This window comes from Bacillus sp. RCC_6_1 (assembly GCF_041360755.1).
Taxonomy (GTDB): Bacteria; Bacillota; Bacilli; order Bacillales; family Bacillaceae_G; genus Bacillus_A; species Bacillus_A cereus.
The window spans coordinates 330049-387719 of the sequence record NZ_JBFUPV010000001.1 but is presented as its reverse complement, the minus strand read 5'-3'; the positions used below and the strand labels follow the sequence as shown (position 1 = coordinate 387719).

Below are 57671 nucleotides of genomic sequence, written 5' to 3'. Positions count from 1 at the left end.
GCAAGTTTCATAGCAACTGATTATGACAAAGTCATTACGCAATTGAATGAAGAGGAGTTTGAATCATTACCGATTGCATCTAAATATGAGTTAGCATTTGCATACATTACAGCTGAAAAACTAGGTGAAGCTCAAAAGAAATCGATTATGAAAAACATTAGTTTGAAAAGTGATGAAAAGTATTTGCTGTATTGGATGTATAACGGAAAAGGTAATTTTGATAAATCATTAGATTTAGCTAAGACACTTGATGATCCTCAGCTTATTATGTACGGCCTTGTTAAACAAATTGAATCACTGAAAAATAATCCGGATTTATCAGGGGAAGAACGTGATCAAAAGTTAAAAACATATGAGCAACAATTAGATGAATATAAAAAGAAATATGGCAATTCATCAAACGATAAAAATTTGTCGGACACAGAGAAAAAAGAGTAAGCACTTGATGAGACAGTTGAAAAGGAGCAGTGAACACGGATGGAGCAACTATTAGTATTGACTTATGGAGACAAAATATATAAGTGCACATTACATCCAAATGAGCAATCAATAGTGTCGATTGGAAAAGAGTGGACAAATGATATTACGAATCCAAGTTTAGAACAAGAAGTAGAGTTAAAGTGGAATAATGAAGTAAATGCTTGGATGGTACAGGATCAATTAATAGAATTCAATAAGGAAATTGAGATTGGGAAAACAAGAGATGTGAGCTTGAAAATCTTTATATCTATTGTTGGCACAACTAAAGTGTTTGATATTGGAACGAAACATTCTCTTACAGTGAGTCAAAACGATTACGATGATATTTCTATTACCGGGACTAGTGTAGATTTAATGCTATCTCGCGAAACGTTGTACGATTCTTTTAAAGTGAACGTGTATGGCGGGGATGTATTTCATAATTATACGAAGTTAAAAGATAGCGTTATGTTGGAATCAGGAGACGTATTATATTTTGATGGTATTTTATTGGAGATTGGTAGTGAAGACATTCAAGTACTTTCTTCAGAAGATAAAGTGAAATCTGCGTTACCTATTTTAGTAGAATCAGAAACGAATTATCAAAGTGGTTATCCAGACTATCATCGTTCACCACGTATTATTTACCGTGAACCAGAAGAGAAAATGACAATTGCAAAGCCTTCAAGTATGCCATCAAAACCAACGGAGCATTTAGCAAGAATCATTGCACCTTCACTTGTCATGATTGTCGTAACTGTATTACTTGCTATTTTCATGAAATATGGAATGTTTATTATCGCATCGATTGCGATGACATTAGTAACAATCATTGTTTCTGTCACATCGTATATTAAAAATTTGAAGCAATATAAAGTCGACATTGTTGAACGAGATAAAAGCTATAGAGAGTATATAAAACAAAAAACGAAAGATTTACATGCAGAAAGTGAAAAACAGCGTCACGCATTACATTATCACAATCCAAATGTAGAAGTAATACGTAATATGGCAGTTCAAGTAAATCCTAGAATTTATGAAAAAACAATGTTACATCATGATTTCTTAACATTTAGCGTTGGAACAGGACAAGCTAATACGAGTTTTGAAATTCAATTTAATGAAGAAGAATTTAGTCAAACGAAAGATGAATTAATCGATATAGCACGTGAACTAAGACAGCGTTATCTATCATTGGAAGATGTACCAGTTGTAACAGATTTAATGAATGGACCAGTCGGTTATATTGGCCAACGCTCTTTAGTGTTAGAGCAATTACAATTATTAGTTGCACAAACGGCTTTATTCCATAGTTATTATGACTTGCAGTTTATTACTATTTTTCCGGAAGAAGAAAAAGAAAAATGGGATTGGATGCGCTGGTTACCTCATGGAAGTGTTCGCGATATAAATGTACGTGGATTTGTATACCATGATCGTAGCCGTGATCAAGTGTTAAATAGTTTGTATCAAATATTGAAAGAACGAAAATTAAAACTAGATGAAAAAAGTTCTACTAATGAAAAAATGTACTTTGCACCGCACTATGTCGTTCTCATTACAGATGAAAAACTAATATTAGACCATGTTGTTATGGAATTCTTTAATGATGATCCGAGTCAATTAGGTGTATCACTTGTATTTGTACAAGATGTTATGCAAAGTTTACCGGAGCATGTGAAAACGGTAATAGATATAAGAGATGCAAAACAAGGGAACATCATCTTAGAGCAAGGAGAGCTTGTTAACCGTCAATTTAAACTAAATCACGTACCGAAAGGGTTCAATTTAGAAGATATTTCACGGGCATTAGCACCATTAAATCATTTGCAAAACTTAAAAAATAGTATTCCAGAAAGCGTAACATTTTTAGAAATGTACGGCGTTGAAAAAGTAAAAGAACTGAATATCACAAGTCGTTGGGAGAAAAATGCAGCGCATAAATCTTTAGCTGTACCACTTGGATTACGTGGTAAAGAAGATATCGTAAACTTAAACTTACACGAAAAAGCACACGGACCACACGGATTAATAGCAGGTACAACAGGTTCAGGTAAATCGGAAATTATACAATCGTATATTTTATCTCTAGCAGTCAATTTCCACCCGTACGAAGTAGCCTTTCTACTCATTGACTATAAAGGCGGCGGTATGGCGAATTTATTCAAAAACTTACCGCATTTATTAGGAACAATTACGAACTTAGATGGAGCACAAAGTATGAGAGCGCTCGCATCAATTAAAGCTGAATTGCAAAAAAGACAACGCTTATTTGGAGAAAATGATGTAAACCATATTAATCAGTATCAAAAATTGTATAAAGAAGGCTTAGTAAGTGAGCCGATGCCACATCTATTTTTAATTAGTGATGAATTCGCGGAACTGAAGTCAGAACAACCAGAATTTATGAAAGAGTTAGTTTCAACAGCGCGTATCGGTCGTTCACTCGGAATCCATTTAATATTAGCTACGCAAAAACCGAGTGGTGTTGTAGATGATCAAATTTGGAGTAACTCGAAATTCAAACTAGCATTAAAAGTGCAAAATACATCAGATAGTAATGAAATTTTAAAAACACCAGATGCTGCTGAAATTACATTACCAGGACGTGCTTATTTACAAGTTGGGAATAATGAAATTTATGAACTATTCCAATCAGCTTGGAGCGGAGCAGACTATGTAGAAAACAAAGAGGATAAAGAACATTTAGACGCAACAATCTATGCAATAAATGATCTAGGACAATATGAAATATTAAGTGAAGACTTAAGTGGACTTGGTAGCAGTAAAGAAGTAATAAGCGTACCATCTGAACTGGATGCTGTTATTGACTACATTCACGATTACGCAGAAATAAATGAAATTGAAGCGTTAGCTAGACCGTGGTTACCACCACTTCCAGAAAGCGTATATTTACAAGACTTACACGCTATTCAGTTCAAAGAAGCATGGACGAAAGAAAAGAAACCATTACAAGCAACAATTGGTCTACTAGATCAGCCTGAATTACAATCACAAACACCATTAACACTAGATATTAGTAAAGACGGACACGTAGCGGTCTTCTCAAGTCCAGGCTACGGAAAATCAACATTCTTACAATCAGTCATTATGGATGTAGCTCGTCAGCATAGTCCGGAGCATTTGCATGTGTATTTATTAGACTTCGGAACAAATGGCTTAATGCCATTAAAATCTTTACCGCATGTGGCAGACATCATTACATTAGACCAAGTTGAAAAATGCGAGAAATTTCTTCGTCGCATAGAAGACCTATTAAAAGATAGAAAGCAATTGCTAAGTAAATATGGTGTTGCGAGTCTTGAAATGTATGAGAGAGCTAGTAAAGAAGTATTACCAACAATATTAATTACGTTAGATAACTATGATGCTGTTAGAGAAGCTGGATTTGTCGAAGACTTTGAACGCATTATTGCACAAATTGTACGTGAAGGGGCAGCAGTAGGAATTCATTTAATGCTTACGGCTACACGTCAAAATGCATTGAGAGTACAAGTAAATACAAATATTAAACTACAAATTGCTCTATATATGATAGATGAGGCAGAATCTAGAGCTATTGTAGGAAGAACAGACTTAAAAATTGAAGAATTAGCAGGCCGTGGTTTAGTTAAAATTGACGAACCAACAATCTTCCAAACAGCTTTACCGACAAATGGAGAAGATGTCCTTACTCGAATTGAAAATATACAAGCTGAAGGAAAAGAGATGGATTCCTTCTGGGATGGAGAAAGACCGAAAGCAATTCCTATGGTACCTGAAGTTCTGGAATACAAGGAATTCATTGCATGGCCAGAAACAAGAAAAATTATTGAAGCAGGCAAACTAACATTTGGTGTAGAGACAGAAAACGTTACGCCTCTCGAATTAGATTTAACGGAAGCGTCTAATATTGTTGTAGGGGGAATTAAGAAAGATGAAGTTGAAAATGTAGTTCATCAATTCCTTCAACAGTTAGCAGACAGTGGACACTTTGACCTAGGTTTAATTGATACAAGAACACGAAATTTCTCAAACTATAGAGAGAGCGCTGCTTTATATGTAGCTGAAAAAACAGGAATTGAGAAAACGATTAAACAAGTTACAAACGCTTATAAATCGAGAGAAGCGGCGTTTAAAGAGGAGCAGGAAGCATCAAGTGAAACAGTGAATCCGGCAGAATTTATTAAGAAATTTAAGCCGATTGTAATCGTAATTGCAGATGTAAATGATATTTTAAGTAATTTAGAAGATAGCGATATATATAGTTTAGCGGAATTAATAACAAATGGTGCATTTATGGGCATCCACTTCGTAATTGGCTGTGATGTTGATTCAATTGACAGTCGATACGACTTAGTTTCAAAAACAATAAAAACGCAATCTCATGTTATTTTACTTAGAAAATCATCAGGCCAAATGGTCTTCGATGTATCTAATAAAGATTTAAGTAGTACAAAATTAAATCCATTTGAAGGGTATTTTGTTGAAAATCGTTTTGCTACTAGAATTAAAGTGCCAACTATTTAAGGGGGGATTTGCATGGGGATAGAGGAATTAAATAGTCAAAAATCTGGTTTATTAAGTAGTATAAGTCATCAACAAGGGCAATTGGCTGAACTACAAATGAAACTAAGAAGGCTAATAACTGCTAAAGGGAAATTTGTAAATAATCTTGAAGCAATTAAACAAAATCAAGAGCAGTTTAAGTCCTTAGAAATAAACGAAAGTAGTTGGAAAGGGCAAAGAGCAACTACTTTTAAAGAAACATATGAACAACAAGTCATTTCGAATTTAGGGAAGTTTATCGGAGAACTAGGGAGAGTGCAAGAAGACATCGATCAAGCTATACGGCGGCTTGAAAGAGAAATCGCTACATGTGAGTCTAGTATTCTTTCTCTAAGTAGAAGTGTTTCAATGGTTGACGCTAGTATTCAAGTAGAAGTACAGAAGGCGGGGAAATGATAAATGGGGGAAATTAAATTAAATAAAGGGGTATTTGATGCGAAAGTAAGTGATTTGAAAAGTGGTGCTAGTGATTTAGGTAAGACTAAATTTAATGGTATGCAGTTGAGTCGTACGAATTTGACTAGGCTGATTCAATATTGTGAAGCAATTGAAAAGTTATCTCAAAAGGTGCAGCGATATGAACAGATATTAGAAAATGACTTAAATAAAATACAACAAACTGGGGAGAAAATAGTTGAAAAAGACGAACAACTTGAGAAGCAATTAAGAATGATAGATTCAAATTATCATGCAAAATAAGGAGGGAGAAACGTGGATAAAAATATAGAGTTACAAGAAGTAAAAGAACTTCAAAATAGATTTCAAGCAAGTGCCACTGAGTTGAATCAACAGTTTGAATCATTATTAGGAAAGATAGCGGATTTTAGTGAGATTAATTCATTTCAAGGTGCTGCTGCTGATGGAATTAAAGGCCATTTATCTAGAGTTCATGGAAGTGTTATTTCAGGTTGTATGGTCGCAGCAGAAAGCTTAAGCATGCAATTTGAAAAAGCAATAGAAGATTTTAATAGTTCTGTTGATAGTGATGCAGATACGAAAATTTATGGGAGTTATTTAGATAATGTAAAGCAAAAAATTAATGGGTATAGTAACAGTTTTAATCAATCAAATGAATTAGCACAACAGACTATCAGTTCAATTAATGATATTGTTCCGATCCATTATCCCCCATCATCAGGAATTTCTGAAGGGGTTGAAAAAAGTCAAAAAGAAATCAGTGATACGTTAGAAAAACTAGAGGCTTACAATAGTCAACAAAATGATCTTCAAAATTTTGATGACATGTTACGCGGATTAGATGGTGCTATGAGACAAATACAAGAGACTGAAGGGAACTTTTCTAGTGATACAACCGAAAAACTTCTGTCTGAAGGAACCTTCGCATCTATAGTTGGAGTAGCTAAAATGATTGCGGGATATACGGGTAAAGCGAAAAAAGGAGTAGTCGGATTATTTTCTGGTTATTTACGCCTTGTTTACATGAAAAAAAATTTGGGATTTGGTGTTGATTTTGATGTTAATGCTCGAAAAGGAAAAGGGGCATATGTATTTAAAACTTTAAACGATGCCGATATTGTAGCGGCTTCCAAACTTTTAGCTACAGATGCAAATGAAGATGCTATTTTTAAATTTATTTTTAAAGATAAATTTAAAGTCAAGTACAACAACGAAACAAGAAATGTAATAAAACAAGCAAAAAAAGATATTTATAAATTGCCTGAATTTAAAGCGGGTGAAGATTTTATGATGACTCGGAAGGAAGAAGGTTTTTTAAAAGCATTTAAAAATAAATGGACAGATTCATTTGGGACCGAATTTCAAAAGAGCATTGACGAATTCAATTTTAAGAAATGGCCAGAGACATTTAAAAAACTCAAAGGTACTGGGACGCTCTTCAAAAGTGTGGCAATTATGGGAACGGGGTTGACAGTTGTAGATAATATTATACAGTCACAAGATGATGGATTTCAGCTACAGGATGTAAGAGATGTTGCATTAGATACAGGTGTGGACTTAGCATATGCAGCGGGAGCAGCAGCAACTGGAGCAGCGATTGGGACTGCGTTAGGACCACTTGGTACCTTGGCAGGAGGAGCGGTAGGCGCAGTGGCTGGTGTTCTAATCTCAGTAGGCTTAAACACAAAATCTGATAGATTGGGAGGCGAAAGTGTAGTTAGCGGAACAAAGAAATTAGTAAAATGGGCGGTAAATATGAACGATAATTTAAAGTCTGGAAATTATAAAGAATTTACGAAAGAGAATGTAACAGTTATAAAAAAATTGAAGTCAATATTTTGGTGATGAATATAAAATTTGAAAGTAGGATAAGTGAATGTGGAACATAAAAGAAGAAGATTTAGACTTTTTCAAAGTTACAAATAAAAACCGATTAAGTCCTGATGGTGTAATGGCATTTTTAGTTGGAGTCTTTGTATATGCTTCATTACCGATGTTTTTTATTATTTTGGGTTTTTTACAACTTGGTTGGGAGGCTTATCCAAAATCTTTTGAACGAATAATTGTTTCTGTAGAGTTAGCATTATATATTCTGCAAATCCTTTTTTTGATAATCTATTCATTTCCGAAATTAAGATTTAAATTACAAAAGTTACAAGCCATTGTAATTGTGTTTAACTCGTTTCAAGTTGCAACGGTAGGGTATGCGTATGTATTAATTGAAGCAATATTTGGATATTCTTGTGAAAATCTAACAGTATTTTATGTAGGTCTATTATTATTAGGAGCGATAATTACTCATATTGTAATAACAATCCATACTTTTAAAAAAGCAAAATATGGAGGCTATAAGTTAAAAGGGGAGTCAGCCTCATTTTTTACTAATACAAAACTTTGGATGTTAATTGGAATGTTTATTTATATAGTTGTCCTTTTGATATTAATCTTTGCAAGTATTCATTTTGCGCTAAAGCCAATGGTGTTCTATTTTTTACAAACAATAATATTATATGTATTTGCCGTTGCATCAGCAGAATTCGTCCTATTGGTGTATTGTCGCTTCAAATTCCCATCTTTTAATATTACGTGGGAACAACATGAAAAGGAACGCCAAGAATTTATAGCAAATAGAAAAAGAATCAGAGAAAAAGAACAAAAGAAAAATAAAAATTGAAATGAGATTTGTAAATGATAGTCATAAACTGTTTTTTTTATGTGCGTGGAAGAATCTATTTGTGAAGAAATAAATAAATCACTGTATAAGGGGTAGAGATTATGAAAGTTCAGTATAAAGCATTATCGCTTTTAAATTTAATAAGCATCACTCAAATAGTAAAAAAAGATGATTGGTTGTTACCAGCTATCGCACTTAGAAATCAAGTAGTTCATAACGATATATACCCAATAGGACCTGTTCTTTTTACGTATTCACCATTAGAGAATGAACCGGAATATGGTGAATATATGTATTGTGTCCCAGTGAATGGAAGGGTAAATATGGAAGAGGATTCACCTTATGAGTATATTGATGCAATTCTTATTGAAGAAGCACTTTGTGTTAGATTCTCAGATGAAGATGGTGATATTGAAGACGCTTATCGTGTTTTAAATGAATTTGCTGAACAGAATCATATGAAATTAGATAGTAGCTTTTATCACGTATGTTTAGATGTATATGGTGATATGTGGTTGGATATTTATGCTCCTATTATTGAAGTAGGTGAATTAGTGCGATGATAGTTGAGGAACAAAGCATTGCTTATACAAATGTTGTATCGAGAGAATATTTTTTTCACTATACTGATATGGAAAAAATAATAGAAGATTTATTGACAGAAATTGCGCAAGCGAATTTAACGGTCAAAGGTCCAATGTTTTATGCGCTGAAAAATGTACCATCAGATGGAGATATGTTTATTGAATTATTTATGCCAGTATATGAGAGTAGTATTCCTAAATCAGAAACAATGAAGTTTCGAAGTTATTACTATGTTGATAACATGCTAATGAAAAGATATGCAGGAGATTTTGAAACATTAACAGAGTATGCATATGCTGAGATTCTTCAGTATATGGAAGATAATGAACTTGATATGATCTCACCTATTTACCATATTTTTAGTGGTGATGAAGAGTTACAGTATGTTGAAATAAAAATTGCAGTAGATACACAATAATAATTTAGTACACTTTTAGTAATAAAGATATGAAAAGTAAAACCCTAATTTTAGTTTTGTTTTATAGAAGTATATAAAGGTATTCTTGAATTAAGAGTTCTAATTGTTGTTTTTAGTAGTAAGGGGCCTACATATGTGGTTATTTTCAAAAGAAAAACCTTTGTACTTTCAGTAAGAGTGTGGGGATAAAACTGGGGGATTAATTGAACAGAAAATATTGGATAAAGTATCGGTGGATGATTGCATAATAGCTGTTGAAATGCTTGATATATTGTTTATATACCTAAATTTGCAGAAGAACTTGCAATGATTTTATATATTAGTAATAAAGAATTATCCCGAACGGTTGCTATGTTTGTTGGTACATTTGAAATTTTTGTACAAGTTTCAAACACAACAAAAGTTATTATCCAATGTATTCCGGTAGATGAGGAAATGGAAGAATAAGTATTTTCGGATATGAAAGTGATTGGTTTTAAATATAAGAAAAAATCCACTGACGAAGAGAAAGAAGAAATAGCAGAGTGGATGCTGGAATATAAAAAGATGTGTAAAAAAATAGCAGAGCACTATGAAATAGCTTAAAAAGAATCATTATTATAATGTAACAATATCTGAGATTAATAGAACCTTCTCTTTTCATCAAAATGAGAAGGTTTTTATTTTTAATCTACATGATTTAAGGGAATGTAGTTAAGGGTGGGACAATTGGATGTGGAACATAAAAGAAGAAGATTTAGATGAATTTAAAATAACATGTAGACATCGTTTAAGCCCTGAAGGAGCTATGTTGTTTATGTTTGGTGGAATGCTTTATAGTTCGTTATTGATGCTTTTTATTTTTGTAGCATTAATTAGATTTGGCTGGGATTACTATCCGACTCTTTTTGACACAGTAATAGTTAGAATGGAATTGTTGTTATATAGCCTACAAGTAATCTTTTTTATTATATATCTGATCCCTAAGGTACGTTTTAAATTTCAAAAGCTCCAGACATTGGTGATATTATTATATGCGTTTCAGTTAGGTACTATAGGTCTTACGGCATTTGTTCTTCCAGGGATGAGTAATTATTCTATTAATTTTATTACGCTTATTTATGTAGGTTTACTAGTATTAGGAGCAATACTTGTTCATGGTGTAACAACATTTGATACTTTTAAACAAGCAAGTAAAGGTGCGTTTAATATGGGAGAAAGATCTACTTCATTTTTTAATAAGGCAAAGAAAAATGTAATGTTTGGTGTGGTAATTTATGTACTAATTCTTCTCGTTTTAATTTATATACAAAATAATTACTCATTGAGCATAATGTTTGGTTACTTTATATTTACGTTCATCATGTACGCGATAGCCATAGGCGCAGCTGAGTTCCAATTATTAGCCTATTGTAGATTTAAATTTCCATCATTTTATATTTCGTGGGAGGAATACGAAAGGGAGCGCCAGGAATTCTTAAAGCGCTATAAAGAGAGAGAAGAAAAGAAAGAAAAAGAAATAAAATAAGTTTTGCATCGAAATGAGGAAAGGTGAATCCTTGAAATACAAGAAGAAGATTTAGGCTTTTTTCAAATTACAAATAAAAACCGATTAAGTCCTGATGGTGTAATGGCCTTTTTAGTTGGAGTCTTTGTATACGCTTCATTACCGATGTTTTTTATTGTTTTTGGGTTTTTACAACTTGGTTGGGAGGCTTATCCAAAATCTTTTGAACGAATATTTGTTTGTGTAGAGTTAGTATTATATATTCTGCAAACCCTTTTTTTGATTATCTATTCATTTCCGAAATTAAGATTTAAATTACAAAAGTTACAAGCCATTGTAATTGTGTTTAACTCGTTTCAAGTTGCAACGGTAGGGTATGCGTATGTATTAATTGAAGCGATATTTGGATATACTTGTGAAAATTTAACCGTATGTTATATAGGTCTATTATTATTAAGAGCGATTACTACTCATATTGTAATTACAATCCATACTTTTAAAAAAGAAAAATATGGAGGCTATAAGAAGGTTTTTATTTTTAATCTATATGATTTAAGTAAAGGTAGTTAAAGGTGGGAAACTTGGATGTGGAATATAAAAGAAAAAGATTTAGATGAATTTAAAATAACATGTAGAAATCGTTTAAGTCCTGAGGCTACTGTAGGTTTTATGCTAGGTTCAATCATATACACCTCATTAATCATGTTAGGTGTAATTTATGGTTTGGTGAAATTTGGTTGGTCAGTATATCCTAGTTTACTAGAGGAAACAATTATTAAAATAGAGTTATGTTTGTATAGCTTACAAATCATTTTTCTTATTGTATATCTATTTCCCAAAGCCCGTTTTAAATTTCAAAAGTTACAAGCTATAGTTATATTGTTATATGCACTTCAACTTGCGACTATAGGATTTGTAACAGTAGTTGTTTCGAGTATTTTTGGTTATTCAAATGATCGTATTACATTGACTTATGTAGCCTTATTATTGTTAGGAGCTTTTATTATTCATATTTTTACAACGATTAATACCTTTAAGCAAGCTAGCGAAGGCGCATTTAGTAAGTGGGAAAATTCAGTTTCATTTTTTAGTAAGACAAAAGATTTTTTAATGATTGCCTCTATATTATGTGTATTAACTCTCTTAATCTTAATTTATATTAATAATGATTATACGATGGAGCAAATAGGTTGGTATGCCGTATTGACCCTTATACTATATTCGGTAGCCATAGGTGCAGCAGAGTTCCAATTATTAGCCTATTGTAGATTTAAATTTCCATCATTTTATATTTCGTGGGAGGAGCATGAAAGGGAACGTCAGAAAAGACTAAAGCTTTATGAAGAAAAGGAAAAAAAGCAAGCCAAAGAAATAAAATAAGTTTTGCGTCGAAATGAGGAAAGATGAATGCTTAAAATAAAGGAAGAAGATTTAGGTTTTTTCAAAATTGTAAATAAAAATCGATTAAGTCCGGATTATATAAGAATCTTTTATGGGGGAGTTTTTGTATATACTTCTATACCAATGTTCATCATGTTTTTAGGTGTTTTGCTGAACGGTGATAAGATTTCTTTAACACCATTTGAAACATTTTTGGTACGATCTGAGGTAAAGTTATACATTTTGGAGTTGATTTTTTTAATAATTTTCATGTCTTCAAAGGTTGCTTTTAAATTACAGAAACTCCAAGCCATCGTGACTTTATTTTATTCTTTTCAATTAGCAACATTACCATTTATCGTTATGATGGTTGAAGGAATGTTTGATTTTCCAAGTAATAATAAAACGTTAGTTTATATTGGTTTAATAATGTTAGGGGCGCTTTGTACTCACATTGTAACTACAATTGATGTTTTTAAAAAGGCAAAACATGGAGGATATAAATCGGAAGGGCCAGCTGTCTCATTTTTTACTAACGCAAAATTATATTTATCGATTGGAATGACAATTGGTGTAATGGTTCTACTTATATTAATTTTTCTAAATCTTAATTATACATTTAGCCAAATAGCAATTTATGTTGTACAAACAATAATATTATATATATTCGCTGTAGTATCAGCAGAATTCGTCCTATTGGTGTATTGTCGCTTTAAATTTCCATCATTTAATATTACGTGGGAACAACATGAAAAGGAACGCCAAGAATTTATAGCAAATAGAAAAAGAATAAGAGAGAAAGAACAAAAGCGAAACAAAAACTGAAATGAAAGTTGTAAATGATACTCGTAAACTTATATTGAAGATAGAATGAATACATTATTCATAAATTAACTAGTAAAGGGAGGAATGTAAGATCTTGAATAAAGATTCTAAAGCCGTAAAAAAAGAAAAAGGTTTTTTTGAAGGTGTAATAGCACCTATTATTGTTGGGATTATGTTTATCTTTTTAATTCTATATAAAATAGCAGAGTTTCTGGGGAAGTGGCTCATTATTTTGTCAATACCGAGCTATATTGTTACTATGTTTATTTTTTTATACCAGAAAGAATATGGAGGTGTATTGGTTTGTGGAATAGGCTTAATACTAATGCTATCGCTGTATTTTGTGTTTGTTAAAAAAAGTAAAAAAGGCTAGTTTAATATGAAATACTAAAAACATTTATTTACTTTCAGTTTGTCTACAAAAATAGAGTTATTACATGATTTTAGAAAAGATGGTGTAATTATATGTGGAATATAAAAGAAGAAGATTTAAATGAATTTAAAAGTACTTGTAAGAACCGCTTAAGTCCCGACTGGGCTACAGGGTTTATGTTTGGAACGATGTTTTTTATTTCATTAATAATGTTTTTTCTTATTGTAGGGTTAATAAGGTTTGGTTGGAGTTATTACCCGACTCTCTTTGATAAAATAATTGTTAGCCTTGAGTTAGTGCTTTATAGTCTTCAAGTAATTTTTTTAATTATTTATCTGTTTCCTAAGATGCCATTTAAATTTCAGAAACTACAAACACTTGTGGTACTGTTATATGCGTTTCAGCTAGGTACTATTACATTTACAATGTTGATAATCCCGGGAATGTCAAATTATTCAATTGATCAAATTACATTAATGTATGTTGGGTTATTATTTTTAGGTGCAGTCATATTACATATTTTAGCGACTATTGATACTTTTAGACAGGCAAGTAAAGGGGCATTTAATACGGGAGAAGAATCCTCATCATTTTTTAGTAAAACAAAGAGGATTGCAATTAAGTGTGCTCTAATTTATGTGTTAACTCTTCTCATTTTAATTTATGTGTATAATGATTATACACTGAAGATTTTTGGATTGTATGCGGGAGGAACTTTAATAATGTACGCAGTAGCCATAGGTGCAGCAGAGTTCCAATTATTAGCCTATTGTAGATTTAAATTTCCATCATTTTATATTTCGTGGGAGGAGCACGAAAAGGAACGTCAGAAAAGACTAAAGCTTTATGAAGAGAAGGAAAAAAACAAGCCAAAGAAATAAAATAAATTTCGGGTTCTGAAAATTCAAATAGAATATATAAGCAATTAAGGGTTGGATATAAATCGATGCTATTAAAAATTAAAGTATCCTCAATATAATCTGTATGAGTAAATAAATACCAATAAGTACAGGTGAAGTGTATTACTTTCCAAAAGGGAACATAACGAACCTAAAAATCCCTAGAGTAACTAACGGGGTGTCAGTATGAAGTTAAAGATGAAAGCTAAGATGATGATAGTTCTGTCAGAAGTAGCAAGTTTATTAAGTGGGATATACCTAAAAGATTATCTGAATTTAGTTGTACAAAAATCTATGTACTTAAAAATATTAAGAATGGAATAGAATTTTAGTGGATGAAAATTATTTAAACTGTATAGAAGGTGAAATGTCAGGGTGTGGAAAATAAAAGAAGAAGATTTAGATAAATTTCGAATAACATGTCAAGGCCGTTTAAGTCCTGAAGGTGCTACGGGTTTTATGCTTGGAACAATATTTTATATTTCAATATTTATGTTTATTATTTTTGTAGGGGATTTGAATTACTACAACAATTTTTTTGATAGAACAATTGTTAAAACTGAAATTGTGTTATTTAGTATTCAAATTATATTTTTAATTATATATCTATTTCCGAAAGCATGTTTTAAATTTCAAAAGTTACAAACGCTAATCGTATTACTATATGCGTTTCAATTTGGAACGATATTATTTGTAGTTTCAATTGTTTCTGAAATGGCTGACAATTCAATTGGTAGGATGTATACCGGGCTACTAGTTGTAGGAGCAGTTATTATCCATATTGTAGCAACACTAGATACATTTAAACAAGCAAGTGAAGGTGCATTTAGTAGTGATGAAAGATCCACCTCGTTTTTTAGTAAGACAAAAGGAGCTATGATAAAGGGAGCTATAATATATATATTCATACTACTTATTTTGATGTATTTTCAAAATGATTATTCAATTGATTTTTTTGTTATGTATGGAGTAGGAACTGTATTAATGTATGCGGTTGCAATCGGAGCGGCAGAATTCCAACTATTGGCGTACTGTAGATTCAAATTTAAGTCATTTCATATGACGTGGGAAGAGAATGAGAGAATGCGTGGGAGAATTCGAAAGCGAAATAAGAAATTCAAAACGAAAAATAAAGTGAAACTTTAATCAGTGGGGGTTTTCTTCATCCCCCACTGATTATTAGTTGAACCAATCGGACTTTTATGGGCAGTTGATCCCCCACCTAACTTCTTTGCTTTCGCTGCATTTTGAGGTGGGGGTCTTACTGCCCATTAAAGCGGGATAAATAATATATTAATAGAATTTTAGTGCGCGAAAAATAATTGAAACGTATAGAAGGTGAAGGGCCAGGATGTGGAATATAAAAGAAGAAGATTTAGATAAGTTTAGGATGACATGTAATGATCGTTTAAGTCCTGAGGGTGCTACAGGATTTATGTTTGGAGGAATACTTTATAGTTCAATAGCTGTTTTTTTCTATTATTGTATCAGGTGATTGGGATTACTGTATGGTCCTCCTTAATATAGGAATTGTTAAGCTGGAAGTGTTGTTATATGCTCTGCAAGTAATTTTTTTCATTCTATATTTATTTCCAAAAGCTCAATTTAAATTTCAAAAGCTACAAACACTTGTTGTATTATTAAATGCATTTCAAATGGCAATAATCTTACTCGTAGTTTTGATTGGTACTAAAATGGCTAATAATTCAATTGATCAGATAACATTACTGTATGCAGGATTGTTATTTTTAGGAGCAGTTGTTGTTCATATTGTGACAACGCTTGATACGTTTAAACAAGCGAGTGAAGGTGCGTTTAGTATGGATGAAAGGTATGCTTCTTTCTTTAGTAAAACAAAGGGAAAGATGATGAAGGGGCTACATTTTACGCAGCAACTAGTTTTATTTTGATATATTTTCATAACGATTATGGGTGGGATACTTTAGGTATGTAGTAGGGCCCCTTTTAACGTATTATCCGAAAGAAGTATCCTCCCAGAGGCGTGTGAAAGACGATAGTCTAGCGGTAGGTGGGGGATGAATGTCGGTTTGGCGTAGCCAAACATTTGAGTTTCCTATTTATTTCGCCCCTGATATAATCAGTCTTATAAGAGGTAAAGTTTGGTATAACAATGAAAGTAGATAATAATCTTGTAGTGTTCAGGTTGTGTGATCACCGTCATAGCTTATGGGAAATGAAGCGGAAAATGAGGTGAATGGATATGCCAAAGCAGAATAAGGCGTATAAATTTCGTCTGTATCCAACAGAAGAACAAGCACATCTCATATGTAAAACGTTCGGATGTGTACGCTTTGTGTATAATAAAATGCTGGCTGAACGGAAAGAAATATATGAAAAACACAAAGCGAACAAGGAAGAGCTGAAGAAACAAAAATTCCCTACTCCTGCGAAATATAAAGTGGAGTATGAATGGTTGAAAGAAATTGATTCATTGGCATTGGCCAACGCTCAATTAAACTTGCAAACTGCGTATAAGAATTTTTTTAGTGGTCAAAGTGAGTTTCCTACATTCAAAAATAAAAAGAGTAGAAAATCCTATACAACGAATCGAGTAAACGGAAATATTATGTTATTTCATGGTTATATCAAATTACCAAAATTGAAAATGGTGAAACTGAAGCAACATAGAGAGATCCCGCCAAATCATATCATCAAATCATGTACGATTTCGATGACACCAACTGGTAAGTATTACGTGTCTATTTTGACCGAATATGAAAAAGAAATCACTCCAAAAGAAGTAGAACGTGTAGTTGGATTAGACTTCGCAATGGCTGAATTGTACGTGAGTAGCGAAGATGAGAAAGCCAATTATCCTCGCTTTTATCATCAGATATTAGACAAATTAGCGAAGGCACAACGAGTATTAGCAAGGCGTGTGAAAGGTTCAGTGCGCTGGAATAAACAACGTATTCGTGTAGCGAAGTTGCATGAAAAGGTCGCCAATCAACGTAAAAATTTTCTTCATCACAAGTCTAAAGAATTAGCTACGAATTTTGACGTTGTAGCAATTGAAGACTTACATATGAAAGGAATGTCACGAGCACTTCGCTTTGGTAAAAGTGTAGCGGACAACGGTTGGAGGATGTTCACGACATTTTTAGAATATAAGCTGCAAGAACAAGGAAAACAGCTTGTAAAAATAGATAAATGGTTTCCTTCTACAAAGATGTGTAGTCGTTGTAGAAATAAAAAAGAAATGCCATTATGTGAACGCATGTATGCGTGTTCGTGTGGACTCACAATCGGCCGTGATTATAACGCAGCTATCAATATCAAAAAAGAAGCCATACGCTTACTAGCGTTGGCATAAATAGTAACAAAATAACCTTTGGAACAAGGGAGTTAGCTCGGCTGTCCTAGGACAAATTCGTTAGCTATCAAAAGTAGCGATGAACCGAGAAGCCCCCACTTAGGGGTATGCTCATAAGAGATACTAAGTGGGGGGGAGTTCACTGTATACGATAGCCATCGCAGCAGCAGGATTTCAGCTATTAGCATATTGCAAGTTTAAATTTCAGTCATTTAATAAAACGTGGGAGCAACATAAAAGAGAAACTCCAAGATATCAAAGGAAAAATAAAAAAGGTATATCGAAACGTAAGGCATAAAGAAAGTGCGTATTGTAAGTTTTGGTGGTAAAAAAGTAATAATTTATAGGAGAGTATTTTAACTTCTAAAATAAAATTTAATTATGTAAGGTGATTAAAGTGATTAGTAGGTCGACCTCTTTTTTATTTTTCTAAATATTACAACTTAAGTTTTTTGAAATCAATATTAAATTTTATGTTTAGTTCACAAACTTTCGGAAAAACTAGGAAAGATATGACAAAGGAGGTTATGAACGGTGGATCATCCAATTCAAGGGTTAATGAAAGCAGCAATGGAAAATTTAAAAGAAATGGTTGATGTAAATACGATTGTTGGAGAGCCTGTTCAAACGGCTGACGGTGGTGTGGTGTTAACGGTTTCTAAAGTAGCGTTCGGTTTTGGAGCAGGAGGTTCTGATTTCCAAACGAATGATGGACAAAGAGCGAACGGTAACGCTGCATTTGGTGGCGGTAGCGCGGGTGGTGTTTCTATTACACCAGTAGCATTTCTTGTGGTGAATAAAGATGGAGTAAATATTCTTCATCTACAAAATGCGACACATTTAGCAGAAAAAATGATTGAATTAGCTCCACAAACAATTGATAAAATTCAATCAATGTTCCAAAAAGAAGAAAAGAAAGAGGGAAATCATCATCCTCAAAACCCTGATGAAATCCTTTAAAAACGCCTGCTTATGAGCAGGCGTTTTTTCTTGTAATCACTATGTAATAAAACACATGAAATTGTAAATAGTTTTTGAAGTTTTTTCTATGTTTCTAAAATTTTTCATGTTAAAATATGCTATAGAATTGAAACATATAAAACGAAGGTGGCTAGGTGCTTTGTCTGGAGGATCTGACCAAGTAAAGAATATGATATATATTAATGGTAATCGTCGAGGTCATTGTTTTATTACATCAGGAATTACGTTTAAAGAGTTTGCGAGTAACATCCCTTCACCGCTTCATCAAGTGTTGCTTTTGAAGCACAACTTTGAATGGACGGATTTTCATTATCATACTTTATTTGAATATGTTGAGGAAGAAAATATACATAAGTTAATTCAAGCAGAGATTGATGAATTTGATGAATTTTGTTGGGTAGATTTTGATGATGCAAGCGATTTAGATGAATTAGAGCCGAAAGAAATTGCAGAATTATTATATTTGGCTCACAAAAAAGAACCACTTGCAAGAACATTCTTTCCGCTGTTGAAAAATCGATTTGTTTATTTTTCACATGATGACGGATGGTACAACAAAGTGTATTATCGTAGAATTGCTGATTTTGTAGGAATGTTAAGTAAAGTCATTCCGTATAAACTCGGTGCTTTCGGTAAGAAACGTTTTTCTTTCTTCCAAAAATCAAAAATTTTCCCAGCAATTTCAAAAGAATTGATCATGGGACTGATTCCACTAATGGAAGATGGTCTTTACATAGATCTAGCAGGGAAGATTGAGTCAAGAAGAGGTCTTGAAATTCCGGTATATGTAGTTGGTTCGTATGAAAGTACGGATGAGGTGTTAGATAATATCGATGAATTGAAAGAGGAAGCAACAGAAACAGGTTGGCTCATTTTTGATAAGAAAGAACAAGAGTGGCAATGGGTTGTTGACTAAGAAAACTTGGCGTATGAAGTCAAGTTTTCTTGTCATTTGAAAGGAGTACAAATGAAGAAATATTATACAATTGTGGGTATTATAAGTATTATTCTCGTGGCAATATTACTTATAACTTGTCCGAAAGAATCAGATTTTAAAGTGTATGTAGAGGATAAGTATGCGTTGAATTGTAATGAGAGTAGTTTTGAATGCACGCAAAATGTAGATGGTAAAAAAGAAAAACTACAATTTGAAAGTACAGATGCACGAAATGGTGTATTCTTTATGACTGTAAAGCAAACATTTAAAACAGAAGCTGGTGTTTCAAAAGAATATAGCGGAGTAGGAATGTTTGGTACATTTCTTTTTGTTTCAGAGAAGACTTTCTAGTAATAGAAGGTCTTTTTTTTATGCTTATGTTCATATAGATGAAGTAAGACAAGCATAGGAGGGATAGCGATGAAGAACACATGTATCGTTTGCGGTGGTGAGGAGTTTTTTTCCTCAACGTTATATGCACGTACGAAACAAGATTGGGCATATGCACCAAACATGTATCGATTTGAAAAAGTATTTATTGAGCATCGAGATGAAGAAAATTATCCAGTGTTTCAAGAAATTACAGCGAAACATTGTTGTGGATGCGGTCATATTATGTTGTATCATGAATGAACACACCAAGTATAACTTGGTGTGTTTTTTTAAAACGCTGACAAAGCAAGCGGATAAAGTAAAGTAAATAAAACAGAAAAACTACCAAAACCAATTGCTGTATATCCAAGTGTTCTTGCTCCGAAATTGACAGCTAATAGGCCAACTAAAATTGCTAGGGAGCCGAGCGTAACTGGATAAAAAGCAATGGAGAATAACGAAAGAAATAAAGCGACATAGCCTACCATTGTGCCGGTATTTGTACCTTCTATCTCATTTGCAATTTCTTTACGCTTATGTCTAATTGGAATGCCAGCTGGTGATATTTCAGCAGCATACTCTTCGTTTTTTTCACCACTTTTAAAATGATGATTTCTCTTTCTTCGCATGTACATCCCTCTCTTTCAATTGGGTGTATCTATAGTATCTTTCAAAATGAGAAGAGCATGAGTATGAGTTAAACCCAAGTAAAGAAAAAATTGGAGAATACGCATTCCATCGTTAACATATCCATCTCCTATTGAAGATAAAGTGTGGGATTTTTTCCACTAGGACTGATTATCAGCCAGCAACAATTGGATTTTTATGAGCAGTTCTCTCCCATTAACTGATCCGCATCCATTGAATTTTGAGGTAGGTGTCTTACTGCAAGCGGGATAAAACAGGAATTTTGGAAAATGATGTAGAATGAAATGAATGATAATACGTGAAGGTAGGGGAATGTATGACGAAATTTAATTGGCACGAGTCAGCGGAGAAGAAATGGGATAGTAGCGCAGAGTTTTGGAATCAAAATAGTCAAGAGATGTGGGACAGTGGTAGCAGAAGTACAATTATTCCGTTTTTTGAACAATACGTGAAGAAAGAAGCACAAGTGCTCGATGTTGGTTGTGGTGATGGCTACGGTACATATAAATTAAGTCGCGCAGGCTATAAAGCAGTGGGAGTAGATTTATCGGAAGTGATGATTCAAAAAGGTAAGGAACGCGGAGAAGGACCGAATTTATCTTTTATAAAAGGAGATCTTTCTGCATTACCATTTGAAAATGAGCAATTTGAATCAATTATGGCAATTAATTCTTTAGAATGGACGGAAGAGCCATTACGAGCGTTAAATGAAATAAAGCGTGTGTTAAAGAAAGATGGATATGCATGTATTGCAATTTTAGGACCGACAGCAAAGCCACGAGAGAACAGTTATCCTCGCTTGTACGGAAAAGACGTTGTTTGTAATACGATGATGCCTTGGGAATTTGAACAGTTAGCGAAAGAACAAGGTTTTAAAGTTGTAGATGGCATCGGCGTATATAAGCGCGGAGTAAATGAGAAGATGTTAGGTCAACTACCTACAGAGTTACAACAATCGTTAACATTCTTATGGGTATTTATGTTAAAAAACGTATAAAGAAATGAAAGAATTTTTAGGAGGTAAATAAGTGCAGAAAATACAAAAAACTGATACAATATCATCAGAACCAATTAAAGGGGGACTAGGGTATATGACAACTACTACAACAGTGAAATCCGATATTGAAATCGCACAAGAAGCGAGTATGAAGAAGATTCAAGAAATTGCAGCTGATTTAAATATTTTAGAAGATGAATTAGAGCCATACGGGCATTATAAAGGTAAGTTATCTCTTGATATTTTTAAGCGCTTACAAGATGAGAAAGACGGTAAAGTTGTTTTAGTAACAGCAATTAACCCAACTCCAGCTGGAGAAGGTAAATCAACAGTAACAGTTGGTTTAGGTCAAGCTTTTAACAAAATTGGTAAGAAAACAGTAATTGCACTTCGTGAACCATCTCTTGGACCGACGATGGGATTAAAAGGTGGAGCAGCGGGTGGCGGTTTTTCACAAGTCGTACCAATGGAAGACATTAACCTTCACTTTACTGGAGATATCCATGCGATCACAACTGCCAATAACGCATTAGCAGCGTTTATTGATAATCATATCCAACAAGGAAACACACTTGGAATTGATACGCGTAAAATCGTTTGGAAACGCTGCGTTGACTTAAATGATCGTGCCCTTCGTAACGTAGTAATTGGTCTTGGTGGACCTGTACAAGGTGTACCACGTGAAGACGGTTTTGACATTACAGTAGCATCTGAAATTATGGCCGTGTTCTGCCTTGCAACAGATATTCAAGACTTAAAAGCACGTTTATCTCGCATCGTAGTTGCCTATAACTTTGCAAATCAACCTGTAACGGTTAAAGATTTAGGTGTAGAAGGTGCGTTAACACTATTATTAAAAGACGCATTAAAGCCGAACTTAGTACAAACGTTAGAAAATACACCAGCTATCATTCATGGCGGACCATTTGCGAATATCGCTCACGGTTGTAACAGTGTTATCGCTACAACAATGGCAGCAAAATTAGGTGATTATGTTATTACAGAAGCTGGATTCGGTGCTGATTTAGGCGCTGAGAAGTTTTTAGATATTAAAGCTCGTGCAGCTGGCATTAAACCAGAAGCAGTTGTTATTGTTGCGACGATTCGTGCGCTTAAAATGCATGGTGGCGTTGCAAAAGATCAATTAAAAGAAGAAAATGTAGATGCATTAGCAAAAGGTATGGAAAACTTACAGAAGCATGTTGAAACAATTCAAAGCTTCGGTGTGCCTTTCGTAATTGCAATTAATAAATTCATTACAGATACAGATGCAGAAGTTACATACTTACAAGAGTGGTGTAATGAGCGTGGCTATGCAGTATCCTTAACAGAAGTTTGGGAGAAGGGTGGCCAAGGCGGAGTTGACCTTGCTGAAAAAGTACTAAAAGAAATCGAAAAAGGTGAAAACAACTACGCACCACTTTATGAATTAGAATTACCCTTAGAAGAAAAAATTCGTACAATTGCTCAAAAGGTATATGGCGCAAAAGATATTGAATTTGCTCCGAAAGCACGTAAGCAATTAGCTCAATATGAAGGAGAAGGTTGGAGTAACCTACCAGTTTGTATGGCGAAAACACAATACTCTCTTTCTGACGATGCAACAAAATTAGGTCGTCCATCTGACTTTATCGTTACAATTCGTGAGTTAAAACCATCTATCGGCGCAGGCTTTATCGTTGCGTTAACAGGTACAATGTTAACAATGCCAGGTCTTCCAAAACAACCAGCAGCACTTCAAATGGATGTAAATGAAGATGGAAAAGCAGTAGGTTTATTCTAAAAGGTTGTAATTCATCTCGTTTATCTGTAAACTATATATACATCAAGTGGCGCCTTTCCATCGAAAGGCGCCTGTTTTTTGGAGGAAATTATGTTTGATCCAACTGCTTTTGACAATTTAAAAGTAATCGTAGAAGGTGCTGTGTATGATTTTGATCTACATGGAGATATTCTTGTAACAGATCGAAAAGATATGATGGATCTTGCTTCATTAAGTCGTATATATCATATCTCATTTCAATTAACAGAACCGTTTGAACCATTAGTAGAAGCAACATTTTCATTATCTGTGGATGCAAAGAACTTGTCTGGTGAAATACTAGAAGTGCCTCAGTTTACACCAGGTTGTGAAATGAAGCTAGCATTTTCATTCCCGTTAGAACAACCAGAAGTAAAATGCGAAGAAATTGAAACATTAATGCGTTCTATATGGGGAAAAGAAAGAATGATTATGCAGAAAGTTTCATACGAATATAATAAGCAAGCGATTTCATATCATAATAAGGTAGAGGTTCTATTTCAAAAAGCGATTACAGAAGACCATGTTGATGATTTAATAGCTGTTATTTCACACATGATAGAAACGGTGCGAACAATACAGCATTTTCTTCAAAAATAGAGATAAAGGAGAAAAACAAATGATAAAAGATATGCAACCATTTTTACAACAAGCTTGGGAGAAGGCTGGTTTTAAAGAGTTAACTGAAATTCAAAAACAAGCGATTCCAACTATTTTAGAAGGACAAGACGTTATAGCTGAATCTCCAACTGGAACAGGAAAAACATTAGCGTACTTATTACCACTTTTACATAAAATTAATCCTGAAGTAAAACAGCCACAAGTTGTTGTTTTAGCGCCAACACGTGAACTTGTAATGCAAATTCATGAAGAGGTTCAAAAGTTTACAGCAGGAACTGAAATTTCAGGTGCATCTTTAATTGGTGGTGCAGATATTAAGCGCCAAGTTGAAAAATTAAAGAAACACCCAAGAGTAATTGTCGGTTCACCAGGCCGTATTTTAGAATTAATTCGTATGAAAAAGCTAAAAATGCATGAAGTAAAAACAATTGTATTTGATGAGTTTGATCAAATTGTAAAGCAAAAAATGATGGGCGCAGTGCAAGATGTAATTAAATCAACGATGCGCGATCGTCAATTAGTATTCTTCTCGGCGACAATGACAAAAGCGGCAGAAGATGCGGCACGTGATTTAGCAGTGGAACCACAATTAGTACGTGTAACACGTGCAGAATCAAAAAGCTTAGTTGAGCATACGTATATCATTTGTGAGCGACGCGAAAAAAATGATTACGTAAGAAGAATTATGCATATGGGCGATGTAAAAGCAGTTGCTTTCTTAAACGATCCATTCCGTTTAGATGAAATTACTGAGAAATTGAAATTCCGTAAAATGAAAGCGGCGGCTCTTCATGCAGAAGCAAGTAAACAAGAGCGTGAAGCGACAATGCGTGCTTTCCGCGGAGGGAAATTAGAAATTCTACTTGCTACTGATATTGCAGCGCGCGGTATCGACATTGACGATTTAACACATGTAATTCACTTAGAATTACCAGATACAGTAGACCAATACATTCACCGCTCAGGACGTACTGGACGTATGGGTAAAGAAGGAACTGTCGTATCTCTTGTAACTCCACAAGAAGAGCGCAAATTACTGCAATTTGCGAAAAAACTAGGCATCGTATTTACGAAGCAAGAAATGTTCAAAGGATCATTCGTAGAAACGAAACCGAAAGCACCAAAGAAAAAGAAACCAGCATTTACTGGGAAGAAAAAGCCTAGATAAATGATGGAGAAGGCGTAACTATTTGTAGTTACGTCTTTTTTGTTTGTAAACAAGTGATAATGGGAATTGTATTAGTGTTTTTAATGTGCCTATCATATATATGCTTCTACTGGGAGTATCGAAAAAAGGGTAGTTTATTTATTTGGTTTATACGAGGAAATAATATAAAAAAGTCGAATATTAAAATGATGCGAAATAATAAAAAGAAGGTACACATATGGATAGGAAATTAGGAATGTTTTTGAATACGAAATATATTGAAGTAAACGAAGGAATACAAAAAGCAAGGGAATGGGATTTAGAATATATTCAATTATATGCTATGAATCCGACTTTCAACTTAGTTAACACCTCAAAGATACAATGGAATACATTAAAAGAAAACTTATCTTTTAATGAGATTCAAGTCCCGTCATTAGCAATTAGCTTCGGAGAAAATGGAATAATAGGAACTGAAGCTGAATGTGTAATAGAGAGTTTTAAATATATTACTGATAAAGGGTTAAGGTTAGGAGCTAACATAGTAACAGCCCATATTGGGAAAATCCCTGATGATGAAAATAGTGAGTACTATGATAAAATGCTACGTGTTTGTAATGAAATAGGGGACTTAGCGTTCAGATTTGGAGGATTCTTCGCCATTGAGACGGGATCTGAAAAAGCAATAGTATTAAAACGATTTTTAGAAACTGCAAACTCGAAAGGACTAGCTGTTAACTTTGACCCAGCAAATTTAATAAGTGATGTAAATGAAAATCCAGGAGAAGGTTTATTACTATTAAAAGATTATATAGTACAAACTCATATTAAAGATTGTAAAGAAGTGAAAAGTGATCGTTCAACTAAGTATATAGAAGTCGCAGCAGGGAATGGTGAAGTAGATTTCGATATATTCTTCAAAGTATTAGATAAAATTGGATTCGACGGATATAACATGATTGAAAGAAATGATTATTTTGATGAACTGGATGGGATGAGTCAGTCGATAAATTTTGCAAAGAAGTACATACCAACTCAAAAGGAATAACGATAGTATTTGTAGAAAGCTACATAGAATATAAAAACCATTAGGGGGAAATGTAATGATCCATAAAGTAGGACAAATTATGTTATATGTAAATAATCAAGATGAGGCAGTAAATTTTTGGACGGAGAAGGTAGGGTTTCATGTAGTTGCAGAGGAAGATAATAAGCAAGGAATGAGATGGATTGAAATCGCTCCGAAAAGCGGTGCGGAAACGAGCATTATATTACATAATAAAGAAGTTATTTCGAAAATGAGCCCAGAATTGAATCTTGGTACACCGTCTTTAATGTTCTTCTCAGAAAATCTTGATCAACTATATACAGATTTAACAAATAAAAATGTTACTGTTGGAGAAATGGTAACTATGCCTTCTGGTAAAGTGTTTAACTTTGCTGATAGCGAAGGGAATTATTTTGCAGTTATGGAGAAGAACCAATAATAATATTGCTATGTGAAAATCCCCCTCAAATATATTTGAGGGGGATTAAATTTTTGAAGTGGATTTTTCATTAGAGAGTTGTTTAATAAAAAATACTCCTTTTTCAATAGCTGTCTCAATATAGCCAACGATTTGATCAAACGTAAATACTTGTAAGTCTTCATGCAAATGTTGCTTTGGATACAACATATCTTCAAAAAGATACTTTCGAAAAGCTAAAACGTTTTCTTTAGAAATCTCTTCAATATCCACAATGTGAGCCTCTTGATTGAGAAGAGAGAAAAGCTGTTGTTCTTGATCGTAATGATGAAGCAACTTTGCATTTAACAATTTAAAATCGTTATAGTACAGGGGTGCGATAGTTTCGTCATTCTCTATTCTATTTTTTAGCCAAGGTAGAAAAAATCCACTTAGCCAATTATCATCGGCAATGAGGTGGGTATAATAGCCTAAAATAAATGGGGAATCTATATGTGATTCATATTTATGAAAAAATGAATCATAATCTATTCTTCTCGTATAGTTCTTCGTTGTACCGGCATAAAAATGTGAGGTTCCTTTTTCTTTTTTTGAATGAACAGCATCAGGGGCTACAGCTCCAAGTAAGAAAGAAGTCTTATCGTGAATTGATAGTTTCTCAGCAATACCACTAGCGATAATAACATGCATAATTCGTGATCCCATGAATGCCACCTCTGTTTCCAGTATTCATTTCAGGAAGAGGACTAAACGGTTAGTATTACTTTCCCTGTACTTTTTCTACTTTCGACCCATTCATGTGCTTTCCCTGCATTTTGAAGTGGAAAAGATTTCGTAGCCTTAATTTGTAAACGTCCGTCACGCAAATAACGGAAAACTTCATTTGCAGTTTCTTGGAGCAGTTCAGGACGCTTTTTTCGTGTGTTTCCAAAGCTAAAACCGAGTATAGAGCGGCAACTTGCATGTAAATCTTTCGTTTGAAAGTTACCAATTTCACCGCTAGCATTACCGAAATGAACGAGGCGACCGTAATAAGCAAGGCAGTTTAAACTTCTTTCAGAAACCGTTCCAGAAATAGAGTCTAAAATTACATCAACCCCTTCACCATTTGTCAGTTCATTGACTTTCTCTACAAAATCTTCATCTTGATGACAAATAACATAATCAGCTCCAGCATCTAAAGCAATTTCTTTTTTTGCTTCACTTCCGACAGTGCCTATAACTGTTCCAGCCTCTAATAGTTTAGCAAGTTGAATAGCAGTAGTGCCAATTCCGCCAGCAGCCGCATGAATGAGTACAGATTCACCTTGTTGAAGCCTTGCAACATTTGCGAGTAAATTATAGCTTGTAAAAGATACGATTGGACAAGCGGCTGCAGTTTGAAAGTCAACTTCATGGGGTAATACGAAAGTAAGATTTTCATTTGCAACAACGTATTCTGCGTAAGATCCATTTTGAGGAAAAGCAATGACACGTTGTCCAGGGTGAATATTTTTCACATGAGAACCGACACGTTCTACAATACCAGTGGCATCTATACCTGGAATAAAAGGTAGTGCTTTATTTCCTTTTTTACCATAACGTAATTTAATATCAGCGAAATTTACACTAGTAGCAACAACGCGAATTAAAACTTGATCTTCTGAAATAGCCGGTATATCCAAATCTGTATATTTCATCACTTCAGGACCACCGAACGACGTTACAACGATAGCTTTCATCATATATCCTCCTAAATTTGACTATATAAATTATTTTAAATCTTTATCAGAAATTGGAAAATTATATAATAGTTATGTGTGGTTATAAGTGAAGCTTATGAACTCAATGAATCATAATATTAATTTATATAAAAAAACTTTAAAAAAATCGAACGAAATATGAATTACCTGCCAATATATAGTGTAAGACAAAGGAGGGCTGGAATATGAAGGGTGAAATAGATTACGCACATTTAATCCAATTAACTTTATCAGGAAATAAAGAAGCATATAGCAAGTTGTATGATAAAACGATTCAAGAAGTATATAAAACAGCACATTTTTTAATAGAGGATAAAACGGATGTAGATGATGTCGTTCAAGAAATATACATACAACTATATGAATCGCTTCGTAAGTATGATAGCGAGAAGCCATTTCGTCCTTGGCTAATTGGACTTGCGATTAAACAAATTCACTCTTATAGAAGAAAGAGGTGGATGCGACTACGAATTATAAAAAAAGCAGAAGAGCAAAGAAAGTCAGTGCAAATTGATTTTTCTAACGATGTTGTAAGTAAAATATCAAACCAAAAACTAATTGAACTCATTCATAAATTACCGTATAAATTGAAACAAGTTATTATCTTAAGATACTTACACGATTATTCACAAGAAGAAGTAGCACAAATATTACATATTCCAATTGGTACTGTGAAATCTAGAATTCACGCAGCATTAAAGAAACTACGTCAAAAAGAGCAAGTAGAAGAAATCTTTTTAGGAGAGGTAGGGAATGTGAAATGAGTTTAGATTGTAGAGTTAGAGAATCTATACAAGAAGAATCGAAGGGAATTGTTGCCCCGCCGGAGTTAAAAGAAAAAGTAATTGTTCAGATTAAAATGAATCGCGGAGGGAACAAAAGGAAGAAGCGTCTTATTGCAGGAGTGCTTGCGGCAGCATTTTTAATCCCGACGACTGGTTTTGCGTATCAATCTATTATGGCGGATGGTATATACGGATCTTTCGAGAATTTAAAAAAACATGCCGGAACGATGACATTAGAGGCGTATATGCGTTTTAGTGCAAAATTATCAGAGGCGAAAGATGAAATGGGTACGAAGGAATATGAAGAGTTTACAAAAGAACTAAAAAAATTAACAAATGCAAAACTTACGTACGGAGATTCGAACGGTAATATTGATTATGATCAATTATCACCAGCAAAAAGAGAAGAAATGAAAAAGGTAAGTATGGGTCTTCAGCCATACTTTGATAAATTAAATGGTCATAAGTCTAGTAAAGAAGTATTAACACAAAAAGAGTTTGACCGTTATGTGGAAGCTTTAATGACATATGAAATCGTACAAGTGAAGACAAAATCAACTGGTGGGATGAAAGTAGAAGAAGTACCTGAGGCGTACAAAGAAAGATTTATTCAAGCGGAGCAGTTTATGGAGTATGTAGATGAAAAGGTGAGATAAGTAAAAAGCTCAATGCTTTAGCTTTGAGCTTTTTTATTAAAACAAAAAAAGAGTGTTCAATTATATTTTTTCATATTTGCAGTATCTTTTTGTATAAAACAATCTAAAAGTGAATAACCAGCTATTAAACTAATTATCGTAACAAAAGTTGTATTTATTAGAATAATATTAACTAAATAAGGTAGGTATTCTGCAAGTGGTGAAAAGAGTAGTGCTGGGGAAAAGGAAATGAATAGTGTAGGCACTGTAATAGCAATAAATTTATCCGGTTGAAAGCTCCAGTTTTGTTTACTTGTTTCGCGATTAATAGATTGAAGGAATCGTAATAAAATGCCAACTATAAGAGGGAAGAGTGTAAAGTAGAATAATCTTGGATAAACGTTAAAGTTCACTTGCGTGTCTGTATCTAAATAAAATTGAATTTTTACTCCTACAAATAATAATAAGACGATAAATAATGTAAAGCAGAGGTATAGCATCACTTTTTGCATTATATTCCACCATCCTTTACTCAAAATATATTCAAAAAAAGAAGAGATATACAATAACTACTGTTGTATATCTCTTCTTTTACTGTTAGTTAATAGTGGAGTTTGCTTTTTCTTGCTTCGTGAAATAATCAATAATGCCCATTGCACTAATTTCTATATCTAGATGTAAAATATTATAAACGGAATGATCTGATGGAACGTTTAACTTTGTAAGATGAGAAGAGATTTTATCCATTAACAAAGTTTGTAAAGCTTTAGTCGCTTCATCGAAATCATTATACTTTTCAAAGACTTCCTTACCAGTCTGAACGAAAATAGGTAGCCAATGTTCCAGTTGATTGTATACTTCTGTAACATGAGAGGATGCGCCGTAATGACCGAAATAAATAGTATCTACATCCATACTTTGAATATGATTTTTAGAAGCAATCATCGCATCTGGTTGAAATTGTGAAGGGGACGTTGATGGTAGATACAGTTCTACACCAACGTTTGCGAGTTCTCTATAATAAATTCCAATTGTATCACCAGTGAAAATCCCGTTTGTTAATGAATCGTGAATGCTAATATGGTGCTTAGCATGCCCCGGTGTATCGTAAAATGTAAGGATACGTTCTTCGGCAATTTTTAACGTATCACCATGTTGTACAATACGAACACGTTCTTCTTCTATAGGAAGAATTGGATCAAAGAGTTTATCGAAATCTTCTTTGTAGACAGCTTTTGCACCTAAAATGAGTTTTGTTGGATCAATCATATGACGAGCACCACGAGAATGCACATATAACGTAGCATTTGGGCACTTCTCCATCATTAAACCAGCTGCGCCAGCGTGATCTAAATGCACATGTGTAACGATAATGTTTTTAACATCGTTTAAATCAATATGTAATTGTTGTAAGCCGTCTAAAATATACGGAAGAGAAGGGGCTGCACAAGTTTCAATTAAAGTAATATCGTCACCTAATAAAACGTACGTACCTGTTCGTTCATTATGCTGTAAATCGAAATCATCAATAAGATATAGGTGAGAAGATAATTGCTCTACTTTTTTCATATTTACCACTCCTTATATACTGCATGTTTCTATTATACGATAAAATAGAAAAAAGGCAGAAAACGAAGCTCGTCTTCTGCCTTTTTGTAATATTATTATTTCGTTTGTTGTTTATTAATAGACATAATGAACAGTCCAACAATCCCGCCTACTAATGGAAGCATAATTTCTCCTGCTAAATTAAAGTAGGAGCTTAAGAATAAACCATTTACATCGATTACCCAGCCAGTAACATACAATAACATCATATATAGTACGAAATAAAACTCGCGATTTGAAATCGTTTCATGTTGTGCAGTTTTCATAATGGACACCATCCTTTTCTTTTATAATGGAATATAAACTGTCACATTTTGTTCACATTTCAATTGTAAAACTTTCCATCATAAAAGTCTAGTAGTATGTGTCGAATTTTGAACGAAAATAAAGCGCTATCATTATATCTTATAAGTACGTAATAAGAGATGTATATTCACGAATGTAGTATAGTATAAACATAGAATGATAGTGAAGAGAGGGGCAAAGACAATGACAGTTTATGATTTTTCAGCTAAAACAATTACCGGTGAAGAAAAATCGTTAAAAGATTACGAAGGAAAAGCACTTCTTATTGTAAATGTAGCTAGTAAATGTGGTTTCACACCGCAATATAAAGGATTACAAGAGGTGTATGATAAATATAAAGACCAAGGACTTGAAATACTCGGATTCCCTTGTAACCAATTCGGAGGACAAGAACCAGGTACAGAAGCGGATATTACTAGTTTTTGTGAATTAAACTACGGTGTAAACTTCCCAATGTTTGCAAAGGTTGATGTGAAAGGTGATAAGGCTCATCCTTTATATACATACATGACAGAACAAGCACCAGGTTTACTCGGTATGAAAGCAGTGAAATGGAATTTTACGAAGTTTTTAATTGGAAAAGACGGGAAAGTAGTAGGGCGTTTTGCGCCGCAGACGAAGCCGGTAGATTTAGAGGTTGAGATTGAGAAGGTACTTGGAGAATAATTAGGAGTTTCACTTTATTAAAAAACGTCTCAAAGAACAATGTAGTTCTTTGAGACGTTTTCTTTAAACTCACATTTTCAAGATTAAATTACTGTATCAAAGCCATCTGATTTAGGTAGAGAAGCTGCTTTTTTCATAAGCACTTCCCATAAGTGTACGGATTTCTTCCATTCTGCTGCAGCCTGCCCCTGTTTATACATAGCATTCTCATAACTGGCAGTAAGTTGTTGCATATCGGCCGAGTTGTAAAGTGTATCGATATGGAGAGCGTATTCTCGGAATGTTTGACTTTCACCCCGTGGCATGCCAATTCTCGCAAATTGTTTTAAAAGTGCACCGTAAGCTTTTTGATAAACAGCATCATCTTTTCGGTATTTATAGAAATGAATAATAAGAAATGTCCTCCATATCATTCTAGTGGTGAAGAGAATGTATCCCATAATACTAATTAGTATCGTAGAGAGGAATACGTACCACAAAGACAAACTAGTTTTAGAATTTGTGACCTTTTTAGTAGAAGCTTCTTCTGTATTTTTTATTAAACTTTTAAGTTTTGCTTCATTATTTCGTTGTTGTATTTGCGTGTTATTAGAATTATTTGCTTCGCTATTTTGTGAAATAGGAGCAGGCGTATTATTTATAAAGTTATAGGGATTAGTAAATCCTTTTGTTGGTTCGAATGGAATCCATCCGTATCCTGGGAAATATACTTCGACCCAAGAGTGTGCGTTATCGTTCGTGATTGTATAAACATCCTCACCTTCTGGAGAGGCAAGTGTATTGTCAAGAGTTCCTTCTGTATAGCCTTTTACCCAGCGAGCAGGAATCCCGACAGAACGAAGTAGTACAATCATAGACGTCGAAAAATTATTACAGTAGCCGCTTTTTGTATCGAAAAGGAATTGATCTACATAATCTTGGCTTTTGGCAGGGAATAAGACATTCGTTGATTCGTATGTAAAAGAGTTGTCTGTGAAGTAATTTTCAATAGCTAATACTTTATCATATCGGTTGTCTTTATCATTTGTAAGATTGGCAGCCAAGTCTTTTACGCGCTGTGGTAATGACTCGGGAAGTTGTGTGTACTTTGTCATAAAATAAGGATTTGTTTCTTGACCTTCATTTGTTTTTACAGCTTTCAAGTTTTCTATGGAAAACTTAGGGATCTCATATGTTACTTTATACGAATGTAAAGTAGTAGAAGAGTCTCCATTCATTGTATAAATTTTTTCTGAAAACGGGTCAACACTGTATGATACATCAGAAGCAGCCTCAACTGATACTAATCCTGCTGGATAGGTAAGGTGAGGGTAACTTTTTTGCATGGTAATTGTTGCCTCAGTCGTTTCCGTTTTTGTATTTTGTTCGTACCAGCTTACGACGTCGTTTTTATTTTTAAAAGAAACCTTTTTCGGATTTTCAGAAATTCCCCAGCCTTTTCCTGTATAAAAATCTTTTGTTTCTACTCTCCAATATTGTTTGTTTTGCGTTCGTGCTGTGAAAACAATTGTAGGATCCGCCTTAAAAGGACCGCCTAATCGCGAGTCATCTAAACCATACCCAATTGTAGAAATTTTTTGTTCTTTACTTGCTTCAGATGTGTTGAATTTTAAAAAATCCATTGGGTTTGGCCATTGAGGGCCAAATTTTGGAGCAAAGTATGCAATGGTTGCTAATAATACGATAAATATTGTAAGTGGTCTAAGTAATTTTGAGATTTGTCTAGCATAATTTTGTAAGTGTTCACGTTCTTTTATTCGTTCTACTTGAAGAAGACTAAGCATAAAAAAGCCGATGACAACAGTACGAATAATAGCGTAGTTTGCATTGTATAAATGTAAGTTATGAAAAGTTGCGATATAAATAATAGTCAATACAAGGAATAGAAACCCACGTTTTTTATGAATAATCCAAAATGAAGTGAAAGAACTCAAAAACCAAAATGAGAGAAAAAATAAAACCGTCGGAAAAACTGGGGAAATATCTAGTAAATTCCCTTGGAAAAACAGGGAGGAATTTCGAAACATATCAGAAAAGAATGTTGTTAGCCAAGATGGATTTATAAAAGCATTTTTATAATATAGGGAATGAATGATAAATAAGACTGTGACAATTTTTATAGGAATCTGCCACCTCGTTTGAAAAAAAGAGAGAGCGAAGCAAATTCCTATAAATGTTACGAAAATATCTAATCTACCTACATTTGTAATACCTATAAGAGGTCTTAGCCATTCTAGTAAAAGAAGAAATACACATGCATGCATGAAGAATCTGTTCGTATCCCACTTGTATTTTGCTTGTAATATCATCATTTGCTCACCTCAAAAAACACGTTTGTATACCGGTTTTCATAAACCGTGTTTACAAATATTTGTCGTTTTTTTAGAGTTTCTAGTATACTGAGTTCTCGGTGTGAAAGTTGATTCGCTTTTTCTTTCACGACAAAAACCATACATTTTCTATTTCTTATAGCAGCACAATCAGCCGCCTTTTGAATATCGGGAGAAAGATTACTGGTCACGAGTATAACCGTGACGGGCTCATAAATTTTTCTTAGTTCCATGTCTACACTCTGGGAGAGCGGAAATACACTGTCTGCTTGTACTTTTGCTAAATGACAAAGGATTTGTTGTAACTGCGTATCTCCATTGTCTAAAGGGAAAATAGTTTGTTCTTTTCCGATAGACACGAATGATGCTGGTGAATTTTGTTTCAAGACAGCCCTTACAATAGAGGCAGTAAATGTGACGACTGATTCGAATAGAGGAGACTCGTTTCTGTCTATGAATATCATGATATTATGGCTGCGCTGTTGTTCAAACTCTTTTGTCATAATATTGTTTGTTCGTGCAGTTGCTTTCCAATCAATCCATGAAAAGCGATCACCAGGTTTATAGTCTCTGACACCGACAGAGATTGTAGAGTCTTTTGCTGAATTTATATTTGCTGAAAGCGCTCCTTGTTCGAAATGATTTTCCAATTGTCGATACGCTATATCTACATACTGGGGATAGACTAAAAATGTATTTGGAACTGAAAAAGTTGCTTCTTTCTCTATCATGCCGAATAAATCGCCGGTTTTGACACGTACGCTTGAAAAAGTGTGCTCGCCTCTAGGGATTGTGTCAATAACATATTGAAACGAAATATTTCGTTTCAATCCTGGGAAGAGTACTACCTTATTCATCTTTATTTGTTTACAACTTATAAATTGTGGTGGCAGTTCATCTTCTATAACTAAATAAAGTAAGGGAAAAGGAAATTTTCTTTTTATTGTAATCGTGCTTACAAATTGTTCTCCTACTACATATCCATTTTGGTTTGTTATTCGCTTTACTTCAGCGTCCCGTAAAGCGTAGAAGGGGAGTAGTAGTGAATAAAGAGCAATGGGAATTATGCTGTAAAATAAAAACCAACTTACAAACCCTCCTTGAAACATAGCGTACACAAATGTTAAGACTAGGCATAAAGGGAGTAGCAATAACTTCATAACGTGATATAGCGCTCGCAGCATTCGTTTCATCAAGGGTTCATCGTCCTTTGAGTAGGCACGGTAGTTCGTGCAACGATTTTTGCGATAACTTGTTCGCCAGTTATTCCTTCAAATTTTGCTTCCATTTTTAGAATGAGTCTATGTGCTAAAACGTAAGGGGCTAAAAGTTTAACATCGTCTGGAATAACATAATTCCTGCCATGGATAAATGCATAAGCTTGTGAAGCTTTCATTAAAGCAATCGAACCACGTGGACTTACACCTAACTGTATAGAACTGTACGTACGAGTCTGATTAACAAGCTTTACAATGTAATGCTTAATTGCTTTGTCCATACTTACTACCCGTACGCTTTGTTGTAAATAAAGTAATTCTTCTATTGTAGTAATGGTCTGTAATTGAGAGAGTGGATTCGTTTTTTTCATCCGGTTTAAAATTTCAAATTCTTCCTCTGGTGTAGGATATCCCATTTTTAGTTTCAATAAGAAACGATCGAGTTGAGCTTCTGGTAGAGAATATGTTCCTTCATATTCGACCGGATTTTGTGTAGCCATGACAAAGAACGGCTTTGGTAAAGGCTTTGTAATGCCATCTATTGTAATATTGCCTTCTTCCATACATTCAAGTAAAGCAGATTGTGTCTTTGGAGATGTACGATTAATTTCATCAGCAAGTACAAAATTCCCCATAATTGGTCCAGGCTTGAACTCAAATTGGAGCTCTTTCGGATTATAAATAGAAACTCCTGTTACATCTGACGGCAATAAATCAGGTGTAAATTGAATTCGCTTATAATCAGCATCAATGGATTTAGAAAGAGCACGTACTAGCATTGTTTTCCCGACACCAGGAACATCTTCTAATAGCACATGACCTTCAGCTAAGAGAGCTGTCAAAACTAAGATGGTTTCTTTTCGTTTTCCGACCATTATTTTTTCAATATTATTGATTATTTTTTCTACAGTGGGATGTAATGAATCAAGCTGGGGCATCGTAATCCTCCTAATGTTATTATCGTTTTCTAATCAATTTAGTGGACATATTTCTAATTCTATTTGTAGATAGTAAAACTTCTACCTTAAATTCTGAGAATATTCAGATTATTTATTTCGATTACATCTAGTATAATTGTTTCCGTAACTAAGGGCAATACAGTAAATAATGATTTGTAGTTTTATGTAAAATCAGACTCGATATAAAATAATAACATTGGGAAAAATTTTTTTACACACAATTTATACTCTTTTCCTTATGGTAGTTTTGAAATAATATCAAAACTCTTTTTCTTTTGCAAAATAGTCGATACCTCAAAATAGCATTCTCCTAATAATTAAGATTAACCATAATCTTCACAACGGAACAAAAGATTTTCTCACAAACTTATTTTCTACTGAATTTTTGACAATCTCTTGAACTGTGCGAAATGTCACATCTGTATTTTACAACCTCTCTTATAGTAAGGGTATGTAAGAGAGACGTATTAAAGGAGTGAACAGTATGAAGAAAAAAACTTCAGCACTAATGAGACGTTTAAAATATTTTTCGCCAATAGATCGTTATAACGATAATCATACACAAGAAACATATGAAGATCGCGAATGGGAAAATGTGTACAGAAAGCGTTGGCAGCATGATAAAGTAATTCGTTCTACACACGGCGTGAACTGTACTGGTTCATGTAGCTGGAATATATATGTGAAAGATGGAATTGTAACTTGGGAAGGGCAGGAGCTTAACTATCCGACTACAGGTCCTGATATGCCAGATTTTGAACCGCGAGGATGCCCACGTGGAGCAAGCTTTTCTTGGTACATTTATAGTCCACTTCGTGTGAAATACCCGTATGTACGTGGTGTTCTTTGGAATATGTGGCAAGAAGAATTGCAAAATAACGAGTCACCATTAGAGGCTTGGAAAAGCATTGTGGAAAACCGTGAAAAGGCACGTACGTATAAGCAGGCGCGTGGTAAAGGGGGATTCATTCGTGCGAATTGGGATGAAGTGTTACAACTCGTTTCAGCTTCATTACTGTACACAGTAATGAAATACGGTCCAGACCGAAATGTTGGCTTTTCACCAATTCCAGCTATGTCGATGTTAAGTCATGCTGCTGGTAGTCGCTTTATGCAACTTATGGGTGGACCGATGCTTAGCTTCTATGATTGGTATGCGGATTTACCACCAGCTTCTCCTCAAATTTGGGGTGATCAAACAGATGTACCAGAAAGTAGTGACTGGTATAACTCTGGTTACATTATGACATGGGGTTCAAATGTACCAATGACGAGAACACCAGATGCACACTTTTTAGCAGAGGTTCGATATAAAGGAACGAAAGTCGTTTCTGTCAGTCCTGATTTCGCTGAATCAACAAAGTTTGCGGATGATTGGATTAGTGTGAAACAAGGTACAGACGGTGCACTTGCGATGGCAATGGGACACGTAATCTTACAAGAATTTTACGTGGATAATCAAGTGGAATATTTCACAAAGTATGCGAAGCAATATACTGATTTTCCTTTCTTTGTCACATTGAAACAAAAAGGAGATCAATTCGTTGCTGATCGGTTCTTAAATGCTTCTGATATTGGACGAGAAACGAAGTTAGGGGAATGGAAACCTGTTCTTTGGAACGAGAATACGAATGATTTTGCAACACCTCACGGCACAATGGGGTCACGTTGGGATAATGAAAAGAAATGGAACTTGCGTTTAGAAGATGAAGAAACAGGTGAAAAGATTGATCCACGTCTTTCTTTACTTGGAATGGAAGAAGCGATTGGAACTGTACAAATTCCGTACTTCTCTGATGATGGAAACAAAGTATTAGAACGTACGATTCCAGTGAAAAAGGTTATGACAGAAGAGGGCGAATTGTTCGTTACAACTGTATACGACTTAACGTTAGCAAATTACGGTGTGAACCGAGGGCTTGGCGGACAAGAACCGAAAGACTTCAATGATGATATACCGTTTACACCTGCATGGCAAGAGAAAATGACAGGAGTAAAACGTGAGCTTATTATTCAAATCGCTCGTGAGTTCGCACAAAATGCTGTTGATACGAATGGTCGCTCAATGATAATTGTCGGAGCGGGTATTAACCATTGGTTTAACTCTGATACGATTTATCGCGCCGTTTTAAATCTTGTTCTTCTCGTTGGAGCACAAGGTGTAAACGGCGGTGGTTGGGCTCATTATGTTGGTCAAGAAAAATTAAGACCAGCAGAAGGATGGCAAACAATCGCGATGGCAAAAGATTGGCAAGGTCCACCGAAATTACAAAACGGTACATCCTTCTTCTATTTCGTAACAGATCAATGGCGTTATGAAGATACACCTGTTGGACATTTAGCATCACCAGTTGAAGGTAACTCTCGTTATCAACATCACGGTGATTACAACGTATTAGCTGCACGACTTGGCTGGTTACCTTCTTATCCAACATTCGAGAAAAATGGAATTGAATTATATAAAGAGGCTGTTGCTGCTGGTGCAACAACGCAAGAAGAAATCGGAAAATACGTTGCACAAAAATTAAAAGAAAAAGAACTGAAATTTGCGATTGAAGATCCAGATAACAAAAACAACTTCCCGCGCAACTTATTCGTATGGCGTGCGAATTTAATTTCGAGTTCTGGTAAAGGACATGAATATTTCTTAAAACATTTATTAGGTACAACAAACGGGTTAATGAATGACGACAGTGATTCATTACGACCAGAAGAAATAAAGTGGCATGAAGAAGCGCCAGAAGGGAAGCTTGATTTACTCATTAATTTAGATTTCCGTATGGCTGGAACAGCACTGTATTCTGATATCGTCTTACCTGCTTCAACTTGGTACGAAAAACACGATTTAAGCAGTACAGATATGCATCCATTTGTACATCCATTTAATCCGGCAATCGGTTCACCGTGGGAAGCGCGCTCTGACTGGGATATTTTCACTTCTCTTTCTAAAGCAGTGTCTGATTTAGCGAAGAAAATCGATCTTGAACCAATGAAAGAAGTTGTGGCAACACCGCTTCTTCATGATACACCGCAAGAATTAGCGCAACCACTTGGCAAAATTAAAGACTGGAGTAAAGGCGAGTGTGAACCGATTCCAGGTAAAACGATGCCACAAATTCACGTTGTTGAAAGGGATTATAAAACGATTTATGACAAAATGACTGCGCTTGGACCAAATGCCGGAAAACAACCGATTGGTACGAAAGGGATCTCTTGGTCAGCAGAAAAAGAGTATGAGCAATTAAAGAGCAAATTAGGAGTCGTTCGAACGGATTCTATCGCGAAAGGTTGTCCAGACATTAAAGAAGCAATCAATGCTGCTGAAGCGGTATTAACACTATCTTCTACAACAAACGGTCATATGGCAGTAAAAGCATGGGAAGCACTTGAAAAACAAACAGATTTAAAACTACGTGATTTAGCAGAAGAACGTGAAGAAGAATGCTTTACATTCGAACAAATTACAGCACAACCGAAAACAGTAATTACTTCTCCGGCCTTTACAGGTTCAGAAAAAGGTGGACGACGTTACTCACCGTTTACAACAAATGTGGAACGTCTCATCCCTTGGAGAACGATAACTGGTCGACAATCTTTCTACTTAGACCATGACATGATGAAAGAATTTGGTGAAACGATGGCAACATTTAAACCAATTCTGCAACATAAACCGTTCCGTAAATCACGACCTGAAGTAGAAGGGAAAGAAATTACATTAAACTATTTAACACCGCATAATAAGTGGTCGATTCATAGTATGTACTTCGATTCATTACCGATGTTAACGCTATTTAGAGGTGGTCCAACTGTTTGGATGAATAAAGAGGACGCTGCTGAAGCGGGTGTTGCAGATAATGATTGGATTGAGTGCTTTAATCGTAACGGTGTTGTTGTAGCGCGTGCTGTTGTAACGCACCGTATACCGAGAGGAATGGCATTTATGCATCATGCGCAAGATCGTCACATTAACGTACCTGGTACGAAATTAACAAGTAATCGCGGGGGAACGCATAATAGTCCAACTCGAATTCACGTAAAACCGACACATATGATTGGTGGATATGGTCAATTAAGTTATGGATTTAACTATTATGGTCCAACTGGGAACCAGCGTGATTTAAATGTTGTAATCCGTAAACTGAAGGAGGTAGATTGGCTTGAAGATTAAAGCACAAGTCGGAATGGTAATGAACCTAGATAAATGCATCGGCTGTCATACTTGTAGCGTAACATGCAAAAACACCTGGACAAATCGTCCAGGTGCTGAATATATGTATTTCAATAACGTAGAAACGAAACCAGGTATTGGTTATCCGAAACAATGGGAAGATCAGGAGAAATATAAAGGCGGCTGGGAATTGAAAAATGGTGAAATTCAGCTAAAATCCGGTTCGAAAATGAAACGTCTTATGAATATTTTCCACAATCCAGATCAACCAACGATTGATGATTACTTTGAACCTTGGAACTATGATTATGAAACGTTAACAAATAGTCCGCAGCGTAAGCATCAGCCAGTTGCTCGTCCGAAATCAGCAATTACAGGCGAATTTATCGACAAAATTGAATGGGGTCCAAACTGGGAAGATGACTTAGCAGGCGGACATATAACTGGATTGCAAGATCCAAATGTAAAGAAAATGGAAGAAGAAATTAAAACAGATTTTGAAAACGTCTTTATGATGTATTTACCACGCATATGTGAACATTGTATGAATCCATCTTGCGTATCATCTTGTCCATCTGGTGCGATGTATAAGCGTGAAGAAGATGGAATTGTTCTTGTAGATCAAAATGCATGTCGCGCATGGAGATTCTGCGTATCATCTTGTCCATATAAAAAAGTGTATTTTAACTGGCAAACGAATAAAGCTGAAAAATGTACAATGTGCTTCCCACGTATTGAAGCTGGTATGCCAACAATTTGTTCAGAAACATGTGTAGGACGTATCAGGTATATTGGAGTAATGCTATATGACGCTGATAAAGTAAAAGAAGCAGCTTCTGTTGAAGACGAAAAAGATTTATATGAATCGCAGCTTACTGTTTTCCTAGATCCAAATGATCCAGAAATAGCAGCTGAAGCGAAAAAACAAGGCATTCCTGAAGAATGGATTAAAGCAGCACAACAGTCACCTATCTATAAAATGATTATCGATTGGAAAATTGCTCTGCCTCTTCACCCGGAGTATCGTACAATGCCGATGGTTTGGTATATCCCTCCGCTTAGCCCAATTATGAACATGGTGGAAGGGAAAGGTAGTAACTGGCAAGCAGAAGAGGTTTTCCCTGCAATTGATAATATGCGTATTCCAATTCAATATTTAGCGAATTTACTCACTACAGGGGATGAATCACACATTCGTCTTACATTGAAAAAAATGGCTGTTATGCGAACATATATGAGAGCACTGCAAATTAATAAAGAGCCAAATGAAGCTGTATTAAAAGAACTTGGTTTAACGAAACAGGATGTAGAAGATATGTATCGTCTTCTTGCCATTGCGAAATATAAAGATCGCTTCGTTATCCCGACATCTCACCGTGAACAAGTGGCAGATTTATATAGCGAACAAGGAAGCTGTGGTTTATCATTCACAGGTGGTCCAGGCTCTTGTATGACAATTTCTTAAATAAAGGGGGCAGAAAATTATGAGACAAAGTTTACAAACAGCTTTTTCTTGTTCTTCTTTTCTTCTCTCCTATCCTGAACTAGGGTGGAGAGAAGCTGTAACTGAATTGCAAGAAGAGGTTGAAACAATAGAACAGGAAGACGTTAAAGCGTCACTTACAGCCTTTATAAAGCAAGCGCTAGATAAAACGAATGATCAACTCATTGATAGTTACGTATATACATTCGATTTTGGTAAGAAAACAAATATGTATCTTACTTATATGAACACTGGTGAACAAAGAGAAAGAGGTATTGAATTACTGGAGTTAAAACAGCATTATAAAAAATCTGGTTTTGAAGTAACAGATAAAGAATTACCTGATTATTTACCGCTATTGCTTGAGTTCTTTGCAAATGCAAATGAGATAGACAGTGAACCAATTATGAGTAAATACACGGAGAATATACAAGCGTTACACGTTCAATTAAAAGAAGCAGACAGTATGTATGAACCAATTCTTGCGGCTGTTCTACTCGCTATCGAAACATGGGGTGTACAGACAAATTAGAAAGGAGAGTTGTTAAAATGATGGATCAATTTCTATGGGTATTGTTTCCCTATATCATTTTTGCAATCTTTATCGGTGGACATATTTTTAGATACAACTATGATCAATTTGGATGGACATCAAAATCTAGTGAACTATTAGAAAAGAAAATGCTCCGACTCGGAAGTCTATTATTTCACTTTGGGATCATGTTCGTAATTGGCGGTCATGTTATGGGGATTTTAATTCCAGAAGCTGTATACCGTTCAGTAGGTATTTCTGAGCATGTGTACCATGTAGTAGCAATTAGTTTCGGACTTCCGGCAGGTGTTGCTTCTATTATCGGTTTAATTATATTAACGTACCGCCGCGTAACTGTAAAACGTATCATTGCAACGAGTACAAAGGGAGATTATATTGCGCTTATTTTATTACTTATCGTAATGCTAGCAGGACTTTCTTCAACATTTTTAAATATCGATTCAAAAGGATTTGATTATCGTACAACGATTGGCCCTTGGTTCCGAAGTCTCTTTATTTTCCAACCGAAAGTTGAATATATGATGGAAGTACCAATATGGTTTAAAATTCACATTCTCGCAGGGATGGGGCTTTTCGCAGTGTGGCCATTTACAAGACTTGTACATGTATTTAGTGCCCCAATTAAATATGTAAGCCGTAGTTATGTGATTTACAGAAGACGTATTCCTAATGAGTTGAAAAAATAATACTGCTGTAAACGGATAGGAGCTAATGGTTAAAACGAAACGAGGTCTAATATGGAAGGCCTCGTTTTTGTTTACATAGGCAATAAACGTTAATAAGTAGTTTAAATTGAAAAAAGATTAGCATCTAAATAAGATGCTAATCAATGCTACAAACAGAAGCAGAGCAATCTTCACAAGCAATTTCACATTTTAAAAATTGTAAATCGTGGATTGTAATCTTTCCTTTATGAATTGAAATTGTACCTTGCTTTTTTAATTCATTTAACATTCGATTTACACTTTCACGTGAAGTTGCACAGAAATTAGCGAGTTCTTGATTCGTTAATGGTAAATCGATGAGAATACCATTTTCTTTTAATACACCGTAACTATTTGTCATTCGTATAAGAGTAGAGTACAGGGCACCTTTTTTGCCGTGTAATACTAAATCTCGGAACTTCGTTTGCATTCTTCTTAAATGTTCACTAATCCATTTCATAAATTCAAATACAAGAGCGGGTTTTTGGAGTAATGCTTTTTCTAACGCTTCACGTTTTATTACACCTACTTCAACATCTTCAAGACATTTTGAGTTTAATAAATATTTTGCATTATCCGTGAACAATGTTAATTCTCCAATAATGTCATATTCCGAACAAATTCGAAGTGTTAATTCTTGTCCGTCAGCACTAAGTTTACTAATTTGTACTTTCCCTGAGTGAATGATATAGAGTTCTGTTGCCTCCATACCTTCTTGAAAAATAAAACTACCTTTTTTTATCTGCATTTTATATTCAACAGATGCAAGTAATTCTTTTAAATCTTGAGATAATGTCATACTGTTTGCCACAGTGATCACCTTTCTTCTTATAAGCAATACATTTCCTATTTTGAGTGTAAGTATGATGAAAATGCAAGAGCTATTTAAAAATAAATTGAAATTTCAATGACCGTAAGGAGGAGTGGCTAAAGATGTGAACAAAATGCGAACGGATTTGTGAAAATTTTTTGAATGGGGAAAGTGATGTGAGAAAAGTCACATTGAATATGTAGCTTCTTTTTTATAATGAAGGCAAATAAAAAAATGAAAGCTTACTAAGGATTGCAGCAGAAAAGAAGGGATAGAGATGCACGAGAATATGAAAGATTCTTTAAAGCGGCCACTTCAAGATTTACGCATTTCAGTTATTGATCGTTGTAATTTTAGGTGCATATATTGTATGCCTGCTGAAGTGTTCGGACCTGATTATGCTTTTTTACAGGAAGAGTGTTTATTAACATTTAATGAAATAGAAAGGTTAGCGAGATTATTTATAAGTATGGGAGTTAATAAAATTAGGCTTACTGGCGGTGAAACTTTATTGCGTAAAGACTTACCGAAGTTAATTGCAAGACTTACAAATCTAGAAGGCTTAAAAGATATTGGACTCACAACAAACGGAATTCATTTAGCAAAACAAGCTAAGGCGCTAAAAGACGCGGGATTAAAACGTGTAAATATTAGTTTAGATGCGATAGAGGACCATGTCTTCAAAAAAATTAACGGAAGAAATGTAAGTACAAAACCTGTACTGAAAGGAATAGAAGCAGCAAATGCTGCTGGATTAGAAGTAAAGGTAAATATGGTCGTAAAAAAAGGGATGAATGATAGTCAAATTCTTCATATGGCGCGTTATTTTAAAGAAAAAGAAATTCAGCTCCGTTTCATTGAGTTTATGGATGTAGGCAGTACAAACGGATGGAATTTTGAAGAAGTCATTACGAAGGAACAATTAATAGAGAAAATTAATCGTGTATATCCAATTGAGCCCGCTCAGCCTCGTTATTTTGGAGAGGTTGCGAAATTGTATCGATATGTAGGGAGTAATGCAGAAGTTGGATTTATTACTTCTGTTTCTGAGTCATTTTGTTCTTCTTGTACGAGAGCTCGTATTTCGGCAGACGGCAAGTTTTTCACATGCCTATTTGGAGCGAAAGGAACGGATTTGCGAACGCTTCTTCGAGAAAATATTTCTGATGCATCACTATTAAAAATTTTAAATGATACATGGCGATATAGAACAGATCGATATTCAGATGAAAGAACGGTTGAGAATACAAGTAAACGTCCAAAAGTTGAAATGTCTTACATTGGTGGATAGTGAAAGGAGGATTTCTTATGCAAGAGCGTTATTCAAGACAAGTGTTGTTTTCTGGAATTGGTGAAATGGGACAAAGAAAAATAAGAGAAAAGCATGTGCTCCTAATCGGTGCGGGTGCGCTAGGAGCTGCGAATGCAGAAGCACTTGCTAGGATGGGAATTGGGAAATTGACAATTGCTGATCGTGACTACGTCGAATGGAGTAATTTACAGCGGCAGCAGTTATATACAGAAGAAGATGCGCAGCAGTGTAAACTAAAAGCAATTGCAGCAGCAGAACATGTAAGAAAGATTAATTCTGAAGTGGAAATTGTACCAGTTGTAACAGATGTCACAATGCGAGAAATAGAAGAGTTAACAAAAGATGTGGATCTCATATTAGATGCGACTGACAATTTCGATACGCGTCTACTTATAAATGACATTTCACAAAAAGAAAATATACCTTGGATATATGGCGGATGTATTGGGAGTTACGGTGTAACGTATACAATTCTTCCTGGGAAAACACCATGTTTTCGCTGTCTAATGGATCATCCTATGGGCGGTGCAACATGCGATACAGCCGGAATCATTCAGCCAGCTGTACAAATGGTCGTTGCTCACCAAGTTACAGAGGCGATGAAAATATTGGTGGGTGATTATGAATCATTAAGAGGGACGATGTTGTCATTTGATATTTGGAACAATCAATATCTCTCATTAAAAGTAAATAGACAGAAGAAAAGTACATGTCCTTCTTGTGGGAAATCACGAACGTATCCAAGCTTAATATTTGAAGCGCAAATGAAAACGGAAGTGTTATGCGGACGGAATACAGTTCAAATCCGTTCAGGAATAAAGAGAAATCTTAATTTAACCGAAATTCAAAAACGATTACAAAAAAGTGTACATGTCAAAAAAACGCCTTACTTACTATCATTTCTAGTTGATGAATATCGTTTTGTTTTATTTATAGACGGTAGGGCATTTATTCATGGGACAAATGATGTGAAAATAGCAAAACGATTATACGCCAAATATATAGGATGAACAGAAAAATCGTTTTTTCCTTATTAAAACGAGGTGAAAAAGAATGTTAGATAAACGTATACCAATTCCAGTAGCAGAAGCAGTTGCTCGTGTAATGAAATATGCCTACCAAGGTGAAATGGAAAAGGTTTCTCTTATAGAAAGCTACGGTAGAACACTTGGAGAAGATGTTATTGCAGATCATGATGTTCCGCATTTTGATCGCTCTCCATACGACGGGTTTGCGATTCGAGCGGAAGATACAAAAGAAGCGAGTAGTAGTAACCCCATTCAATTTGAAGTAATTGGCGAAATTGGAGCAGGCTTTGTTTTTACAGAAGAAGTGAAAGAATTTCAAGCTGTCCGTATTATGACAGGTGCCGCAATTCCGGAAGGGTGTAATGCGGTTGTTATGTTAGAGCTAACGGAAGGATTTGAAGAAAACGAAAAGATTTATATGGTATTAAAACGCTCTTTCTCTTCTGGCGATAACATTTCTTTTAAAGGAGAAGATGTAAACCAAAATAGCATCCTTGTGAAAAAAGGGACTGTTATTAATCCTGGAGTAGCAGCGCTTCTTGCTACGTTTGGTTATAGTTCCGTACATGTTATAAAACAGCCGGTTATTGGAATTGTAACAACAGGAAGCGAACTGCTTGAAGTACATGAACAATTAAAGCTAGGGAAGATTCGAAATAGTAACTCTTATATGATTGCTGCTCAAATTGAACGAGCCGGCGGAGTTGTACAGTATTATGGGCAATTCGCTGACGATTTAGAGACGTGTTATAACACTGTAAAAAAAGCGATGAAAGAAGTCGATATTTTAATTACAACTGGTGGCGTTTCGGTAGGAGATTATGACTATTTACCTGCTATTCATAAGAGGTTACAAGCTAATATACTTTTTAACAAAATAGCGATGCGACCAGGAAGTGTGACAACTGTAGCTGAGGTAGAAGGAAAACTACTATTTGGTTTATCTGGTAATCCTTCTGCTTGTTATGTCGGATGTGAGTTATATGTTCGACCAGTCATTGGAACATATTTGCATAGGAAAGATCCACACATTTATCGTGCAGAAGCAATTTTACAAAAAGACTTTTCGAAAGCAAATCCGTTTACTCGTTTTGTAAGAGGGAGAGTGGAATTTGTAGATGGTCAATTACAAGTTACACCAGTTGGTTTAGATAAATCTAGCGCAATTTCTTCACTTGCAGAAGCAAATGCATTTATCGTTTTGCCGGGGGGAACGAGAGGATTTGAAGCCGGAATAATCGTTTCGGTACTGTTATTAGAATCAAACGTCGGAAGTGAGTGGCCGTGGGATGAACCGCTTCGATCATATAAATAATAGAAAATAGATTGCTAACTTATACAAAGATAAGAGGTGCAAAATGACACATACGTATTATGAAGTAATTGATACACCTATTTCAATTGAGGAAGTTACAAACAAAGTAATTCGTCGTGAGTGTGGCGCAGTTACTACTTTCGTTGGTACTGTTAGAGAATTTACGAAAGGGCGTCGTACGCTACATTTAGAGTATGTAGCATATAAAACAATGGTAGAAAAACAACTTGAGAGAATTGGTACTGAAGTAGGAGAGAGGTGGCCTGGGACATTTGTCGCCATTACACATCGCATTGGTACATTACAAATTTCTGATCTTGCTGTTGTCGTCGCTGTTTCTACACCACATCGGAAAGCAGCCTATGAGGCGAACGAATATATTATGGAGCGTATAAAACAAATCGTTCCAATTTGGAAGAAAGAATTTTGGGAAGATGGTGAATCATGGGTTGGTGATCAGTTAGAGAATGTAGCATATGAGAATGGTGAGCCTGAAGAGGAGATGAGAATATGATTGAAGTACTATTATTTGCACATTTACAAGAAGAAGTAAGTAAGCCAGCATTACAAATCGATTGTGAAAATATTACAGTTGCTGAACTAAAGAAGGTACTCATTAAGAAATACAACGTAGCGATTTCAAATGAAATCATGGTGGCTATAAATGAAGAGTATGCAAATGAGAATGACATCATTCAAACTGGTGATACTGTGGCGATGATTCCGCCAGTAAGTGGTGGTTGATTCTTTTCGACCTAATCATGTTACGACGTGATTAGGCTGGAGAGAATGAATATAACTATGCATACATAGGAGGGAACAGGATGAAAAGTCCTAATTTTCAATTAAGTTTACAAACTTCTAATCTAATTATAGGTTTTATGGTATGGGTCATTTTATCATCATTAATGCCTTATATTAAAGTGGATATCCCATTAACTGCGGGGCAAATTTCTATGGTCACAGCAGTACCCGTTATTTTAGGTTCTGTTCTTCGCATTCCAATTGGTTATTGGACAAATCGTTTCGGAGCAAGAAAATTATTCTTTATTAGTTTTATTCTATTATTACTTCCTGTCTTTTATATTAGTGTTGCCAATTCTATGATGGATTTAATTATTGGTGGATTATTTGTAGGAATCGGTGGTGCTGTATTCTCTGTAGGAGTAACTTCTTTACCAAAATACTTTCCGAAAGAGAGTCATGGTTTTGTAAATGGTATTTACGGTGTCGGTAACGCCGGAACAGCAATTACTTCATTTTTAGCGCCTGTTATCGCAACTTCAGTTGGCTGGAGAACGACAGTACAATGTTATTTAGTTTTACTTGCAGCATTTGCACTTATGAACTTTTTATTAGGTGATCGTAGGGAGAAAAAGGTGAATACACCATTAATGGAACAAATAAAAGGTGTATATAAAAATGAGAAACTTTGGTTTTTATGTATCTTTTACTTTTTAACATTCGGATCATTTGTCGCATTTACAGTATACTTACCAAACTTTTTAGTATCTCACTTCGGATTAGAGAAAGTAGATGCTGGTATGCGAACTGCAGGATTCATCGTACTCGCAACAATTATGCGTCCGATTGGTGGTTGGCTCGGCGATAAGTTTAATCCATTTAAAATATTAATCTTCGTATTTATCGGTTTAACACTTTCAGGTATTATTTTATCATTCATGCCTAGTATGAACGTGTATACATTTGGTTGCTTACTAGTCGCATTTTGTGCAGGCATTGGTAATGGTACAATCTTTAAACTCGTTCCAATGTACTTCTCAGAACAAGCAGGTATTGTAAATGGACTCGTTTCAGCTTTAGGTGGACTAGGAGGGTTCTTCCCGCCCCTAATTTTAACATTACTATTCCAACTAACAGGCCATTATGCAATTGGATTTATGGCATTATCAGAAGTCGCACTTGCTTGTTTAATCATTACAGTGTGGATGTATAGTCAAGAAAAGCTGTTAGTGATGTTAAAGAATCATTAATAAGGAAAAAGAACCATCCCAAAGTATTTTGGGATGGTTCTTTTAGTAATAGGCTTCAACATGTTTTTATTGATCTCTCAATAAACGCTTATTTTCTATAAGAATGTGCTTTTAAAATGAAGATGTCAAAAGTTATTCAATTAAAGGGCAGATTAGTTAAGGAAATCTTTAAAGTATTTACATATAGACTTGCGAAAAAAGACACAATCTCGCTTATAATTAAAGTTATATGAGCTTAGGGTGATAGCGATGGGGTGGGAGTGTCAAGTAAGAATTTTATGCATAATTGCCACTAAGGGAGATGATTAAAAGTTGAGTAAACAGAATATCAGCACAATAGTTTCAGGAGATTTGATTGTTACCCATCTAATTGGCCAGATTAATACAGAGGATGTGTATGAATGGTTTAATGATTTTGAGCAGGTTTGTCAGCAATTTATTTCTGAGGGTCGGAAATACAAATTGTTGGTGGATAGAAAAGGGTATACCCCAAATCATTTTTCTGTTCAAAAAGTATGGAAAGATAAGTTCTTCAATGAAACCATTTTGAATCATAGTAAGGCAATTGCATTTCTTCTTGAAGAAGGAGAGATACTGAAGTATTTGCAACAATCCAATACAAAAGAATCCGTGGAGTTTTTTGATGATTATGAACAAGCGCTAATTTGGTTGAATGAATATCCAATATAAAAACTGAATAGAAAGAGTTGCTCGTAATGTTACACTTGTCATGAAATTTATTTGTTTACAAGTTGCAAACACCATTTATTTTCTTCATAGATTGCTTGTGAAATAAAAGAACGGAACTACAACAAAAAGAACAAACGTCCCCTAAAAAACGTTTGTCCAAAGGTAATTACTATTTTAACTAAGAAATAGATTACAATTTATGTGTACGAGAAATCTTTTTTATAAGTTTAGGCAATATAGATGTTAGTTCTTGCTTCAAACGCTTCGTAAATGATGGATCTTTACCAGAAGTTGAAATAGTGACAACATATTCATTATTTCTTATAACGCCAGGTGTGTGAAAAGATGATTCTGTACCATCACTTACAACGTTAACCCACTGGAAATCATGAGCGGCCTGTTTGACCATCATATTTACAGCGTGTTGATTTGTAGCTGCATAAATAAGGTGAGCATCTTTAATATCATCATTACTAAAAGCTTTTTGCTTCCAAGTAATATAAGAAAGTTCCTTCATTTCCTCGCAAATTTCTGGACTGACAACAGTGACGAAAGCGCCTGTATCTTTTAATCCAGACGCTTTTCGATATGCAATTTTACCTCCACCAATGATAACAACCACTTTATTTTGTAGATTAAACATAAGAGGGTACATGTTATACATATATGCATTCCTCCATTCGTTCTAACAATGTTAGTTTCATATATGTATCAAACTGAAGACAGTTACAAGTCGTAACATGATTATATTTTTTTGTATGCAATTCAATTTTTTGAAGTAATAATCCGGTAAAGAGAAGGTATGGCATGACATATACATGGGACGCAGTCGATGGTATATCCTTGAGCTCAGCAGTAAAAGAGGGAGTTCCTTTCGTTAAAAAGGAACAGGATACTGGCATACCAAGTTTTCGTTGGACAGCTGCTCCGATTAGTTGTAACTCATGTATCGGTTGTGTATCACTACTGCCTCGTCCTACGAGTAAAATACTACTATTTTGCATTGGCATAGCTTCACGTATTCTTTTCACTACAAGTTCCACCATATGTGGATGTGTACTAAAAGGAGGTACAACTGAAAATGTTATTTGTGGATATTTCTTTTGTAGTTGTTCTATTTCAAAAGGAATATCACGTTTATAGTGAGCTGCTGCAAATAATAAAACAGGTACAATCATTATTTCAGTTACTCCCTCTATTATCGTTTCTGTAACTGCATCCGAAATAGTAGGTGTCGTTAGTTCTAGAAAAGCTATTTTTTGAATTCTTTCGTTTCGCTCTTTCATAACAGATTGAATAAATTGAATGAATTGTTCATTACCTTCTTGTAGCCGGCTCCCATGTCCAACATATACAATTCCTTTCATTGTCTCACCATGTCTTTCTTCATAAGAGTTTCTTGTAATTGATGATCTACGTTATGAAACCCAACTTTATTTGCATAGTATAAAGTTGGAACGTCGGTATACGAGAATGGGAGAGTAAGAATATCGATAAAGCCAAGGCGTTTTATTTCTGCTAGAAACGTATCAATAGAAGCACGACCTTCAAATACAATGCTATCCCATGAGAATTCAGAAAGCATACGTGAATGAATTTCATCGAAGCGATGATCAATTGTGTACTCATGAGTCATCATATAGGAACCAGCACCAATTTTTTCTTGTATAAAAGCAATTCGGTTAATGTTTCGTCCTAAATAAACTGTTGTATTGGAAGAGAACTCTGCTTGTTTACTTAGTAGCCCATATTGCATAAGTTTTTCTTGAGTGGCAACGTTCATATGTTGTAGTTGCGCTTGTAAAGAACGAATATCTTTTTGGTGTTTACTACATGATTGCATCAATATTTCTACACTTTCAGCTGAACAAAAAACAAGACGATTAACGTTAAAAATTTCATTGATTTGTTCAAGTGTTAATGTGTATTCTACCTTTTTGAAAGTAGGAATTTGATATATTTCTGCACCGGCTTCTTGTAACTTTTGCTTCATTGAACTTGTTTTATTCGTTGCAGATGCAAATAAAACTTTTTTCTCGTGTAATGGTTTACGTTCTTTCCAAGCGATCTGATCCCGTAAGGAAACGACATCACCAATAATTGTCATAGAAGGATTAGAAATATTTTCGTTTTTGACAATAGAAACAATGGTAGACAGTGTCCCTGTGACAACGCGCTGTTTACCAGTTGTACCCCATTCAATGACTGCTACTGGCGTATCTTCTTTTTTTCCTGCTTGTAGTAAGTTTTCACAAATTGTAGGTAAGTTTTTTATACCCATGTAGTAGGCAATCGTGTCGCTATTGTAAGATGAATTATATTTTCCATGATCGGTTAAAGGACCTTTTGCATGTCCGGTTAATAAAGTGACACTATTACTGTAGTCACGGTGGGTGAGGGGAATACCTGCATAGATACTAGCGGCGATGCTAGATGTAATACCTGGTACAATTTCATATGGAATATTTGCTGATGCTAAAGTTTCTGCTTCTTCACCAACACGGCCAAAAATAGATGGATCTCCGCCTTTTAAGCGGACTATGATTTTTCCTTCTTTCGCAAATTGAAGGAGGTGTGAGTTAATCATTTCTTGACGCATAGTATGATTCTTTGGCATTTTTCCGCAATAAATAAGTTCACATGTTTCTTTTGTATAATTAAGAAAGGAAGGGTTTAATAAGCGGTCATATAAGACGATATCTGCACGATTTAAGCACTCTATCGCTTTTTTTGTAATAAGCCCTTCATCACCTGGTCCTGCACCAACTAAATATACATATCCGTTCATATTCGCACCTCGTCTATTTTTATTTAAAAGGAAGCCAGGGGAGGCTTCCTTTTTTAAATTACATGTATATATAAATATCCCCGTCAATAACTTCTACTTCATACGTTTGAATACAACCGTCATCAGGTTTTTGAACTTCACCTGTTAGTAGTGAAATTTTCCAATCATGTAGGGGACAAAAGACGAATTCTCCAGATACAATACCTTCCGCTAATGGCCCTTTTTTATGAGGACAACGATTTTCTACAGCTCGAATATCGCCATTTGAAAGGCGGAATAGGGCGAAAGACATACCTTTCATTTGCACCTCTTTACCGATTTGAATAGGAAGGTCTTCTGCACGCATAACTTTTATTTTTTCTTTCGTTTGTATCATATAGATCACAGCTCCTTATTTCACAGTTTCTACTTCATACATCGCTTTTAATGATTTCGTTTCTAGTGCTTGTCCCCATGCTTCTTTATATGTGCCACGAGCTTTTTGGAAACGTTCATTTAACTTAGTGACCATATTTGCATCTTGCAGTATTTCCTTTATGTGATCGAAGCCTAATCGTTCTGTCCAGTAGGCAGTACGCTCTCCATAAATACCAGTTTCACGATAATATTGCATGTAAGCTGTAGCGATGCGAAGGACATCATCTTCAGTAGGGACAATCATTACAAAATCAGCTTCGCGTACTTCCGTACCACCATTTCCGCCAATATAAAGTTGGTATCCATTTTCGACACAAACAACGCCAAAATCTTTCGTCAGTACTTCCGCACAGTTACGTGGACAGCCCGTTACACCCATCTTCATTTTATGAGGTGTATCTACCATTTCTAATGATTGTTCAAGCAACATACCAAGTCCTAATGAATCTTTCGTACCGAAACGGCAGAAACGAGAGCCAACACATGATTTTACATTACGAAGAGATTTTGAATACGCATATCCAGAAGCCATATTTAATTCAGCCCATACGTTAGGTAAATCTTGTTTCTTAACACCGTATAAGCCAATTCGGCTCGCACCTGTAATTTTCACAAGTGGAACATCGTACTTTTTCGCAACTTCAGCAATTTTCATTAAATCATCTGCTGTTGTAACGCCTCCGTACATACGTGGAATAACAGAGAAGGTACCATCGTGCTGGATGTTACCATTCATTCTTTCATTCACGAAACGGGATGATTTATCATCTTCATATTCTTCTGGAATCGCCATACGTAAATAGTAGTTTAAAGCAGGACGACATTTCGAACATCCATCTTCATGTACAAAACCAAGAACGTTTCGTACTTCTTTTGGAGATTTTAAACCTTTCTCATGAATGGCCGCTACGACTTCATCACGTGATAAAGGTGTACATCCGCACATACCGGTAGACTGTGCAGAAGCATCAAAAGCATCTCCAAGTGTATGAGATAAAACTTGTTCTACAAGCGGACGACATTTACCACAAGACCCTGCGGCTTTCGTACAGGCTTTAACTTCTTCAAAAGTCTTTAACTCCTGTTCTAAAATGGCGTGAACGATTGTGCCTTTCGTAACACCATTACATCCGCAAATTGTGTCATCCGCACTCATAGTAGCAACGTCAAGTTCACATTCTTCACCAGCTTTGTGAAGAATGGAAGCTGGTGTATATTCTTGTATATCTTCTTCTTTCTTTAATATGCTAAAGAGGCGGGTACCGTCAGCTGTATCACCGTATAAAACGATACCGACGACTTTATTATCACGAATTAATATTTTTTTATAGGAACGTTTACATTCATTAAAGATGGATATTGCTTTCGTTTGATCATCTTCATAAATTTGGCCAGCAGAGAATAAATCACAACCAGCAACTTTTAATTGTGTACCGACGATACTGCCCGAATATCCATCAGTTTGTAAATTTGTTATATGTTTTGCTAATATCGCACCTTGTTCATAAAGAGGAGCAACAAGTCCATATGCGATACCGTCATGCTCTGCACATTCTCCAACTGCATAAATGGACTCATCATTTGTTAGCATATAGTCATTGACTACAATACCGCGATTTACAATTAGACCAGCATCTTTTGCTATTTGCGTATTTGGCCGTATTCCGACAGCCATTACGATTAAATCACAATCTACAACTTCACCGTCTTCAAATTGAATGCCCTCAACATGGTCTGTACCAAGAATTTTTACAGTTTTCTTTTCCATTAAAAACTTCATGCCTTGTGCTTCTAAATCTTCACGCAGAAGAGCAGCTGCTTTCGTATCTAGTTGTTGCTCCATTAAGCTAGGCATTAAATGAACAACATGTACGTCCATTCCTAAATCAATTAGACCTCTTGCGGCTTCTAAACCGAGTAACCCGCCACCAATGACAACGGCCTTTTTCTTTTCTTTAGCGGTATCTATCATAAATTGTGTATCTTCAATAGTTCGAAATCCTGTTACACCAGAAAGTGCGGAACCTTCAACAGGTAAAATAAAAGCACTAGAACCTGTTGCGATAATGAGCTTGTCGTATGTAAGAGTACGCTTCTTTTCTGTAATAATAATTTTTTCTTCTCGGTTAATACTTTGAACTCTTTCATTCGTATACAAAGTTATTTCGTTTTCTTCATACCAACTGTATTCATTCATAATGATATCTTGTATATTTGTTTTGCCTTGTAAAACATGAGAGAGCATAATGCGGTTGTAGTTTGGATGCGGTTCATCTCCAAAAATAGTAATCTCATATGAATCACTATCATGTTTTAAGATTTCTTCCATACAGCGAATGCCAGCCATACCATTTCCGATCATAACTAAACGTTTTTTCATTTTCGTTTCCCCTTTTTATGTGAAATATTGAACAAAGGATTATATTTTTATTATAGAAAATCAAATAAGGGGGAGATGTGATATTTATCACATCTTTATAATGATTCACAAATTGTTAAAATTCGGTTTTATGTGAAGGGGATGTGAATATTTTTCGCAAAACGAAAAAGCAGGCCATAAGTATTTACACTCATGTCCTGCACTTGATTTATGCTTTCGTAATGGCACGCGGAAATAAAATATTATTTTCTAAATGAATATGCTCAAATAAATCAGACTCTAGCGCTTCGAGGCGTTGGTAAACAAGTCGATAAGTACCGCAAGCACCTTCTGGAGGAGTAAAGTCATTTGTCACTTTACGAAGTTCTTTTATAATATTTCCAGCATGATTGTGCTCATTTTCTAGTTCATTTACTACTTTACGTAACTTAGCATAGTTTTCATTAGTTGGATTTTGTTCAAATTCTAAAATTAATGGAAAATCTTCCATTTCTTCTTTAATTAAATGCTGTTCTAATTCCATTTTAAGTTCATGAAATAGCTTATGAATTTGAGCTAAATGAGGCTGACTTGCCCCATGAACACGTAATACTTTTGTCACATATGGACTTAACTGTGGTAATTCTTCATTTAAATAGCGGTGATGCTTATTTATAACATAATCAATCAATTCACGATAAGAAGCATTTTTCCAATCAATTTCCGATTCATTTAATCGTTTCGTATTATGATAAAGCGTATTTAACTCTGTAAGCACTTCAGTAGCTGATAAATTTCTTTCATGAATTGCATCAATAAGTGGCTTATTACCGCCACAACAAAAATCTATTCTATATGATTTAAAAAGATCACTAGCTTTCGGAAATTGTGTAACAATCTCACCAACAATTGAAGTTTCAGTAAATGTATGTTCCATATGAATGCCTCCATAAAATTTTAATGTAATATCTGAATTAAGAATAGCGATAAATTAAAATCTATGTAGTGATTGAAATCACTTATTCTGTGTCGTTTTTGAGAATAATAAGAAGAATGTTATTAAAATAAGGGGGAAAGTAATAAGTGGTAATATTTTACGTTAATAAAAAAGAAGCTTAGTAAAAGCTTCTTTTTTATTACTATTTTTCACATGCAATTCCATCGCCATCACGATCAAGATGAGAGCTATAACCTGGTTGCCCTTTATGTAAAGGAGCTTTCCCAGCTGCTCTAACTGCAGCACAATTTTTGTAGTATGCACTATCAGTATTACCATTAGCTGGTTGTGTTTGAGCTTGCTGTGCTTTTTGTTCTTCTTGTTGTTTGCGAGCTTGTTCATCAGCCAGACGTTTTTGTTCTTCTTGTTGTTTACGAGCTTGTTCATCAGCCAGACGTTTTTGCTCTTCTTGTTG

Annotated in this window: 59 protein-coding genes and 1 pseudogene (1 of these 60 running past the window's edge); 43 read left to right on the top strand and 17 right to left on the bottom strand. The window is 34.9% G+C overall.

Going from position 1 to position 57671, the window contains the following annotated elements; translation table 11 throughout:
* From essB to AB6801_RS01770, 23 genes and pseudogenes are all read left to right on the top strand, one after another.
* Positions 1-438, top strand: the final stretch of a protein-coding gene (gene essB / locus AB6801_RS01880; protein WP_000136611.1) for a type VII secretion protein EssB. Its footprint begins 762 nt before the window's first position; only the last 438 of its 1200 coding nucleotides appear in the window; the start codon falls outside the window, past its left edge; the stop codon is at positions 436-438.
* Between the two features lie 39 nt (positions 439-477).
* Positions 478-4989 carry a type VII secretion protein EssC gene (essC, locus tag AB6801_RS01875; protein WP_048558205.1) on the top strand — a complete coding sequence of 1504 codons (4512 nt, stop codon included), beginning with the start codon at positions 478-480 and terminating at the stop codon, positions 4987-4989.
* Between the two features lie 12 nt (positions 4990-5001).
* A complete protein-coding gene (locus AB6801_RS01870) occupies positions 5002-5424 on the top strand; it encodes a YwqH-like family protein (RefSeq protein WP_000510565.1) in 423 nt (140 codons plus the stop codon).
* A gap of 3 nt (positions 5425-5427) precedes the next feature.
* Positions 5428-5727 carry a TIGR04197 family type VII secretion effector gene (locus AB6801_RS01865; RefSeq protein WP_053512322.1) on the top strand — a complete coding sequence of 100 codons (300 nt, stop codon included), beginning with the start codon at positions 5428-5430 and terminating at the stop codon, positions 5725-5727.
* A gap of 12 nt (positions 5728-5739) precedes the next feature.
* Complete coding sequence (locus AB6801_RS01860; protein WP_097999319.1) at positions 5740-7290, top strand: T7SS effector LXG polymorphic toxin; 1551 nt, start codon at positions 5740-5742, stop codon at positions 7288-7290.
* Between the two features lie 31 nt (positions 7291-7321).
* Positions 7322-8119: a hypothetical protein gene (locus AB6801_RS01855; protein WP_097999318.1), complete on the top strand. Its 798-nt coding sequence runs from the start codon at positions 7322-7324 to the stop codon at positions 8117-8119.
* A 101-nt stretch (positions 8120-8220) separates the two neighbouring features.
* Complete coding sequence (locus AB6801_RS01850; protein ID WP_061667204.1) at positions 8221-8682, top strand: DUF5085 family protein; 462 nt, start codon at positions 8221-8223, stop codon at positions 8680-8682.
* Positions 8679-9122 carry a DUF5085 family protein gene (locus AB6801_RS01845; RefSeq protein WP_000634597.1) on the top strand — a complete coding sequence of 148 codons (444 nt, stop codon included), beginning with the start codon at positions 8679-8681 and terminating at the stop codon, positions 9120-9122. Before AB6801_RS01850 ends, AB6801_RS01845 begins: the two co-directional genes overlap by 4 nt.
* Before the next feature lie 306 nt (positions 9123-9428).
* Entirely contained in the window at positions 9429-9569 is a 141-nt protein-coding gene (locus tag AB6801_RS01840) for a hypothetical protein (protein ID WP_238601968.1), read from the top strand.
* A gap of 12 nt (positions 9570-9581) precedes the next feature.
* Positions 9582-9707 carry a hypothetical protein gene (locus AB6801_RS01835; protein ID WP_255262000.1) on the top strand — a complete coding sequence of 42 codons (126 nt, stop codon included), beginning with the start codon at positions 9582-9584 and terminating at the stop codon, positions 9705-9707.
* Between the two features lie 127 nt (positions 9708-9834).
* Positions 9835-10629, top strand: a complete 795-nt coding sequence (locus tag AB6801_RS01830; protein ID WP_097999317.1) for a hypothetical protein — start codon at positions 9835-9837, stop codon at positions 10627-10629.
* A 102-nt stretch (positions 10630-10731) separates the two neighbouring features.
* Entirely contained in the window at positions 10732-11178 is a 447-nt protein-coding gene (locus AB6801_RS01825; protein WP_240514391.1) for a hypothetical protein, read from the top strand.
* Positions 11179-11193: 15 nt separating this feature from the next.
* Positions 11194-11988, top strand: coding sequence for a hypothetical protein (locus tag AB6801_RS01820; protein WP_062821207.1), 795 nt, complete (start codon positions 11194-11196; stop codon positions 11986-11988).
* A 27-nt stretch (positions 11989-12015) separates the two neighbouring features.
* On the top strand, positions 12016-12813 hold the full coding sequence (locus AB6801_RS01815; protein WP_097999316.1) for a hypothetical protein: 798 nt from the start codon (positions 12016-12018) through the stop codon (positions 12811-12813).
* A 94-nt stretch (positions 12814-12907) separates the two neighbouring features.
* Entirely contained in the window at positions 12908-13186 is a 279-nt protein-coding gene (locus AB6801_RS01810) for a hypothetical protein (protein ID WP_001030796.1), read from the top strand.
* 92 nt (positions 13187-13278) lie between these two features.
* Positions 13279-14067, top strand: coding sequence for a hypothetical protein (locus AB6801_RS01805; protein ID WP_062821209.1), 789 nt, complete (start codon positions 13279-13281; stop codon positions 14065-14067).
* Between the two features lie 393 nt (positions 14068-14460).
* A complete protein-coding gene (locus AB6801_RS01800) occupies positions 14461-15231 on the top strand; it encodes a hypothetical protein (RefSeq protein ID WP_064774891.1) in 771 nt (256 codons plus the stop codon).
* 205 nt (positions 15232-15436) lie between these two features.
* Positions 15437-16039, top strand: a pseudogene (locus AB6801_RS01795) (hypothetical protein).
* Between the two features lie 267 nt (positions 16040-16306).
* Complete coding sequence (locus tag AB6801_RS01790) at positions 16307-17419, top strand: RNA-guided endonuclease TnpB family protein (RefSeq protein WP_097999315.1); 1113 nt, start codon at positions 16307-16309, stop codon at positions 17417-17419.
* A 534-nt stretch (positions 17420-17953) separates the two neighbouring features.
* Positions 17954-18379: a GerW family sporulation protein gene (gene ytfJ / locus AB6801_RS01785; protein WP_000349986.1), complete on the top strand. Its 426-nt coding sequence runs from the start codon at positions 17954-17956 to the stop codon at positions 18377-18379.
* Positions 18380-18539: 160 nt separating this feature from the next.
* A complete protein-coding gene (locus AB6801_RS01780) occupies positions 18540-19316 on the top strand; it encodes an oxalate:formate antiporter (RefSeq protein ID WP_000014087.1) in 777 nt (258 codons plus the stop codon).
* A gap of 51 nt (positions 19317-19367) precedes the next feature.
* Complete coding sequence (locus AB6801_RS01775) at positions 19368-19688, top strand: hypothetical protein (protein ID WP_000761171.1); 321 nt, start codon at positions 19368-19370, stop codon at positions 19686-19688.
* A 69-nt stretch (positions 19689-19757) separates the two neighbouring features.
* Complete coding sequence (locus tag AB6801_RS01770) at positions 19758-19970, top strand: hypothetical protein (protein ID WP_000798747.1); 213 nt, start codon at positions 19758-19760, stop codon at positions 19968-19970.
* Between the two features lie 29 nt (positions 19971-19999).
* Here AB6801_RS01770 and AB6801_RS01765 read toward each other — a convergent pair whose 3' ends face one another.
* Entirely contained in the window at positions 20000-20338 is a 339-nt protein-coding gene (locus AB6801_RS01765) for a hypothetical protein (RefSeq protein WP_001253202.1), read from the bottom strand.
* A 335-nt stretch (positions 20339-20673) separates the two neighbouring features.
* Between AB6801_RS01765 and AB6801_RS01760 the strand changes: the two genes are divergently transcribed.
* The 6 genes from AB6801_RS01760 (at position 20674) to AB6801_RS01735 (ending at position 26410) form a co-directional block, all read left to right on the top strand.
* A complete protein-coding gene (locus AB6801_RS01760; protein ID WP_000160044.1) occupies positions 20674-21354 on the top strand; it encodes a class I SAM-dependent methyltransferase in 681 nt (226 codons plus the stop codon).
* A gap of 94 nt (positions 21355-21448) precedes the next feature.
* Positions 21449-23137: a formate--tetrahydrofolate ligase gene (locus AB6801_RS01755; protein ID WP_014482011.1), complete on the top strand. Its 1689-nt coding sequence runs from the start codon at positions 21449-21451 to the stop codon at positions 23135-23137.
* 90 nt (positions 23138-23227) lie between these two features.
* A complete protein-coding gene (locus AB6801_RS01750; protein WP_000460219.1) occupies positions 23228-23755 on the top strand; it encodes a hypothetical protein in 528 nt (175 codons plus the stop codon).
* 19 nt (positions 23756-23774) lie between these two features.
* A complete protein-coding gene (locus tag AB6801_RS01745) occupies positions 23775-24944 on the top strand; it encodes a DEAD/DEAH box helicase (protein ID WP_000588613.1) in 1170 nt (389 codons plus the stop codon).
* A gap of 217 nt (positions 24945-25161) precedes the next feature.
* Positions 25162-25971, top strand: a complete 810-nt coding sequence (locus AB6801_RS01740; RefSeq protein WP_141530617.1) for a sugar phosphate isomerase/epimerase family protein — start codon at positions 25162-25164, stop codon at positions 25969-25971.
* 55 nt (positions 25972-26026) lie between these two features.
* The gene (locus AB6801_RS01735) at positions 26027-26410 is read left to right on the top strand and encodes a VOC family protein (RefSeq protein WP_000581467.1); all 384 of its coding nucleotides are present in this window, start codon (positions 26027-26029) and stop codon (positions 26408-26410) included.
* A gap of 45 nt (positions 26411-26455) precedes the next feature.
* Here AB6801_RS01735 and AB6801_RS01730 read toward each other — a convergent pair whose 3' ends face one another.
* Both AB6801_RS01730 and AB6801_RS01725 read right to left on the bottom strand, forming a co-directional pair.
* Entirely contained in the window at positions 26456-27094 is a 639-nt protein-coding gene (locus tag AB6801_RS01730; protein WP_097999313.1) for a zinc dependent phospholipase C family protein, read from the bottom strand.
* Between the two features lie 41 nt (positions 27095-27135).
* Positions 27136-28110, bottom strand: coding sequence for a quinone oxidoreductase family protein (locus tag AB6801_RS01725; protein ID WP_000644627.1), 975 nt, complete (start codon positions 28108-28110; stop codon positions 27136-27138).
* Between the two features lie 206 nt (positions 28111-28316).
* Here AB6801_RS01725 and AB6801_RS01720 point away from each other — a divergent pair, with 206 nt between their 5' ends.
* Together AB6801_RS01720 and AB6801_RS01715 are read left to right on the top strand one after the other, a co-directional pair.
* Positions 28317-28895 carry a sigma-70 family RNA polymerase sigma factor gene (locus AB6801_RS01720; protein ID WP_000675563.1) on the top strand — a complete coding sequence of 193 codons (579 nt, stop codon included), beginning with the start codon at positions 28317-28319 and terminating at the stop codon, positions 28893-28895.
* A complete protein-coding gene (locus AB6801_RS01715; RefSeq protein WP_000050697.1) occupies positions 28892-29572 on the top strand; it encodes a DUF3600 domain-containing protein in 681 nt (226 codons plus the stop codon). The genes AB6801_RS01720 and AB6801_RS01715 overlap by 4 nt, the downstream gene beginning before the upstream one ends.
* A gap of 56 nt (positions 29573-29628) precedes the next feature.
* Here the strand turns inward: AB6801_RS01715 and AB6801_RS01710 are convergent, their stop codons facing one another.
* The 3 genes from AB6801_RS01710 to AB6801_RS01700 form a co-directional block, all read right to left on the bottom strand.
* A complete protein-coding gene (locus tag AB6801_RS01710; protein WP_001174544.1) occupies positions 29629-30063 on the bottom strand; it encodes a hypothetical protein in 435 nt (144 codons plus the stop codon).
* 85 nt (positions 30064-30148) lie between these two features.
* Entirely contained in the window at positions 30149-31120 is a 972-nt protein-coding gene (locus AB6801_RS01705) for an MBL fold metallo-hydrolase (RefSeq protein WP_000754970.1), read from the bottom strand.
* Positions 31121-31215: 95 nt separating this feature from the next.
* Positions 31216-31425, bottom strand: coding sequence for a DUF3925 domain-containing protein (locus tag AB6801_RS01700; protein WP_000844984.1), 210 nt, complete (start codon positions 31423-31425; stop codon positions 31216-31218).
* Between the two features lie 223 nt (positions 31426-31648).
* On the opposite strand from AB6801_RS01700, the gene bsaA reads away from it, so the two are divergent.
* Positions 31649-32131, top strand: coding sequence for a glutathione peroxidase (bsaA, locus tag AB6801_RS01695; RefSeq protein WP_000219434.1), 483 nt, complete (start codon positions 31649-31651; stop codon positions 32129-32131).
* A gap of 83 nt (positions 32132-32214) precedes the next feature.
* Here bsaA and AB6801_RS01690 read toward each other — a convergent pair whose 3' ends face one another.
* From AB6801_RS01690 to AB6801_RS01680, 3 genes are read right to left on the bottom strand one after another with little or no spacing between them, the layout of a single operon-like run.
* Complete coding sequence (locus tag AB6801_RS01690; protein ID WP_097999312.1) at positions 32215-34443, bottom strand: transglutaminase TgpA family protein; 2229 nt, start codon at positions 34441-34443, stop codon at positions 32215-32217.
* Positions 34440-35654: a DUF58 domain-containing protein gene (locus AB6801_RS01685; RefSeq protein WP_097998235.1), complete on the bottom strand. Its 1215-nt coding sequence runs from the start codon at positions 35652-35654 to the stop codon at positions 34440-34442. The genes AB6801_RS01690 and AB6801_RS01685 overlap by 4 nt, the downstream gene beginning before the upstream one ends.
* On the bottom strand, positions 35654-36616 hold the full coding sequence (locus AB6801_RS01680; protein ID WP_097998234.1) for an AAA family ATPase: 963 nt from the start codon (positions 36614-36616) through the stop codon (positions 35654-35656). Before AB6801_RS01680 ends, AB6801_RS01685 begins: the two co-directional genes overlap by 1 nt.
* A 505-nt stretch (positions 36617-37121) precedes the next feature.
* On the opposite strand from AB6801_RS01680, the gene AB6801_RS01675 reads away from it, so the two are divergent.
* Genes AB6801_RS01675 through narI form a run of 4 tightly spaced genes read left to right on the top strand, consistent with a single transcriptional unit; the run spans position 37122 to position 43527 of the window.
* Positions 37122-40805 (top strand): nitrate reductase subunit alpha, encoded by a 3684-nt coding sequence (locus tag AB6801_RS01675; RefSeq protein WP_000730782.1) that lies wholly within the window; start codon positions 37122-37124, stop codon positions 40803-40805.
* A complete protein-coding gene (gene narH / locus AB6801_RS01670; RefSeq protein ID WP_000692665.1) occupies positions 40795-42270 on the top strand; it encodes a nitrate reductase subunit beta in 1476 nt (491 codons plus the stop codon). Before AB6801_RS01675 ends, narH begins: the two co-directional genes overlap by 11 nt.
* A gap of 19 nt (positions 42271-42289) precedes the next feature.
* A complete protein-coding gene (narJ, locus tag AB6801_RS01665; RefSeq protein WP_001249923.1) occupies positions 42290-42820 on the top strand; it encodes a nitrate reductase molybdenum cofactor assembly chaperone in 531 nt (176 codons plus the stop codon).
* A gap of 17 nt (positions 42821-42837) precedes the next feature.
* On the top strand, positions 42838-43527 hold the full coding sequence (gene narI, locus AB6801_RS01660; RefSeq protein ID WP_000969223.1) for a respiratory nitrate reductase subunit gamma: 690 nt from the start codon (positions 42838-42840) through the stop codon (positions 43525-43527).
* Positions 43528-43663: 136 nt separating this feature from the next.
* Here the strand turns inward: narI and AB6801_RS01655 are convergent, their stop codons facing one another.
* Positions 43664-44356 carry a Crp/Fnr family transcriptional regulator gene (locus tag AB6801_RS01655; RefSeq protein WP_000013866.1) on the bottom strand — a complete coding sequence of 231 codons (693 nt, stop codon included), beginning with the start codon at positions 44354-44356 and terminating at the stop codon, positions 43664-43666.
* 277 nt (positions 44357-44633) lie between these two features.
* On the opposite strand from AB6801_RS01655, the gene moaA reads away from it, so the two are divergent.
* The 7 genes from moaA to AB6801_RS01620 all read left to right on the top strand — a co-directional run bounded on the left by moaA (position 44634) and on the right by AB6801_RS01620 (position 50695).
* Positions 44634-45647 (top strand): GTP 3',8-cyclase MoaA, encoded by a 1014-nt coding sequence (gene moaA, locus AB6801_RS01650; protein WP_097999310.1) that lies wholly within the window; start codon positions 44634-44636, stop codon positions 45645-45647.
* A 17-nt stretch (positions 45648-45664) separates the two neighbouring features.
* Positions 45665-46678: a molybdopterin-synthase adenylyltransferase MoeB gene (locus AB6801_RS01645; RefSeq protein ID WP_001158126.1), complete on the top strand. Its 1014-nt coding sequence runs from the start codon at positions 45665-45667 to the stop codon at positions 46676-46678.
* 43 nt (positions 46679-46721) lie between these two features.
* A complete protein-coding gene (locus AB6801_RS01640) occupies positions 46722-48011 on the top strand; it encodes a molybdopterin molybdotransferase MoeA (protein ID WP_000884819.1) in 1290 nt (429 codons plus the stop codon).
* Positions 48012-48054: 43 nt separating this feature from the next.
* On the top strand, positions 48055-48525 hold the full coding sequence (locus AB6801_RS01635) for a molybdenum cofactor biosynthesis protein MoaE (protein ID WP_061655331.1): 471 nt from the start codon (positions 48055-48057) through the stop codon (positions 48523-48525).
* Positions 48522-48755, top strand: a complete 234-nt coding sequence (gene moaD, locus AB6801_RS01630; RefSeq protein WP_000573682.1) for a molybdopterin converting factor subunit 1 — start codon at positions 48522-48524, stop codon at positions 48753-48755. Before AB6801_RS01635 ends, moaD begins: the two co-directional genes overlap by 4 nt.
* An 80-nt stretch (positions 48756-48835) precedes the next feature.
* Positions 48836-50005: a nitrate transporter NarK gene (gene narK / locus AB6801_RS01625; RefSeq protein ID WP_000841858.1), complete on the top strand. Its 1170-nt coding sequence runs from the start codon at positions 48836-48838 to the stop codon at positions 50003-50005.
* A gap of 312 nt (positions 50006-50317) precedes the next feature.
* Positions 50318-50695, top strand: a complete 378-nt coding sequence (locus AB6801_RS01620) for an STAS/SEC14 domain-containing protein (RefSeq protein WP_000043362.1) — start codon at positions 50318-50320, stop codon at positions 50693-50695.
* A gap of 190 nt (positions 50696-50885) precedes the next feature.
* On the opposite strand, the gene AB6801_RS01615 is transcribed toward AB6801_RS01620, so the two are convergent.
* From AB6801_RS01615 to AB6801_RS01585, 7 genes are all read right to left on the bottom strand, one after another.
* On the bottom strand, positions 50886-51359 hold the full coding sequence (locus AB6801_RS01615; protein ID WP_000282595.1) for a precorrin-2 dehydrogenase: 474 nt from the start codon (positions 51357-51359) through the stop codon (positions 50886-50888).
* Positions 51352-52062, bottom strand: coding sequence for a sirohydrochlorin chelatase (locus AB6801_RS01610; RefSeq protein ID WP_000676475.1), 711 nt, complete (start codon positions 52060-52062; stop codon positions 51352-51354). The genes AB6801_RS01615 and AB6801_RS01610 overlap by 8 nt, the downstream gene beginning before the upstream one ends.
* On the bottom strand, positions 52059-53483 hold the full coding sequence (locus AB6801_RS01605) for a uroporphyrin-III C-methyltransferase (protein ID WP_097998230.1): 1425 nt from the start codon (positions 53481-53483) through the stop codon (positions 52059-52061). Before AB6801_RS01605 ends, AB6801_RS01610 begins: the two co-directional genes overlap by 4 nt.
* A 58-nt stretch (positions 53484-53541) precedes the next feature.
* Complete coding sequence (nirD, locus tag AB6801_RS01600) at positions 53542-53859, bottom strand: nitrite reductase small subunit NirD (protein WP_000616682.1); 318 nt, start codon at positions 53857-53859, stop codon at positions 53542-53544.
* 15 nt (positions 53860-53874) lie between these two features.
* Positions 53875-56280: an NADPH-nitrite reductase large subunit gene (gene nirB / locus AB6801_RS01595; RefSeq protein WP_000746918.1), complete on the bottom strand. Its 2406-nt coding sequence runs from the start codon at positions 56278-56280 to the stop codon at positions 53875-53877.
* Positions 56281-56488: 208 nt separating this feature from the next.
* Entirely contained in the window at positions 56489-57196 is a 708-nt protein-coding gene (ric, locus tag AB6801_RS01590; RefSeq protein WP_000401361.1) for an iron-sulfur cluster repair di-iron protein, read from the bottom strand.
* A gap of 202 nt (positions 57197-57398) precedes the next feature.
* A partial coding sequence (locus tag AB6801_RS01585) for an excalibur calcium-binding domain-containing protein (RefSeq protein WP_172793813.1) occupies positions 57399-57671 on the bottom strand: 273 nt, incomplete at its 5' end.

Coding starts and splice junctions, on each gene's coding strand:
- essC (WP_048558205.1), top strand. CDS start 478: ATGGAGCAACTATTAGTATTGACTTATGGAGACAAAATATATAAGTGC.
- AB6801_RS01870 (WP_000510565.1), top strand. CDS start 5,002: ATGGGGATAGAGGAATTAAATAGTCAAAAATCTGGTTTATTAAGTAGT.
- AB6801_RS01865 (WP_053512322.1), top strand. CDS start 5,428: ATGGGGGAAATTAAATTAAATAAAGGGGTATTTGATGCGAAAGTAAGT.
- AB6801_RS01855 (WP_097999318.1), top strand. CDS start 7,322: ATGTGGAACATAAAAGAAGAAGATTTAGACTTTTTCAAAGTTACAAAT.
- AB6801_RS01850 (WP_061667204.1), top strand. CDS start 8,221: ATGAAAGTTCAGTATAAAGCATTATCGCTTTTAAATTTAATAAGCATC.
- AB6801_RS01845 (WP_000634597.1), top strand. CDS start 8,679: ATGATAGTTGAGGAACAAAGCATTGCTTATACAAATGTTGTATCGAGA.
- AB6801_RS01840 (WP_238601968.1), top strand. CDS start 9,429: ATGATTTTATATATTAGTAATAAAGAATTATCCCGAACGGTTGCTATG.
- AB6801_RS01835 (WP_255262000.1), top strand. CDS start 9,582: ATGAAAGTGATTGGTTTTAAATATAAGAAAAAATCCACTGACGAAGAG.
- AB6801_RS01830 (WP_097999317.1), top strand. CDS start 9,835: ATGTGGAACATAAAAGAAGAAGATTTAGATGAATTTAAAATAACATGT.
- AB6801_RS01825 (WP_240514391.1), top strand. CDS start 10,732: ATGGCCTTTTTAGTTGGAGTCTTTGTATACGCTTCATTACCGATGTTT.
- AB6801_RS01820 (WP_062821207.1), top strand. CDS start 11,194: ATGTGGAATATAAAAGAAAAAGATTTAGATGAATTTAAAATAACATGT.
- AB6801_RS01815 (WP_097999316.1), top strand. CDS start 12,016: ATGCTTAAAATAAAGGAAGAAGATTTAGGTTTTTTCAAAATTGTAAAT.
- AB6801_RS01805 (WP_062821209.1), top strand. CDS start 13,279: ATGTGGAATATAAAAGAAGAAGATTTAAATGAATTTAAAAGTACTTGT.
- AB6801_RS01790 (WP_097999315.1), top strand. CDS start 16,307: ATGCCAAAGCAGAATAAGGCGTATAAATTTCGTCTGTATCCAACAGAA.
- AB6801_RS01775 (WP_000761171.1), top strand. CDS start 19,368: ATGAAGAAATATTATACAATTGTGGGTATTATAAGTATTATTCTCGTG.
- AB6801_RS01770 (WP_000798747.1), top strand. CDS start 19,758: ATGAAGAACACATGTATCGTTTGCGGTGGTGAGGAGTTTTTTTCCTCA.
- AB6801_RS01765 (WP_001253202.1), bottom strand. CDS start 20,338: ATGCGAAGAAAGAGAAATCATCATTTTAAAAGTGGTGAAAAAAACGAA.
- AB6801_RS01760 (WP_000160044.1), top strand. CDS start 20,674: ATGACGAAATTTAATTGGCACGAGTCAGCGGAGAAGAAATGGGATAGT.
- AB6801_RS01755 (WP_014482011.1), top strand. CDS start 21,449: ATGACAACTACTACAACAGTGAAATCCGATATTGAAATCGCACAAGAA.
- AB6801_RS01750 (WP_000460219.1), top strand. CDS start 23,228: ATGTTTGATCCAACTGCTTTTGACAATTTAAAAGTAATCGTAGAAGGT.
- AB6801_RS01745 (WP_000588613.1), top strand. CDS start 23,775: ATGATAAAAGATATGCAACCATTTTTACAACAAGCTTGGGAGAAGGCT.
- AB6801_RS01740 (WP_141530617.1), top strand. CDS start 25,162: ATGGATAGGAAATTAGGAATGTTTTTGAATACGAAATATATTGAAGTA.
- AB6801_RS01735 (WP_000581467.1), top strand. CDS start 26,027: ATGATCCATAAAGTAGGACAAATTATGTTATATGTAAATAATCAAGAT.
- AB6801_RS01730 (WP_097999313.1), bottom strand. CDS start 27,094: ATGGGATCACGAATTATGCATGTTATTATCGCTAGTGGTATTGCTGAG.
- AB6801_RS01725 (WP_000644627.1), bottom strand. CDS start 28,110: ATGAAAGCTATCGTTGTAACGTCGTTCGGTGGTCCTGAAGTGATGAAA.
- AB6801_RS01720 (WP_000675563.1), top strand. CDS start 28,317: ATGAAGGGTGAAATAGATTACGCACATTTAATCCAATTAACTTTATCA.
- AB6801_RS01715 (WP_000050697.1), top strand. CDS start 28,892: ATGAGTTTAGATTGTAGAGTTAGAGAATCTATACAAGAAGAATCGAAG.
- AB6801_RS01710 (WP_001174544.1), bottom strand. CDS start 30,063: ATGCAAAAAGTGATGCTATACCTCTGCTTTACATTATTTATCGTCTTA.
- AB6801_RS01705 (WP_000754970.1), bottom strand. CDS start 31,120: ATGAAAAAAGTAGAGCAATTATCTTCTCACCTATATCTTATTGATGAT.
- AB6801_RS01700 (WP_000844984.1), bottom strand. CDS start 31,425: ATGAAAACTGCACAACATGAAACGATTTCAAATCGCGAGTTTTATTTC.
- bsaA (WP_000219434.1), top strand. CDS start 31,649: ATGACAGTTTATGATTTTTCAGCTAAAACAATTACCGGTGAAGAAAAA.
- AB6801_RS01690 (WP_097999312.1), bottom strand. CDS start 34,443: ATGATGATATTACAAGCAAAATACAAGTGGGATACGAACAGATTCTTC.
- AB6801_RS01685 (WP_097998235.1), bottom strand. CDS start 35,654: ATGAAACGAATGCTGCGAGCGCTATATCACGTTATGAAGTTATTGCTA.
- AB6801_RS01680 (WP_097998234.1), bottom strand. CDS start 36,616: ATGCCCCAGCTTGATTCATTACATCCCACTGTAGAAAAAATAATCAAT.
- AB6801_RS01675 (WP_000730782.1), top strand. CDS start 37,122: ATGAAGAAAAAAACTTCAGCACTAATGAGACGTTTAAAATATTTTTCG.
- narJ (WP_001249923.1), top strand. CDS start 42,290: ATGAGACAAAGTTTACAAACAGCTTTTTCTTGTTCTTCTTTTCTTCTC.
- narI (WP_000969223.1), top strand. CDS start 42,838: ATGATGGATCAATTTCTATGGGTATTGTTTCCCTATATCATTTTTGCA.
- moaA (WP_097999310.1), top strand. CDS start 44,634: ATGCACGAGAATATGAAAGATTCTTTAAAGCGGCCACTTCAAGATTTA.
- AB6801_RS01645 (WP_001158126.1), top strand. CDS start 45,665: ATGCAAGAGCGTTATTCAAGACAAGTGTTGTTTTCTGGAATTGGTGAA.
- AB6801_RS01640 (WP_000884819.1), top strand. CDS start 46,722: ATGTTAGATAAACGTATACCAATTCCAGTAGCAGAAGCAGTTGCTCGT.
- AB6801_RS01635 (WP_061655331.1), top strand. CDS start 48,055: ATGACACATACGTATTATGAAGTAATTGATACACCTATTTCAATTGAG.
- moaD (WP_000573682.1), top strand. CDS start 48,522: ATGATTGAAGTACTATTATTTGCACATTTACAAGAAGAAGTAAGTAAG.
- narK (WP_000841858.1), top strand. CDS start 48,836: ATGAAAAGTCCTAATTTTCAATTAAGTTTACAAACTTCTAATCTAATT.
- AB6801_RS01615 (WP_000282595.1), bottom strand. CDS start 51,359: ATGTATAACATGTACCCTCTTATGTTTAATCTACAAAATAAAGTGGTT.
- AB6801_RS01610 (WP_000676475.1), bottom strand. CDS start 52,062: ATGAAAGGAATTGTATATGTTGGACATGGGAGCCGGCTACAAGAAGGT.
- AB6801_RS01605 (WP_097998230.1), bottom strand. CDS start 53,483: ATGAACGGATATGTATATTTAGTTGGTGCAGGACCAGGTGATGAAGGG.
- nirD (WP_000616682.1), bottom strand. CDS start 53,859: ATGATACAAACGAAAGAAAAAATAAAAGTTATGCGTGCAGAAGACCTT.
- nirB (WP_000746918.1), bottom strand. CDS start 56,280: ATGAAAAAACGTTTAGTTATGATCGGAAATGGTATGGCTGGCATTCGC.
- ric (WP_000401361.1), bottom strand. CDS start 57,196: ATGGAACATACATTTACTGAAACTTCAATTGTTGGTGAGATTGTTACA.